A 46,298-nucleotide genomic window follows, 5' to 3' on the forward strand; every position below is an offset into this window, starting at 1 on the left:
TGGCCCTTCGCCGTCCTTCCCCTCGCCGCGGCACTCGCGGTCATCACCTTCGCCGTCGGCATCTCCCAGGAGCCAACCGAGGCGTCCGACCGGGAAACCCCGCGGATCTCGACGGACGTCGAAACCGGAAACCCATACCCGTTTACGACCGAACCCGCCGATCCAGACCTTCAGATCGCCTACTCGGTCAACCTCTTCGATGTCGACGCCACCGCCTGGCGCGGCTATTACACCCAGTGGATGAGACAGGTCGGGGAAGGTCGCGGCTCCAAGGCATGGATCGTCCATGGCCTCTACCCGGCTCACCATCTCCTCTCGTTCATGGAGCAACACAGTGTGAGTCATCTCCAGTGTCCCAAGGTCACGACTTTCGATCGCGACTACGCCTCATTCATCACCCAGGGTCGGACTGAACAGGTCGATCACGTCAAGTTGACCGGCACGCTGACCCCCAACGGGATGCAGCTCGCCATCGACGTGTGCAGCCAGTTGTCTCCCCTGACCACGCGCGGCCAAGGTCGCGATCTGGACATGGACCTCAAGGCGATCCACACCGAGGTGATGACGAAGGACTTCGCGGATCGGGCCAGGGTCAGCTACCGAGGCACGACGGACATCTCCGCCGATTCGTGCGTGCTGGTCTACCTGGGAGATGTCCTTCCGGAAGCCGGCAGGGGAACACCCCCAAGCAAGCGGCTGGTCCTTCTCACGGCGGAACGGATTCCTCTCGAACCGGAGAAGCCGCGGGTTCGTCCCTGACGAACCCGATCGTCCTCAAGGTATGATAGACTATTCCAGCGATCCGGCGCCGGATACTCACGAAGTCGTGAGGGCGATCGATGCACGAGTACGACAAGAGCAGCAAGTGGCTCATCGAGCACCACGGCAACGCCCTCCTCTGGCTCGCCGGCATCCGCGACCTCATCGAATGGCGCGCCTTGCCGGCCGAGCTCGTGCAGCCCCGCTTCCATCCCGACGCGTTCCTCGAAGCCCGCCGCGCCGGCCAGGACAAGCCGAGTGCCTACATCCTCGAGATGGCCACCTACGCCGAGCCCCGAGTCGCCGACCAGGCCGTCCGCGACGCCAGCCTCGTCTATCTCGATCGCGGCATCCTCCCCGAGGTCCTCGTCGTGATCCTCAGCCGCAAGCGGCCCCGACGACCCGCCCGGGCCGCCGACCTCCGCAACGAGCAGGGCTGGACCCACCTCCATATGACCTGGCGGACGATCGAGCTCTGGAAGCTCCCCGCCGAGGAACTCCTCCAGGCCGGCGACGTCGGCGTGATCCCCTGGGTGCCGCTCTGTCACTTCGACGGCCCTCCCGCGCCGATCTTCCGCCGTTGCCGCGAGCGAATCGACCACGAGGCCCTCCCGGAGGAACACGAGAACCTCCTGGTCGTCTCGCAAATCCTCGCCGGCCTGCGATACACTGATGAGAGGCTCTTCCAACTGTTCGGGGGACGTGAAGCCCTGATCGAGTCGCCGCTCCTGGAAAAGCTCAAAGCCGAGTGGACCCGCGACGTCGCCCGCGATGCCGCCCGCGAGGCCACCCATGCGACCGCCCGCAAGTCCATCCTCGTCGTTCTCAAGGTCCGCTTCGGCCCGAAGGCCCTTGAATTGGGCAAGGATCTCGACACGATCGACGACAGCACGCGCCTGGATGCCCTCACAGAACTTGCCGCGGAGTGCACCAGCCTGAAGCAGTTTCGCTCCCATCTGCACGAGGCAACGGAAGGTCGCAAGCCCTAACTCCAAGGAAGCCGACCCCACCGTCTGCACGATCCTGGTGGAGCGCAAGCCGCCATGACAGCCGTCGCAGATTACATGGCTCTCGCACGGTCCGGCCGCCGCGACGTGGCGTTCCATGGCTTGCTCGAGCTCGAAGACGAGGCCTTGCCGGAGCTGGAAGCGGCGTTTCGCCGCGAGTCGGATACGAGCGTCCGGTCGATCCTCGTGAAGGCGATCTGGGGACACCGTCAGCCGGTCTCCATCCCCTTCCTCGCGCAGGCGATCGCCGACTCGTCGACCGAGGTCTGGCAGAGCGCCCTCGACGGCCTGGTCACACTCGCCTCGCCGCGAGCGCTGCTCGCCCTGAAGATCGCCCACGAAACCGCAACACCGAGCCGGCGCCCCTGGATCGCCGAGGCGATCGAGCAGGTATCCGCGGTGGTCGAGCAGGACGGCCTCGAAGTCGGCCGAGGGTGATTAGGGCAACCCTCATACCCCCGCCAGCTTCTCGAACTCCGCCTCATCGATGATGGCGATCCCGAGCGCCTTCGCCTTCTCGAGCTTGCTCCCGGCCTCGGTGCCGGCGAGGACGTAGCTCGTGACCTTCGAGACCGAGCCGCTCACCTTGCCGCCCAGGGTCTTGATGATCTCCTCGGCCTCGGGCCGGGACCGCTTCGGCAGTGTCCCGGTGAGGACGAACGTCTTGCCGGCGAACGGCAGCGAGCCGGCCCGCGCCAGCGGCTTGAAGGGCGTGGGGGCGACGCCGACGGCGGCGAGATCCTCGAGGAGTTGGACGTGGTCCGGGTCGTGGAAGAACTCGTGGACGCTCGCCGCGACCACGGCGCCGACTTCGGGGATGCCTTCCAGCTCCTCGAGCGTCGCCGCGCGGAGCGTCTCGAGCGTGTGATATCGCTCGGCCAGCACCTCGCCCATCCTGACGCCGACGTGGCGAATCGCCAGGCCGGAGAGGAAGCGGTCGAGCGAGCGACCCTTCGAGCCCTCGATCGCGGCGACCAGATTCTCGGCCGATTTCTTGCCCATCCTGTCGAGTTCCGACAGGGTGGGCACGTCGAGCCGATAGAGGTCGGCGAGGCTCCGCACGAGGCCCCCGTTCACGAGCTGCTCGATGAGCTTCTCGCCCAGGCCGTCGATGTCCATCGCGTCGCGGTGGGCATAATAGCGGAGCCGCCCCTTGAGCTGCTCGGTGCACTTGCTGGGGGGATTCGAGCACCGGTAATCGACCTCGTGCGGGTCGCGGACGACCGGCGCCCCGCAGTTCGGGCAATGGGTCGGGAAGACGAAGGCGACCTCGGAGCCGTCGCGGGCTTCGTGCTCCACGCGGACGACCTGAGGGATGATCTCGCCGGCCTTCTGGATCACCACCGTGTCGCCGACGCGGATGTCCTTGCGGGCGATCTCGTCGGCGTTGTGCAGGGTGGCCCGCTTCACGGTCGTGCCGGCCAGGCGGACCGGCTCGAGGTCGGCGACCGGCGTGAGCTTGCCCGTCTTGCCGACCTGGACGGTGATGTTCTTGATCTTGGTGATCGCCTGCTCGGCCTCGTACTTGAAGGCGATTGTCCACCGCGGGCTCTTGCTGCGGTAGCCGAGCCGCTCGCGCTGGGCCAGGTCGTCCACCTTGATCACCAGGCCGTCGGTCTGGAAGTCCAGCGTGTTCCGCTTCTCCTGCCAGGTCGTCGCGTGCTCGATCACGGCGTCGATCGAGTCGTAGCACCTCGTCAGCGGGCTCACGGGGATGCCCCAGGTCTTCATCCGCTGGGTGAGGGCGAAATACGAGCGATCGGTCAGCCCATTCGCCTCGCCCAGGCCGTGCGAGACGAACCGGAGCCTTCGCTGGCCGCAGATCCGCGAGTCGAGCAGCTTGAGCGAGCCGGCCGTGGAGTTCCGAGGATTCTCGAAGGGCTTCTCCCCGTCGGCCTTGCGCGTCTCGTTGAGGCGGATGAGCTCGGCGTTGGTCATGTAGACCTCGCCGCGGACCTCCAGGAGGTCGGGCGGGTCGTCAGCGAGGACCAGGGGGATCTCCCGGACCGTCTTCAGGTTGGCCGTGATGTCGTCCCCGCGCTCGCCGTCGCCGCGGGTGGCGCCCAGCACGAGCCTGCCCTTCTCATAGCGGAGAGAGCAGGCCACGCCGTCCACCTTCAGCTCGACGACGTACCGCACCGCCTCGCCCGGGTTGAGCCCGCGGCGGACGCGGGCGTCCCACTCGCGGACCTCGTCGTAGTTGTAGGTGTTGTCGATGGAGAGCATCGGCACCGCGTGGGTCACGGTGCGGAACTCGGTGAGCGGGGCGCCGCCGACGCGCTGGGTCGGGCTGTCCGGGCTGGCGAGCTCGGGATGCTCGGCCTCGAGCTCCGTCAGTCGCTCCATCATCCGATCGTATTCGCGGTCGCTGATCTCCGGCGCGGCCTCCTCATAGTAGAGCCGGTTGTGCCGGTTCAGCTCGTCGCGGAGATGCTTGATCTCGCTCTCCACCTTCCTGGACGCCATCGCCGAGCCTCCCGCCCGGGGGCTGAGTCGGGCTAGCCGCCGCGAGGCGGCTCGCCGCCCCCACGCCCCATGAACCAGTCTTCCGTCGCCATCGCCAGGACGCCGGTCGTCAGCATGACGACGAACTCCAGGCCCAGCAAGAGGGGGCCGCGCCGGTCCAGCCACCCGGCCAGCGCATGCGAGGTCGCGCCGGCCTCGACGGGGCGCTTGCCCGCCGCGTACGGCGCCACCAGGTAGCCCAGGGCCGTGACCACGAAGAGCGTGCTCACGGCCAGGAGGGCCATGAAGAATGGATTGGCGAGCACGGGATTCTTCCGCGCCTTCCCGGCCATGAACGAACCTCGAAATCGAGCCTCAGCCGCCGACGACCCACTCGCTGCCGGCCAGGGTGTAGCTCGCGAGCTCCTCGGGCTTGAACCAGAGGGCGATCTCGCGAGCGGCCGACTCCGGGCTGTCGCTGCCGTGGACCAGGTTGTTCTGCTTGCTGCTGGAGAAGTCCCCCCGGATCGTCCCCGGCGCGGCCGCCACGCCGTTGGTCGCGCCCAGGAGCGTGCGGAGCACCACGATCGCCTCGTTCCCCTCGAGCACCCCCACGACCACCGGCGCGCTCGTGATGAACCCGATCAGCCCCTCGAAGAACGGCTTGCCGAGGTGCTCGGCGTAGTGCTTCTCGGCGAGCGCGCGGTCGACCTGGATCAGCTTGAGGCCGACGACCGCGAGGCCCTTCGCCTCGATCCGGGCGAGGATCTGCCCCACCAACCTGCGGTGAACACAGTCCGGCTTGAAAATGATGAGCGTACGTTGCATGCGAGATTATCCATGTCTGGAGAGGGATTCCGCCTGGGGATCCGGGACTTCCGGCGTCCGGCGCGGATCGAGGACGGTTCTCAATCGAGTCCACAGTCTAGTCCGAAGCCGCTCCGGGTTGCAACCAAGCCCGTGCCGCGTGGAGGGACGCCTGGGTCGTCGCGGCGCGGCTCCCGCGGCGTTATCCTGGCCGGTTCATCGCGCCGGACCGGCGCGGCCCGAACCGACCCGGGAGGCCCCGACATGAACGACCTGCCGCCTTGCCCGCGCCATGCCTTCGCCTTCTCCGCCGCCGTGCTCGCGTTCGCGGCCTCGGGTGCCCTGGCCCAGGCGCCCCCCTCGCCGGCCGTCGCGGATCGCGCGGCCGAATACCAGGTTGTCGTGGAGCGGAACGTCATGATCCCCGCCCGCGACGGCACGCGACTCGCGGCCGACGTCTATCGGCCGGCTCGCGACGGGGGGCCGGCGCCCGGCCGCTTCCCCGCCCTGCTCACGCGGACGCCCTACGACAAGGGAGGCGCCGGCGGCGAGGGGAACTTCTACGCCCAGCGGGGTTACGCGGTCATCGCCAACGACACGCGAGGCCGGTACGCCAGCGAGGGCACCTGGAACGGGCTGGCGAACGATCCCGAGGACGGCCACGACGTCGTCGAGTGGATCGCGGCGCAGCCCTGGTCCGACGGCAAGGTCGGCACGTTCGGCACGAGCTACCCCGGCGGCACCCAGCACGCCCTCGCGGAAACGACCCCGCCCCACCTGACGACGATGGTCCCCGTCGACGCCCTGTCGAACTGCGGCGTCGCCGGCATGCGTCACGGCGGAGCCTTCGAGCTCCGGTTCGTGAACTGGATCTTCCAGACCGGCGCGCCCAACAGCAAGGCCGCGCTCGCCGACCCGGCACTGCGGAGGGCGCTCGTCGAGAGCGGGCAGCGGATCCGCCAGCATGCGGACGTCCTGCCGGTCCGCCCCGGCACCACGCCCCTGCGCCTGGTCCCGGAGTACGAGGGCTGGGTTGTCCGCGCCCTCCGGAGCGGGCCCGAGGACCCATTCTGGCACGCGAAGGGGATGTCGGTCGTTGATCACGTGAAGGACTATGCTGATGTCCCGGTCTTGCACTTCACCGGCTGGTACGACTCGTGGACCCGCCAGGTCGCGATGAACTTCGAGGCCCTGTCCCGGGCGAAGGCGGGCCCGCATCGCCTGATCATCGGCCCGTGGACCCACGGCGGGCAGGGCTCGAATGTGGCGGGCGAGGTCGAGTTCTCGCGCGAGGCGGCCGTCGATCTCAACCGCATCCGGCTGCGATGGTATGACCGATGGCTCCGCGGGATCCGCAACGGCGTGGACGAGGATCCGCGGGTCCTCATCTACGTCATGGGGAGCGGCGACGATCGCCGATCGACCGAGGGCCGCCTCCGCCATGGGGGCTCGTGGCGTGCCGAGCGCGAATGGCCCCTGGCGCGGACCAGCCCCACCCCCTACTACCTCCGCGCCGACGGCAGCCTCGACGCCAGGCCGCCGGCCGAGGCGCCGAGCCGGACCAGCTACACGTTCGACCCGCGGCATCCGGTCCCGACGATCGGCGGCAACATCTCGTCCAACCAGGGGCTGATGGCGGCCGGCGGCTATGACCAGCGGGCCCGGCCGGACAACCACGCCGCGACGGACCAGCTCCCGCTGTCGGAGCGACGGGACGTCCTCGTCTTCCGCTCGGCGCCGCTCGCCGAGGACACGGAGGTGACCGGGACCGTCGAGGTCAGGCTCTGGATCAGCTCCAATGCGCCCGACACCGACTTCACGGCCAAGCTGATCGACGAGATCCCGCCCAATGCCGACTACCCGCTGGGCTTCGACCTCAATCTCGGCGATTCGATCCTCCGCGCCCGCTACCGGGAAGGCCTGGACCACCAGGCCCCGCCCCTGAAGCCGGGCGCGGTCGTGCCGCTCGCGATCAGGCTCTATCCGACCTCGAATGTCTTCAAGAAGGGGCACCGGATCCGGGTCGACATCTCGAGCAGCAATTACCCGCGGTTCGACGTCAACCCGAATACCGGCGAGCCGCTCGGCGAGGATCGCCGGACGGCCCTCGCCGATAACACGATCTTCCACGACGCGGAGCACCCGTCGTCGATCGTCCTGCCGGTGATCCCGCCCCCGCGGTGACGGATGCCGGCGGGGGTCAGGCGGTCCTCATTCGGCTCAGGGGTTCACGACCTTCACCGGCACGGACGCGGCCCCGAGGATCTTCCTGTCCGAGTCGTCCTGGACGAACGCCACGACCGACAGGTCCTTGAACTCGACGGCCGGGAGCGGGTTCGGGAACGGCCGGGTCTTCGCGCTCTTGCTGAGATACTCCTCGATCTCCCGCCTCAGGTCGGCGAGATTCAGCTTGACCTTCACCTCGCCGGAGCCCGACGCGATGTCCTTGCCCTCGACGCCGCCCGGGAAGTCGCGGACGACGTGATGGTGATAGCGAAGCTTGTTGCCGCCGACGTAGCGGATAACCTCCTCCGTCAGGGCCAGCCGCAATCGCGGCTTGGACTCGTCCTTCTTCTCGCCTTCCTTCGTTTCGCCATCCTTCTTCGTCTCGGCCACCTCGGGCTTCTTCGCCAGGGTCGCCGCCGCGGCGATGTTCACCACGTCGCCGATGCGGTCCGCCGTCAGGGTGATGGTGGCGCCACGATGTCCTTCGAGCTGTTCCTCGACCACCTCGCGGAACTCGTTGAACTTCCCCTCGGAGAAGGCCATCGGGCCGCCGCCGCCGGCCTGGGAATGGCCGTTGAAGAAGGTCGAGGGCGTCCCGCGGATCGCCGAGCCGTAGTAGTCCTTCCGGGCCACGGAGTCGTCGTTCGTCAGCGGATCCGGGCCGGGGATGTGGAGGTGATACTGGAGGCCGATGAATTCCGCGGGCTTGAACGTGGAGAGGAGCGCATCGAAGGCCACGTCGGCCGCGACGCAGGGAGGGCACTGGGCTCCGGTGAAGAGCTCCATCAGGACCACGCGATCCGCCTTGCCGTCCTTGCGTCCCTTGAAGACCTGCGGCTTGAACGGCGGGACCTTGCGGTGATACTCCTCGTCGAGCTGGGCCTCCAGCTTCGCGGAACGGTCGCCGGCCTCCTTCGCGAGGTCCGCCTTCCCGGCCAGCGTCGCGGCCCGGGCGAGCAGCCCGACGACCGCGGCCCGGTCCTCCAGGCTGGCCTGGCCATCGGTCTCCCTGTCGACCTGCTGTGCCAGCTCGACGGCGATGCCCGCATAGGGCTTGTGGCCGCTGATCGCCTTGAGGGCCTTGCGCCGGACCGCCTTCGTCCAGGCACTGCCGTAGGGCTCCGCCCCCTTCTGCCAGTCGGCGATGGCCGTCTTGACCTCGTCGGCCGTCAGGCCCGCCGACTCGGCCGAGTCGAGCAGGTCGGTATAGGGGATGTGGACGGTCGGATTGCCGTCGTTCTTCTTGATGAGGTCCTTCAGCTTCTGGGCCTTGACCTTCGGTTCGGCCTCCCGTGCGGCGAGGAGATACTGCTGGACCAGCGTGCTGGCCTTCCGCTCGCCGACGGCCTCATCCTTCGTCGGCTCCAGGCGGGCCGGGTAAGGTTCGCCCCGGAGCGTCAAGGTCCCCAGGATCTTGCCGGCGCCGGCCCCGTCCCGGGCGAGCTTGCCGCTGAACCGAAGCTCCAGCCCCTGCCCCTTGAGCGTGAACGAGACCGCCTCCGCGTCGGAGCCGACCGGCTCCATGACGAGCTCCGCGGCATTTCCCAGGGCCTGCTTCTGGACGCTGACCGTCTTGCCCGAGCGTTTGCCGTCCTTGTCCTCGATCTGGATGATGGCGAGCTCGTCGTCCCCGAAGCCCAGGAAGTCGACCTTCCAGAAGCCCACGACGCCCTTCGACGGCGGCCCGTCGGCACGAGCCGCCGGCACTCGGGACAGGAAGCCGGCGAGTCCGACAAGCCAGACCATGGCGATCGTCGGGATGATCCTCGATGCACTTCTCATGGTTGTTCTTCTCAGGGATGGAGGGAGTGCGGCCGGCATGAATCGCGGATTTAGCCCGGGGCCTGCGCAGACTGCGGCGGGGCCGGCACAACGGTTCGAGTCTAGCCGGACTCGCCGCCCATTCACAACAGCCTGACCGGTCGCGGGATGCCTCGGCACCGCTCGATCAGCGGATCCGCAGGACCGGCTCTTCCAGGGTCCGGCCGTCCGGAGTCCGCGACTTCTCCGCGGCCCCGCGGCGGCGGTAGCGGCGGATGAAATCCCAGATCATGTCCGTGGCGTCGACCCGGCGATTGTCCGGACCGAGGATGCCCGGCACGATCGACCGGCCCCCCGGCCAGTTGTGGCCCTGGCCGTCGATCAGATGGGCCGCGAGCAGGGAACCGCCGCGGCCCGGGCCGTACTCGAAGTACATGCCGTTCTCGCGGCGTTCGGACACGCGCGGCTTCGGCGGACAGCCGAGTGCCCGGGCCCAGTCATCCAGGGTATCCGCCACGGGGACCGTCGTCCGCTTCCCCCAGGGCAGGACCGAGATCCCCCCACGCACCGGCACCAGGGGATCCATCATCCCGGACAGGAAGATGGTCGGCATCGGCTTCGGGACCTTCGGGTTCTTGATCCAGCAGATGCTCCCCACCGTCGCGATCGCCGCGAACCGCTCGGAGAGCTCGGTCGCCAGCCGGAACGTCATCCCCGCCCCGTTGGAATGGCCCGCGACGTAGATTCGGCTCTCGTCGATCCGGTAGTGCCTCGGCAACTCATCGAGGAGCACCCGGAAGAAGGCGACGTCGTCGATCGCCGCCCGCGGCGAGTCGGGGTCGAACTGGCCGGCGTTCCACATTCGCGGGTTGGTCAGGAAGTCCGGCCCCCGCGCGGGATCCTGAGGATAGGCGTCGGGCGCGACGGCCAGGAAGCCGTTCTCATCGGCCTTCCGGATCCACCGGGTCCGCTCCAGCATCGAGGCCCCGTCGCCGCCCGAGCCGTGCAGGACCAGGACGACCGGCATCGGCTTGCCCGGATCCTTCGCCGGGACGTGGACGACCGTGTTCCACGTCCTCCCCACAGCCTTGATCCCGAACGACTGGAGCCCCGGCCGCGTCTCACGGGCCGGCGAGGAAGCCGGCCGCTGGCCGGCCCGCGCCAGCCCCTCCAGCGCGCACGAGACCCCGGGCAGGGCCATGAGCAGGCGGCGTCTCGAGGGCATCATGCTCCGTTCGGCTCCTCTGCGATCGGGCCACCCCGCCCGGTTCGAATCGTGGTCGTTCCGGACCGTATCGTCATTCGTGGTTCGGGGCTTGAGGATATCCCAGCGGCCGCCGCCCTGTCACCTCATGATTCTGCCGAAATCAGGCCGGGATTCCCAACTCCCCCAGCGTCCTCCGCAGCCACCCCAGCGACTTCTCGATCATCGGCCCGCCGCCCCCCTCGCATTCCATGCTCAGGACGCCGTCGTAGCCGCGATCTCGGAGCAGGGCCAGCACCTGGCGGATGTTGTCGGCGTTGACGCCGTCGCCGATCGAGCAGTGGCTCATGGCGATGCCCGTATCATGCCCGCGCATGGCCCGGGCCAGCGACTCGCTCACGTCCTTCACGTGGACATGACTCACCTTGTCCTGGAATTGCCGGGCGAAGGCCACCGGGTCCAGGCCCGCGATGAAGCTGTTGCCCGTGTCCAGGTTGAGCCGCAGGAACGGGCTGTCCGCGAAGGCGAGCATCCGGGCCAGGAAATCGGGCTTCGTGGTGAAGTAGCCGTGGACCTCGATGTTCACGGTGATCTCGTACGCCTCGGCGACCTCGACGACCAGGCCGTACGACCGCTTCATGGCCTCCATGGCCTCGGCGTCCGAGAGTCCTTCGGGCCGGTGCAGGCCGTCGGTGGTGACCACCTTCGGGCAGCCCGCGTGCTTCGCCCAGGGGATCGCCTTCAGGACATACGGCACGCCGTAGAGCGGCCCGTCCTTGCCCGAGAGCGGGAACGCCGCGTCCACCTGGGAGAACGCCACGCCGCAGGTCTCCATCTTCCGCCGGAGCAGGAGCGGGTCCTCGTAGAGCGCGACGTGCGGGAAGTAGCCCAGGCCGTGGATCCAGTTCGGGCCGTCGAAGAGGCCGCACTCGATGAAGTGGACGTCATTCGCCCGGGCCCAGTCCAGGCACTTCTCGAAGCTCCAGTTCGACGAATTGAACGCATCAGTATGGAATCCGATCTTCATGGCAACCTCGCCGGAGAGAGGACGCGGCGTTCGTGCGGACGCCCGGCCGCGGATGGGGAAAGGGCCGCGGCATCCTCTTCCCGACATACCACCGCCAGGGGCGGGACGCAACGATCGACCGGGCAAGGCCCGGCCCGCGGATGCGCGGGCGACCACCCATATCTTCGCCCTGCTGCCGCCGCTATGCTCGGGGCGGCGTCGATGCCCGCGGCCTTGCACCGGCCGAGCGGACCAGGCTCAGCGCCGGGCCATCCGCGCCGACCCGAGATCCCGCCCGCCTTCCTCATCCCACCCGGAGGCCCTCCCATGCTGCGAACGGCATTCGCGGCGGTCTTCTCCGCCCTCGTCCTGTACGCCTCGACGGCCAAGGCCGACGGGCCGGCACCCGTCTCCGCCTGGTTCGCCCCCTCGGCCCTGAAGGTCCTTCGGGACGCGAAGCCCGCCGCGGGAAGCGAATCCTGGTCCCTGTCCGCCGCACGCAACGAGGCGGAAGCGTGCCAGCTCGTGCTCTCGGCCGATCATCCCGTCCCGGGCGTTCGCGTCCACGTTTCGCGATTCCGGAAAGGCGACGGGACCGAGGGGCCGGTGCCGACCCTCTTCAAGGTGGAGTACGTGCCGAACGTCGTCGGCAAGACGCCCTATCCCGACCCGCTCCCGCCGCTCGGCCCGCTCGACCTGAAGCCGGGAGAGGCTCAGCCGGTCTGGATCTCGGTCCGGGTCCCGACGAACGCCCGGCCGGGCGATTACGCCGCCGAGGCGGTCGTGGAAGCGGGCAGCGTTCGCAAGAGCCTTGCCGTCAAGCTACACGTCTGGGGTTTCGCCCTCCCGGAGACGCCCACCACGGACACGGCCTTCGGCATCGATCCCGGCTCCATCGCCCGCCAGCACGGCGTCGCGCCGGGCTCGTCCGCCGCGAAGGCCCTGTACGCCCGGTATTACGAGAGCCTCCTCGATCACCGGATCTCGGCCTACGCCATCCCCGAGGATCTCTTCTCCGAGGGGGCCGAGGCGTATCTGCGGGATCCTCGCATGACCTCCTTCCAGATCCCCTACCCAGCGGACGATCGCGAGCTCCAGGCCCTGGTCGCGCGGTTGAAGCGGCTCGGCTGCTACGGGAAGGGGTTCTTCTATCCGATCGACGAGCCCGTCAAGAAGACGGCGTACGACGAGGTGGAGCGGATCAGCCATCGTCTCCAATCCCTGGCGCCGGGATATCGCTGGGTCGTGCCCTTCTTCACCGCCCCCGACTGGAGCAAGGACGTCTCGGCGTTCCAGCTCATGGAAGGCCGCGTCAATCTCTGGTGCCCCAATTCCCACTACTTCGACACCGAGCCCCTCACCCGCCCCACGATGGCCCGCCGCCGGGCGCAGGGCGAACGCGTCTGGTGGTACGTTTGCTGCGGCCCCGGCGAGCCCTACAACAACTTCTTCGTCCAGATGAAGGCCATGTCGCACCGCGTCCTCTTCTGGCAGCAGAAGCGGGAGGGCGTGCAGGGGCTGCTCTACTGGAGCGCGAGCTACTGGGATCCGTCGTCCACCGAGGATCCCTGGACGAACATGATGACCGTGAAATCGATCAACCCGGACATCCGCGGCGACGGCTCGCTCTTCTACCCGGGCAAGAAGGTCGGCGTCGATGGCCCGGTCAGCTCGCAACGGCTCGAGGTCATCCGCGACGGGATCGACGACTTCGACTACCTCACCCTGGCGGAGAAGGCCCTCGGCAAGCCGGCCGCGGACCGCGCCATCGGCCGCATCGCCCGCACGCTCTCGGACTATGAGAGCGACCCCCGGGGGCTCGAGCGCGTCCGCATCGAGCTGGGCGAGGCGCTCGAGAAGGCGATCGGCGGTGGACACGGGACGCGTTGAGGACCGCTCTTCGAGGGGAAGGATCATGCGAACTCTCATCGCGACGATCGGACTCGTCCTGATCTTCGGCCCCGCGAGTCCCGGCCGGGGCGACGCCGTGTTCGACCTGGGCGAGGCGACGCTCACCATCCGCGATTCGGGCGCGGCCGCCCGGGTGACCTTCGCCGACGGCACGAACTGGCCGATCGGCGACGTGCCCGCCTTCCTGTTGGGGACAGGGACCGGCGACGTCCCGGCGCGGTCCGTCGCTCGCGACGGCCGGAACTTGAAGGTCACGTTCGAGGACGGCTCGACGGCCCTCTTTCGCGTGGAGGCCCGCCCCGGCCTGGCGGTCTTCCGGCTCGAGACGCTCGAATCGCGGCGGACGGTCGAGCGGTTCCGGCTCTTCCGCCTGGCGGTCCCAGCCGACGCGACCATCGGAGCCACGCTCAACGCGGCCCACGCCGGGGGACGGTCGGCGGCCGTGATGATCGCGGAGCCGAACATGATGGTCTCTCAGGACGCCGCCCCGGCGCGGGACGGACGACCGATCCGGGGCCTCGAGGTCGCCACGGCCCGGCGGTTCGGCATCACGCCGGCTGCATTCGGCGTGGTCGCCGTGCCGACCGCGGAATTCCTGGATGCCGTCCGGAGGTTCGAGGAGGCCGCGGGCCTCCCGAGCCCGCACGTCGACGGCGTCTGGAACAAGGTCTCGCCGGGCATCCGGCGATCATATCTCTTTCTCACGGACTTCCGCGAATCCCAGTTCGACCGGGGGCTTGCCCTGGCGAAGCGCGGGGGCTTCGACCGCATCCTCCTGGGCCAGGAATCGTGGTCCCTCGGAACGGGTCACTACACCATCAATCGTGAGCGGTTCCCCGACGGCCTGGACGGACTGAAGCGGACGATCGCGCGGTTCCGCGCCGAGGGCTTCAAGGTCGGACTCCACTTCCTGTCGTCTTCGATCTATCCCCCCGACCCGTACATCACGCCCGTGCCCGACAAGCGGCTCGTGCTGGGGGCGCGGACGACGCTCGCCGCGGACATCGACGAGAAGGCCGGCTTCATCCCCTCGCTGACGGCCCCGTCAGGATTCCCGGCGAAGGACGGCGGCTATGAGGGCAACGGCACCGTGCTCCGGATCGACGACGAGATCATCGCCTATGAGTCCCTCGCCACCGCGGCGCCGTTCGGCTTCGTCAACTGCCGGCGCGGGGCACTCGGGACGAGGGCCGTCCCGCACGCCGCCGGTGCGACGGTCGCCAACCTGAGGCGGGCGTACGGCTATCACATGTATGACCTCGACACATCGCTTTGTACCGAGGTCGCGACGAACTTCGCCAGGGTGGCCGACGCGTGCGGCGTCGAGATGGTCTACTTCGACGGCTCGGAATCGCTCCAGGGCGAACACTGGTATTACAACGCGATCGAGCACAAGGCTTTCTTCGACGCCCTCCGGAACAAGAACATCCTCCTCCAGGCCAGCAGCTACAGCCCCTACTCCTGGCACATCCAGGGCCGCACGGCCTCGGCCGACGGCCACGGCGACCTGAAGGGCTACCTGGACGAGCGGTCTCCGGGCTTCGACCCGGCGGGTCGCGAATGGATGCCGCTGGATATCGGCTGGTACTACGGCTACGACCCGAACGCCACGCTGGACCAGTACGAGTACATCCTCGGCGCGACGATCGGCTACGACTCGTCGTTGTCCTACCAGGTCTCGGTCGCGGCGGCGTCCGACCATCCGTTCACGCAGCCGGTACTGGACCTGATCGCCCGCTACGAACGATTGCGCCTCTCCGGCCGCGTGCCCGCGGCGATGAAGGAGCGGCTCCGGATCCCTCCGGCCCTCCGCGGGCGGAAGCCCGACGCGAGCCGCGACGACCTCCTGACGGAGCGGCACGAATACCGCCTGGTCGGCGAGGAGGGGCACGAGGCCTTCCAGCGGATCACCTACGGCGCGTGGCATGAGATTGCGACTTCCTCCGAGGCCGAAAAGACGTGGACGGTGAAGGTCGCCGAGGGCCCGGCTCGGCTGGGCGCCTGGATCCACGTCAAGCCGGGACCATGGCTCAAGGCCGGCCCGTCCTACACGGCCGCCGATGCGCTCCTGATCGAGGGCTTCGACGACGTCTCCCCCTACGTGGCCAGGAGCACCTCGCCCGATGTCGCCCAGCAGTTCGAGGTCCGCGAGGACGACGCCCGCGAAGGGCGTCGCTATGCGGTCCTCGCCGCGACCAGCACCCGGTCCATGCCCGATGGATGGACTTACGCCTCGCGGACGTTCGAGAAGCCGCTCGACCTGTCCTGGCACCGGGGCCTGGGGCTCTGGCTCCGCGGCGACGGTCGCGGCGGCCTGTTCAAGCTCCAGCTCCGCGACGGCTCGGACCGTGCCATGGACCACTACGTGCCCAACGATTTCCACGGCTGGCGCTATCAGCAACTGGGCAGGCCCGCGACGGACGCGATCGACTACCACGCGGTGAAGTCCCTCTCGTTCTACTACAACGGCCTCCCCGCCGGGGCCGCGGTGTCCTGCGGGGTCGACGGCGTGAAGGCCCTGCGATCCCTGGATCGCCAGGTCCTCACCGATCCCTGGGTCGAGATCGGCGGCCGTCGGCTGACATGGCGCGGAGAGGTCGAGGCCGGGCAATACCTCGCGATGACGCCTGGCGAGCCGATCACCCGGTACGGCCTGCCGCTGGCCGGCCCGGAGCGATCGGCGGCGATCACGCCGGATTTCTTCGTCCCGGCGGGCGAGTACACCGTTCGCGTCGGCTCGCAGGACGGGGCACGTCAGCCCGTTCGGGTGGGGGTCGTTTACACGACATCGGAGCGTCACGAGGTGCCGTGAGCCGGCGGGGCACGTGCCCCTATTTTCGGGTCTCGGCCAGCATGTCCTCGTCGTGCTCGCCGAAGACCATGGGCCTCATCCACTCGCCGTAGGTCGGATTGGGGAGCATGATATAGAGGCTGCCGAAGAAGTTCCGCCGCGCATCCACCTTGTCCTTCCGCTCGCGGATCAGACCGGTGGCCTTCTGCGGCGAGTCCTTCGGGGTGATGGGGGAGGAGAACGCGAAGGTCTCGTCGAAGTCGCGGAGGTTGTCCCCCACGATCACGAGGATGTCGAAGCGGTCGGCGATCCACTTCCTCCGCGAGGTCTTGTCGTCGGGGTTGGGCTCGCCGTCGGCCCTGAGCCGGAGGTGATCGTCGTCCGCGGCGGGGATGCCGAAGTCCTGGAGCGACTGCTTGACGGTCGCGCGGTGCTCCTCCTTCGTGTTGCCGACGTAGAAGACCTCCACGCCGGCCGCTCGCGCGGCCTGGATGAAATCGACCGCGCCGGGCACCGTGACGAGCCGCCCCTTGACGCTGTTCTGCCAGGTCCGCCAGAGGCGGATGTCGAACGTCAGGCCGCTCCGGACGAGCATGGCCTGGAATCCGGAGTTGTCGAAGACCGTCTCGTCCAGGTCCAGCACCACGGCCGGTGGCTTCCCTCCCGGCGCCCGGTCGCGGATCCTCTCGGCGAGGACGGCCTTCGCCAGGTTGTACGCCTGGTAGCAGCAGGCCCGGTACTCGGCAGAGGTCTGCACGAAGAGGTTCGCGTCCAGGCCGCGATAGATCGGCTTCGTGGCGAAATAGGTCTCCATCGCCCGCGGGACCTCGACCGAGGGCGGCCCGGGCGCCTGGGCCGATAGCCTCGGCGTGGAGGCGATGACGATCCCGATCAGGACGCCCGCGAGGAGGAACGCGACGCTCGACTTCGATCCCGGCATCACATCGCTGCCTTTCCGATCCACGATCGCAGGGGAAGGACGCACCCGCCTCGTTCGGGACTCCACGGATCAATCCGTCCCCAGGAATCGCCCGCCGTCGACGCGGAAGCACGCCCCGGTGACGAAGCTCGTCCCGGAGAGGAGGTAGAGGATAAGCCGATTGACGTCCCCGGGCGTCCCGCAGCGGCGAAGGGGCGTCGCGGCGACGACCTCGGCGCGGTCGGCCTCCGAAAGGTCCGGCGGCGGGTCGATCATCGCCGGCTGGATCATCGCCACCGCGATGTGCGGGGCCAGTTCCTTCGCCAGGGCCAGCGTCATCGTGGTCAGGGCGCCTTTGGCCACGAGGTAGGGGAGATAATGCCTGTAAGGCCGCTCGCTCGCCCAGTCGCCGAGGCTGATGATCCGGCCGCTTATCCCATCATCGCCCGATTGCGTAAGCATCCGTCGCGCGGCGGCGACGGAGGTGTGATAGGGAGCGGCGAGGTTGGCCGCGATCATCGCGTCGAAGTCGGCCGGGACGAGCGCGTCGAACGGAGTCCGTCGATAGACGCTCGCCATGTTGACCAGGGCGTCGAGCCGGCCGAATCGGCCGACGACCGCGTCCACGGCGGCCTCGGCCTCCTCGGCACTCGAGAGGTCCGCGGCGACGGCCAGGCCCGACGAGCCGCGCTCCTCGACGTCGCGGATCGTCCGCTCGATGGCCGCGCGGCTGGTGTGATAGGTCATCGCCACGAGGGCGCCGGCGTCGGCGAGGTCCCGCGCCAGCTCGGAGCCGACGCGGCGCCCGCCGGTGATCAGGACGACCTTGCCTCGCAGAGCGTGCGGCCCCGTCATGCCGTGCGGCCCTCCGCGGTCGTGACGAGTGGTCCGTCAACACTCAGAATTCGGGTTTCAGGACAGACAGGAATGTCGGTCCCCCGGTTTTAAAGCCAGGTGGGTTGGAGATTTCGGAGGACAGGCATTCCTGCCTGTCCTGCTGTCAGCCCGAAAATCAAGCTGTGACAAAGCACTAGATCCCCTTCCACGGGATGTCCTCGACGCCCGCGCGATGGTTGACGACCCGGGCCATGACGAAGAGGAGGTCGCTGAGCCGGTTCAGGTAGACGAGGACCGAGGCGGAGACCGAGCCCCCCGGCTGTCGCGAGAGGCTGACGGCGGATCGCTCGGCGCGGCGGCAGACGGTGCGGGCGAGGTGCAGGCCGGCGGCGGCCTTCGTCCCGCCCGGCAGGATGAAGAACCGCATCGGCGCGAGCTCGGCGTCGATCGCGTCGATGGCCTTTTCGAGCTCGCCGACGTGCTCGTCGCCGATCGCGTCGTAGAACTTCCCGGCCGGATCCGGGTCGGCCATGGCCGAGCCCAGGACGAAGAGCTCGTTCTGGATCCGGGCCGCCAGCGCCTCGGTCGCCGGGTCGAGGCCCTCCGCACGGACCTGGCCCAGGACGGAGTTCAGCTCGTCGACCGTGCCGTAGGCCTCCAGACGCAGGTCATCCTTGAACACGCGGCCCTTGCCGAGGAGTCCCGTCATCCCCTGGTCGCCGGTCTTCGTGTAGATCTTCAAGGTCCCGCTCGCTCCCCTTCGTGCCCCATGGGCGGCTTGGCGGCCGATATCTCAGCCCCTATACTAGGCTCATCGATCCTCCCGGGGAAGGTGCCCGGGCCCGGCATGGGCCTCGGCCCTCGCCGCGGAAATCACCTCCTACGCCCGCGCCCCGCCCCCATGGAGCCCGCCTCATGCCCGCGTCCCTGCTCTCCTCGGCCCTCGTCACGATCGCCGCGCTCGCGGCCCAGGCGCCCTCGGGCCGGCCGCCCTCGGCCGAGGAGGTGGCGAAGCTCGAGTCGAAGCACCTCACCAATATCCGCCAGGTCACCTTCGGCTTCTTCCGCGCGGGGGAGGGCTACTTCCGGCCGGACGGCAAGGGCATCATCTTCCAGGCCGTGCCGGCGCTCCCGGAATCGGTCTTCCTGGCCCCGGCGGAGAACCAGTACGAATACCAGATCTACGCCGCCGAGCTCTCGCCCGGCGCGAAGCCGCTGCTCGTGAGCACAGGCAAGGGGGCCTGCACCTGCTCCTTCTACCATCCCGACGGCAAGACCATCCTGTTCGGCTCGACCCACCTGAATCCCAGCCCGTCCCGCCCCCAGACGGCCTACTCCCGCTCCGGGAGCCGCTACCGCTGGAGCTTCCCCGAAGGGATGGACATCTTCCGGGCCGATGCCGACGGCAAGAACCTGACGCGGCTCACCACGGCCGACGGCTACGACGCCGAGGGGAGCTACTCAGCCGACGGCAAGCAAATCATCTTCACCTCGTTCCGCGACGGAGATGCCGACATCTACATCATGGATGCCGACGGCAAGAACGTGCGGCCCGTGGTGAAGTCGAAGGGTTACGACGGCGGCCCGTTCTTCTCGCCCGACGGCAGGCGCATCATCTACCGGAGCGACCGCAAGGGGAACGACCTGCTCCAGGTCTACGTGAATAACACCGAGGGCACCGCCGAGAAGGCCCTCACCAACAACGATGCCGTGAACTGGGGCCCGTTCTGGCACCCGGACAGCACCCACATCGTCTACTCGACGAGCCGCCACGGCCACTCGAATTACGAGCTCTACCTCATGAACGTGGACACCGGCGCCGAGGAGCGGCTCACCTACCACGACGGCTTCGACGGGCTCCCCGTCATCAGCCCCGACGGCAAGCAACTGATGTGGACCTCGAACGCCCGCGGCACCGATCGCAACAGCCAGCTCTTCCTCGCCGACTTCCAGCTCACGCCCGCGCCGGTGACGGCGGCGGCGGCGAAGTGATCGCGCACGACCGAACGAGCATTCCTCCCCCCCGACAGGATTCCGCCATGAGCCCGAAAGATGTCCTCCGCACCTCGATCAAGGGCAGCGACCGGATCATCACCTCCTACCTGAGCGACCTCTCCGACGCCGACCTCCTGGTCCGCGCCGTGCCCGGCATGAATCACATCGCCTGGCAGATGGGACACCTCATCGTGTCCGGCAACCGGATGATGAACATGATCGAGGAGGGTTCCGCGCCGGCGCTCCCGGAGGGCTTTGCAGCGGCCCATAACAAGGAAGCGGCGGCCTCGGATGATCCGTCGCAATTCACCTCCAGGGCGACCTACGTCGAGCTCTGGGAGGCCGGCCAGAAAGCCGCTCTCGCCCTCCTGGAACGAACCCCGGAGGCACGTCTCGACGAGGCGGATCCGAAGTTCCCCGCATTCGCCCCGACCGTAGGGGCCCTGTTCGGCGCCCTGTCCTACCACCCGATGATGCACGCCGGCCAGTTCGTGGCCGTCCGGCGGAAGGAGGGGAAGCCGGTGCTGATGTGAGCACGACACGGCGACCTGCGCCCCCACCCGGGCTCGGCAGTGGCCTCGCCCTGGCGCGATGAAAAGTTGGCCTGGACGACCCTGGCGTCTTGTCCAGGATTTGTTGCGCGGGAACGAGGCCCGTCGGCAAGCCTCGGCCTGAGCCTGGCTCGGCAGGAGCCTCGCCCTCCCGGGCTGGGAGCGGCTCTCCTCCGGAAGGGAGGGCGAGGCTCCTGCCGAGCCAGGCGCCGGCTGGCGATCGCGCCGGGGCCTGGTTCCCAACGGCATCGCGGGCCGCGTCAGGCGCAACAGAAACCGTCACGTCCAGGTCCCGGCTCTGGGGCAGTCAATACCTACCTTTCATCGCGCCAGGCCGAGGCTCCTGCCGAGCCCCGCGCGAACAGTGGCTTCACGAAGTTCCCTGCGTCATTTCGCGGCCGCGGCGGCACTCGCCCCCTTTGCGACGCCCTTCTCCCGGGCCGGACCGATGTCGGCGTGGTTACTCACCGGCATCGATCTCGCCAGCTCCGCCTTCCGCGAGGCGTAGGCCGGATCGGCGGCCAGGTTCGTCCATTCGTACGGATCGGACGTCTCGTCGTACAGCTCCTCGTCGCCGTTCTCGTAGCGGATGTAACGCCAACCCTCCGAGCGGACGGCGTGGTTCTTGTGACGATACGTCGTGAGCGCGGGACGGTCCCACGGGGTGCCCGGGTCCTTCAGGAGCGGCACGAGGCTCGTCCCCTCGACGTGCGACGGGACGGGCAGGCCGCACAGGGTCGTGAGCGTCGGATAGATGCTCATAAAATCCACCGTGCGGTCGCAGACCGATCCCGCGCGGGTCACTCCCGGGACGACCCAGATCAGCGGGGCGCGGGTGGCCTCCTCCCAGAGGGCGAACTTCCGCCAGTGCTGCTTCTCCCCGAGATGCCAGCCGTGGTCCCCCCAGAAGACCACGATGGTGTTCTTGCCGTAGGCGGAGCGGTCGAGGCCGTCGAGCAGGCGGCCGATCATCGCGTCGCAGTAGGAGATGGCGGCCAGATACCCCTGCACGGCTTCCTTCCAGCGGCCCGAATCGAGCATCGCCTTGTGGTCCCCCTCCGGCCTGGCCATCTTCACGCCGGCCGGGGGCACGTCCGCGAGGTCGTCGCCGCGGTGCGGCGGGAGCTGGATCGAATCCAGCGGATGCCGGTCGTAGTACTTCTTCGGCACGTTCCAGGGCATGTGCGGCTTGTGCAGGCCGATCGCCAGGAAGAAGGGCCTGTCGTGCGCCTTGCCGAGCTCATCGAGCCCGTATTGCACGATCTTCCACTCGCGCAGGTCCTCGTCCTTGCAGTCGAGCGGGGCGAACTTGATCCCGCCGACCCCGGTGTCGCCGGTCGGCAGCGGGTCCTTCCCGGGGTTCGCCAGGTAGTCGTCCCACTCCGATCGTCGCGCGTAGGCCTCGTGGTAGATCTTGCCCGCGCCCGCCACGTGATACCCGGCCTTGCGGAAGGCCGTGGGTAACGTCAGGTCCGCCGGGATGGCCGTCCGCCAGTCGTTGTTGTTGTCGTAGACGCCGGTCGTGGACGGCCGCATCCCCGACAACACCGCCGCCCGCGACGGATTGCAGACCGGCGCCGCACAGTAGCTCCTCGTGAATCGGACGCCGCGAGCCGCCAGCCGGTCGATGTTCGGCGTGATCGTCTGCGCATTCCGGCCAAGATAGCCGACCCAGTGATTCAGGTCGTCCACGGCGATGAACAGCACGTTCGGCCGGTCGTCCCCCCGGGACTCCCCGGCCACTCCGCACGACAGAGACACCATCAGGAGCATCCACCGCGTCTTCATCCCACTCCACCCCTTTTCAATGTCCGGGTCTCGATTCGAGACCAACCCCACGCTGACCCGACGCCCCATCCCCGGGGACAGGTCAACTTCGAATCCCTACTTTGCCCATAGAAATTTCGAAGTCCAATCTTGACACAGCCGATAGGAATACTCAAGGATCCACCAGGAGCAGCCGGAAAGGCTCGCCCTGTTGAGCGGCGGCGAGCCCGACTGAGATCGAAAGTTGCCTTTCGAGGAGAAAGTCCAGATGTTCGGGAACTTGGGCGGGCGAGGCCACGATGGTGACCTCGGGGGGTCACAGGCGAGGCCGAAAGGCGACCGACTCGCCTTCACCCTGATCGAGCTGCTGGTCGTCATCGCCATCATCGCGGTGTTGATCGCGCTCCTCTTGCCGGCGGTGCAGTCGGCGCGGGAGGCGGCCCGGCGGGTCCAGTGTGTGAACAACTTCAAGCAGATCGGTCTGGCGTTGCACAACTATCATGACGTCCACGGCCGGTTCGCGCCGGGGTCGATCCAGGTCACGTCGAAGAGCGGCTATTCGTACCGCCAGCCGTTCATCACGTCGCTCTTGCCGTACCTGGAGCAGGGGAACCTGACCAACAGCTTCAATTTCAATCTGTCCTTCCAGGAAGACGCCAATAGCACGACGAGGGCCAGCCGCGTCAACACCTTCGATTGCCCTTCGGACCAGCAGATCCTCTTCGTGAACAACGGCGGCACGGTCACCGACGTGAAGGGGAATTACGGCGTGAACTGGGGCCAGAACGTCTACGCCGACCAGGGGCTGCCCGCGCCATTCGGCCTGAATTACGGGGCGAAGATGGCGGAGATCACCGACGGAACCAGCAACACGCTGCTGATGTCCGAGCTGATCCAGACGCCGCATCCGCCGGGACAGGGCGTCTCGATCATCGACCGCCGCGGACGAATCTGGAGCGACCAGCCGTCGTCGCATCAGGTCTCCACCAAGCTCGCCCCCAACAGCAAGCTGCCGGATTATGGGGCCTGCTGGCCGGAGCCGAACGCGCCCTGCAATCGGAACACCGGAGACTCGAACAACCACTACATCGCCTCGCGGTCGACGCACCCCGGCGGCGTGAACGCGCTGCTGGCCGACGGCTCGGTCCGATTCGTCAAGGACTCGATCTCCCAGCCCGCCTGGCGGGGCCTCAGCAGCCGGGCCGGCGGCGAGGTCATCAGCGCGGACTCTTACTGATGAGGATCACCGTGGACACTCGCAAGCCGTGGCTGTCGGGACGCCTGGCGCTGGCCCTGGGGGCGGCCCTCGCCTCCGGGCTGGTGGAGGGATGCGGGAGCGAGCCCGGTCCGCACCGGCGCCCCGTCGAGGGTGCCGTGGAGCTCGACGGCAAGCCGCTGACGACGGGGACCATCACCTTCGCGCCGGTCAACGGCGGCCCCGGTGCCTTCGGCGAGATCACCGACGGCACCTACCGCTTCGGCAAGAGTGACGGCCCCGCTCCGGGCCGCCACAAGGTCGAGATCGTCTCCGTCCAGTCGAGCGGCAGGACCATCCCGAGCCCCGACATCCCGGGCGAGACCATCGAGGAATCCCGGAACATCATCCCGCCGGATTACAACGCCCACACCACCCTCGAGGTCGACGTCAAGCCAGACGGCGACAATTCGTTCCGGTTCGAGCTCGCGAGCATCAGCAAGGCCACCAACGGCAAGACGTCCAGCAGGACGGCCCGCCGTTGATTCCTCGGGGCTTCATGCGCCCCGGAGCTCGGCCTCGATCAGGCGATCGAGCAGGACGGGATTGACGACTCCTCGGAACCGGAGCTTGCCGCCGAGCGACACGACGGGGACCTCGTTCCCGTACTTCGCGGCGAGCTCCGGATCGCCGTCGACGTCGACTTCCTCGATCTGGAATCCGTAGCGCCCCTGACGGTCCCTGAGGATGTCGATCGCCTTGTGGCAGCAACAACATTGCTCGCGGCTGTAGACCGTGAAGGTCAGGTGCGAGGCCTCGGGGCGGCGTGGGCGGAGGAACCGACTCAGCAGCGACGTCATGAGGACCTCAGCTTTCCGACGGATGGGGTGAAGGGGCCGCGGTCGCGCGGACCTCGACCAGGTTGTCGAAGAACGTGGCTCCGCCCCCCATGTCGGCGAGGGCGGCCGAGGTCGTGCTGTTGGCGTTGAAGCCGCCTGGCGACAGCTTGTTCCAGTAGATCCCCGTGGCGACGGCCACCCCGGGCCGGACGCTCCGGGAGAGCGCTACCCGGGCATGAAAGGCCCCCCGGTCGTTGAAGACGAGGGCCCACTGGCCCTCGACCAGGGACCGGTCGCGTGCGTCCGGGTCGGCCAGCTCGATGGTCGGGTCGCCCGCCCCGGCGCGGTGCCTCGGGTTGTTGGCGAACGTCGAGTTGAGGAACTGCTCGCGGGGCGGGCTGAGCAACTGGAGCGGGAATCGGGCCGCCAGGTCCGGCCGGGTCTGCGGGTCCTCGAGCGGCGGCGTGTAGGCCGGCAGCGGATCGAGCCCGTCGGCCGCCATCCGCTCCGAGTAGAGCTCGCACTTGCCCGACGGCGTGGGGAAGACGCCGGCGGCGAACGGGGCGTAGTCGGCCGGCAGGTTCAGCCGGACGGTCCCCTCGGCCTTGAGGCGTTCGGGGGTGATCCCGGCGACGGTCGGGCCGCCGTCGAGCGCCTCGCGGATCAGGGTCGCGTCGTCCGGGAAGTACTCCGACTCGAAGCCCATTCGCGCCGCCAGCGCCCGGAAGACGTCGTTGTTCGACCGGCACTCGCCCAGCGGCGCGATCGCCAGCGGGTTGTACATCACCTCGTGGTGGCCGTACGAGCCCAGGATGTCCTCGTGCTCGAGCTGCGACGTGGCCGGCAGGATGATGTCGGCGAAATCCGCCGTGTCGGTCAGGAAGAGGTCGTGGACCACCGTGAAGAGGTCCTCACGCCCGAGCCCGGCGAGGACCTTGCGGGAGTCGGGCGTGACGGCGGCCGGATTGCTGTTATAGACATACAGTGCCGTCACCGGCGGGCCGGCGAGCTCGCCGGCGAGGGCCCGGCCCAGCTCGTTCATGTTGATCGTCCGGGTGCCGGGCGGCGAGAGGTCGGGCCGCGTCAGGCGGTCCATGGCGAAGTCATACGTCCCGCTCGTCGAGAGCAGGGCGCCGCCGCCGTGATCCCGCCACGAGCCGAAGATCGCCGGCAGGCACGCGATCGTCCGCACGGCCATCCCGCCGCCGCGATGCCGCTGCATGCCGTAGTTCACCCGGATCAAGGATGGCCGCGTCGTCGCCAGCCGGCGGGCGAGGTCCTCGATCTCCTCCACATCCACGCCGGTGATCGTCGCAACACGCTCGGGCGGATATTCGTCAAGCACCCGACGGCGCAGTCGCTCGGCGCCGATGGTGGCCCTCGCCAGGTAGTCCTCGTCCTGCAGGTTCTCTCGCCAGATCACGTGCATGAGCCCCAGCGCGAGCGCGGCGTCGGTCCCCGGCCGCGGGGCGATGTGAAGATCGGATCGGGCGGCGGTCGCGCTCCGGAACGGGTCGATGGTGACGATGGTCGCCCCGTTCTTCTTGCGGGCCTCGACCATCAGGCTCCAGTGATGGCTATTCGTGTGGACGGTGTTCGAGCCCCAGTTGACGATGAGCTTGCACCGAGGCGTCGCCAGCGGGTCGGCCCCGAGGCGGCCGCGTCCGACCGTGTATTCATACCCCACGCCCCCGGCCGCGGAGCAGATCGCCCGGTCCAGCTTCGACGCCCCCAGGCGGTGGAAGAACCGCCGGTCCAGGCTGCTCGCCTGGAGCTTCCCCATCGTCCCGTAGTAACTGTAAGGCAGGATCGCCTGGGGCCCGTCCGGCGACGTCGCGATCTCCGCGAACCGCGCGGCGATGGCGCTCAGCGCCTCATCCCAGGAAATCCGCTCGAACCGCCCCGAGCCCTTCGGCCCGACCCGACGGAGCGGGTGCATGAGCCGGTCCTCGCTGTAAACCCGGTCCAGGTATTTCGCCATCTTCTGGCAGAGGAAACCCCGCGTGAACGGGTGGTCCGGATCCCCCTTCAGCCCCACCGCCACGCCATCGCGGACCGTCACCCGCATGCCGCACGCGTCCGGGCAGTCGAGCGGGCAGATGTTCTTGACCACCCGGAGCTCGGCATCGGCGGACGACACGGGGCAGCTCCTTCGTGCGATGACCATGCCGGCGCGAGAGGAAGACGAATTGGCCTGAGCCGGCCTCGAGTTTGGATTATAGGCAGGGCGACAAGGAAGCGGCCAGTCCCGCCGTCAACTCCGTCCGGCGATCGGATCCGCGTCTCTCGACCGCGATCCATGGACGCGAAGGGCCGCAGAGAATCGGATACTTGCCCGGACGCTTATCAGCGGACCATCGGGGGGCCCACCGTGCACGGTCGGGCCTTGCCCCGCTGCCATGTCCCCTTCGGGCTCTGCTCGAAAAGCATGGGCTTGCATCGCTCGATACGGTCATTCCCCAGGGAGCAGGTCCGCCACGGCGATCAGGGCGACGACCACGTCATCAAGCAAGAGCTCGGCCGCTTCCCCCTCGGCGAGGACCTTGGGGTCGGTTCCAGGCCGGTATACCTCGAGCTGGCGGTGCCGGACATTGATGACCCAGTACAATGGGTAGCCCTCGGCGAGGTAAACAGCCGCCCGTCGCCGATCCTCGACCAGCGAGGTGTCCCCGATCTCAACGACCAGGGCGACGTCCTCCGGCCCCGGGTCCCTGACCTTGTAGTCGTCTGCGCGTCCTCGCGTTACGGACAGGTCCGGTTCCGGGAGTCCCTGGCTCGCCGGCATCCGAACGGGCGTCTCAACCCCAACGTGCCAGCCGTGAAGAAGCGCCCGAGTGATCGCCTGATGGCTGTTGATCGAGGCCCGCGAATGCTCTCGCCCCTTCGTCGTCTTCCGGACGATCCTCCCCTCGAACAACTCGATTGGCGCTCCCTCTTCAATATCGCCGGCAGCGATCCACGCCTCGTAATCCGGCAGGGTGATCCGCCCCAGTCTCGCCGGACCCTGTGCCGCCGTGGCCTGTTCGACCGTCGCCATGGCCGTTGCCTCCGTCAGCTTGTGGGTTCCCGTGAAGGCATCGCCCGAGCGGGGATCGATCCCCAGTATCGAGCATCGCGGCCGATACGACAGGCAACGCTGCCACGAGGATCATCTCCTCCCCGGCCGATGCCCTCGGTATCGCTGGGAGCCGAGAGATTGACCCGGCTCACGCTTTCGTCGGACGGAGCCGGCTCCTACACCATCCCATTCCTTCCATCCGGAGTCTTCTTCGTATTCTCTTCTCGGTGTTCTCCGTGCCTCTGTGGTTGGTCCATCTTCAGGTCAGTAGCTCCCGGATCGGCGTGCCCTCGCTGAGCTTGACGGGGCGGCCGGTGACGGGGGCGGTGTTCTCCTTGAGGGGGTCCAGGCCGAGCGTCCGGAAGATCGTCGCGTGGACGTCCTGGGCGGGGATGGGGCGGGACGGGTCCTTCAGGCCCTCGGGGTCGGTCTCGCCCAGGGCGAGGCCGCCGCGGAGGCCGCCGCCGGCGAGGGCGACGCTGAAGCCCGTGGGCCAGTGGTCGCGGCCACCGAGGGGGTTGATCTTCGGCGACCGGCCGAACTCGCCGGCGCAGACGACGACGGTCCGATCGAGCAGCTTCCGCCGGGACAGGTCGCGCAGCAGCGCGGCGAAGGCCGGGTCGAGCTGGGTCACCAGCTTGCGGTGGATCTCGTGGTTGTTCACGTGCGTATCCCACCCGGAGAGCGTCACCTCGACGCAGCGGACGCCGACCTCGATGAGCCGGCGGGCGGCCAGGCAGCCGCGGCCGAATGGGCTGTCGCCGTACTCGGCGAGGACCTCGGCCGGCTCCTTCGAGATGTCGAAGGCGCGGAGCTGCTCCGAGGTCATCATGGTGCGGGCCCGCGTGACAGTCTCGCGGTGGAGGGTCGACCGGGCGACCTGGGCACGCCCCTTGGCGAAGGCCCGGTCCACGACGTCCAGGTCGAGCACGCGCGATCGGTCGCGGGGAAGATCCACGGGCGACGCGACGTCGGGGAGCTTGCCCCGGGGGTCGTCGAGCTGGAACGCATCGAACTCGGCGCCGAGGTAGCCGCCGCGGCTCGGCCACTGGCCCGGGAGGATCGAGACGTGACGGGGGATATCCGTCTCGCCGGTCGGCAGCTCGTGGCAGCAGACGGCGCCGATGGAGGCGTGGACGAGCGACGGGTCGGGGCGGTAGCCCGTCTTCATCATGTACGTCCCGCGCTCGTGGTCCCCCTCCTTGCTGACCATCGATCGCAGCAGGCAGACCGAGCCCATCTGGCCGGCGAGCTGCTCGAAGCCCTCGGCCAGCCGCACGCCCTTCGCCGCGGTCTCGATGGCCCGGGTGCCGCCGGCGATCGCGGTGTTGGGATGGGGATCGAACGTCTCGAGCTGGCTCGGGCCTCCGGCCAGCCAGAGCAGGATCACCGACCGCGCCGGCTCGCGATTCTGCTCCGCCTGCCGGGCCAGGAGCTGGCCGACGGGGGTCAGCCAGCTCAGGCCCATGCCCGCCGTCGCCAGGAAGCCTCGCCGACTGAGCGTTCTCATCGATCCGCCTCTTGAGGGAAAGGTGATCTTCGCCGCACGCGGCGTCAGTGATTCCAGGAGAACTCGGTCGAGTTCACGAGCGTCCAGAACAGGTCCGTGAGCCGATCTTTCCGCTCGTCGCCGCTGGTGTTCGCCAGGCGGCCGGCGAAGTGGGCCGATTCCTCGGGGGAGGGCCGGCGCGTGAGGACGGTCAGGTAGGCCACCTCGACGGCCGCGCGGTCGTCCGGGGCGAGCTCGGCGATCCGCTGGGAGGCGCTGAAGAGGCCGCGGCCCGTCTTCTCCTTGACGATCTCGCCGTTCATGAGCAGCAGGCGCTGGGGGATCGTGCCGCCGGTGGCGTTGAACTCGTCGTCGCCGGTGTCGCCGTAGCGGCGGACGAAGTCGTTGCGACCGGTGTAGGTGGCCAGGCGGACGAACCAGTGCGACTGCGACCCGAGCGTCGGCAGGGACGCGGCCTGGAAGAGGGCCCCGGCGACCTGCTCCGGGCGGAGCCGGACGAGGGGGAACGCGGCCCAGGTCTCCTCGCGGGGGGCGGCCGGCTTCGAGTCGCCGGAAGGAGGGTCGGTGCTGTCGAGGCGGAAGGCCTCGGATGACGCAATGATCCGGATCAGCCGGTGCAAATCGTAGCCGTGGCCCGAGAAATCGGCCGCGAGCAGGTCCAGGGCCGGCGGCGGGGCGGCATCGACCGGCAGGTCGTCGACGGGATCGACCAGCGGGCGGCCGAAGAGGATCGCCCAGACGCGGTTGACCGTGGCGCGGGCGAGGTTGGGATTGGCGGGGTTGACGATCCAGGCCGCGAGCCGTTCGCGGGGCGTGCCGGCGTCGGGGACGAGCTCGGGGCGGAACGGGACCCGGGGCGCGACGGTCAGCTCCGCCTTCGTCTTGCGATCGATCGGCTTGTAGGTGCTCTCGCGGTCGCGGATGCCGCGCAGGCTCGAGTAGACGCCGCCGAAGTAGGCGGCGAGCCCGCGGAAGTCGTCCTGCTTCCAGGGCTGGAACGGGTGGTCGTGGCACTGGGCACAGTCGATCCGCACGCCGAGGAACGCCCGCGAGACCCGGGCCGCGAGCCGTTCGGGATCCGGCCGTTCCACCTCCGGATTGAACGTGACGGAGACGAAGTTGGTCGCCGGGTGGTCCGTCCAGAGGCCCCGATCCGCGACCATGTCCCGGACGATGGCATCATACGCGCGGTCCTCCAGGATCGCGTCGCTCAGCCAGGAGGCGAAGCGGCGGCGGCGGAAGACGATGAAGGGGCCGTCCTCGGTGCCGACGAACGCCCGCGCGAACCGCTCCGCCAGGAAGTCCGCCGTCCGGCGGTCGTGGAGCAGGTCGTCCAGCCAGGCGTCCAGGCGGGTCCCGGCGGGTCGCGCCTCGAAGCGGCGGAGCTCCTCGAGGGACGGGATCGTCCCGGTGAGGGCCAGCGAGAGCCGCCGCATCACCGTCAGCTCGTCCGCCGGGGGCGCCGGCTGGATGCCGTGCGCGGACCAGTCCCACCGGTAGGCGGCGTCGAGTTCCGCGACGACGGGGCGAATGCCCGCGGCCCGGGCTGCCGCGGCCGTCGAGGCCGATGCCCCCGCGGGACGACCCGAGCCCGACGCGGCGGGCAAGTGTATGGCACCCCGGACCAGCGCCAGCCCGGCGCCGATCGTCACGACAACGAAGATCAGGTCCCGCCACCTCATGGAAATGCTCCCGCCAGGGTCCCCGTCCCCTCGTGACGATCTTACCAGGACTACCCTCGACATCGGCCGGCCGTTTCAGGATTCCGGGCCGATCGCTCCGACCCTCGTGACATACCTTGAAACAAAGGGCCTGTCCGGCAAGTAATGAAGGTCATGGAAACCTCGATGCTGCTGGAACCGGAGGCCGCGGGCGCCACCACCGCGACCGAGGAACGCCCGACGAGGCGGCCTCGACGGCTGCCGGCTCGCCTCATCGGCGGGGCGTGGCGGGTGTTCTCGTCGGCGGTCGGCTGGATGTTCGGGCTCGCCTCGATGGCGGTCGGCCTGGCGGTCCTGGCGGCGCTCCCCGTCGTCCAGCTCGTGAGCCTGGGCTACCTGCTCGAATGCTCCGCCCGGGTGGCGCTCACGGGACGATTGCGTGATGGATTCCTCGGCATCCGCGAGGCGGGACGGATCGGCCGGCTCGCGCTGGGGACGTTCCTCTCGACCCTCCCGCTGGCGCTGGCGGGCTCCTATGCGAGCTCCGCGGACCTGATCGATCCGGGAGGCAAGGCGGCTCGAGGCTGGCACGGGATCGTCGCGATCCTCGCCGTGATGACGCTGGGGCATGTCTTCTGCGCGTGGGCCCGCGGCGGAAAGCTCCGCTATTTCCTGTGGCCGCCGGGAAGCCCGTTCTGGCTCGTCCGCCAGCTCCGGGCCGGGGGGCTCTACACGCGCACCCGGGACGGCTTCTGGTCGTTCGTCGAGGGCCTCTCGCTGCCGTACTACTTCCGGCTGGGGCTGATGGCCTTCCTCGGGACCGCGGCCTGGCTGCTCTTGCCGGCCAGCCTGATCGCCGCGGCCGGCCGGTTCCCGTTGCTCGGGGTTCTCGGGGTTGTCCTGCTGGCGATCGTCGCCCCCTCGCTTCCGTTCCTGCAGGTTCGCTATGCGGTCGAGGGGGATGCCTCCGCCCTCCTCTCGCTCCGGCCCATCCGAGAACGGTTCCGGCGTGCACCCTGGGCCTTCGCGTTCGCCCTGATGGTCCTCCTGGTCGGATCCGTGCCCCTCTACCTGCTGAAGATCGAGATGATCCCCCGGGAGGCGGCCTGGCTGGAGAGCCTCGTCTTCGTGATCTTCCTGGCCCCGGCCCATCTCCTGGTCGGCTGGGCGTATGCCCGTTCCGGCCGCCGCCTCTATCCTCGGCACTGGACGATCCGAACCCTGGGCCGCCTGCTGATCATCCCCGTCGCGCTCTTCTACGTGCTGGTCGTCTTCCTCTCCCAGTTCACCTCCTGGGGCGGGATCTGGAGCCTCTACGAGCAGCACGCCTTCCTGCTCCCCGTGCCATTCCTGAGCATGTGAGCGGGATGTTCTCAAGTCCTCCCGACCGATGGTCGAGAACAGGCGCACGAGCCGAGTCGGACTCCAGTAGCGGCGAGATCGTGCCGTCCTGTCGAATCGGGGGGGTTAAGACGTGTCGAACCGCGACGCCCGGGTGGATGCCTATATCGCGAAATCGGCGGAATTCGCCCGCCCGATCCTCACCCACCTGCGAGAGGTCGTGCACGCGGCCTGCCCGGACGTGGAGGAGACCATCAAGTGGGGGTTCCCGCATTTCCAGCGGAAGGGGATCCTCTGCAGCATGGCCGCGTTCAAGGAGCACTGCGCGTTCGGCTTCTGGAAGGAGAAGCTGATCCTCGGCACCGCGGAGGGGGCCGAGTCGACGGCCGAGGCCGGCGAGAAGACCGCCATGGGCCAGTTCGGCCGCCTCAAGAAGATCTCCGATCTCCCCTCGAAGAAGGTGCTGACCTCGTACGTCAAGCAGGCCGTCAAGCTCAACGAGGATGGGGTCAAGTCCCCCACCCGCTCGCGTCCCAAGGGGCCCGCGAAGGAAGTCGTCGTCCCGGATGACCTGGCCGCACTCCTGGATGCAAATCCTCCGGCGAGTGCCACCTTCGACGGCTTCCCGCCGAGCCATCGCCGCGAATACGTCGACTGGATCAACGAGGCGAAGACCCAGCCTACCCGCTCGCGACGCCTCGAACAGGCCATCTCCTGGCTGGCCGAGGGCAAGCCGCGGAACTGGAAGTACATGAATTGCTGACGTTTTCGAGGCAGCCAGGGTCCCGAGGCGGACCGCAAGCTCCTTGACAGCACCCCGCGACGATGCGACGTTAAACCCTCGTTGGAGAAGTTTCCAACGTCCCGCGAGGGGACCTCGTCGAGATCACCGGGAGCCGACCTCGATGCCGCGAAAAGAGCCGGCTCCGAACGCCATTCGGATCGTGATCCTCGGATTCGCCCTCGCAAGCTCCGTGTCGTCGATCGTGCGCGGGGCGGGGCCGGGCTTTGCGCCGGAGGTCGATAGGGTCAGCCCCGGCGGCGTGCAGCGAGGGGTGGCCTCCGAGGTGGTGATCGCCGGCTCGAAGCTGGCGGGGCATCCGCGGCTGGTCGCCCCGTTCCCGTTCCGGTCGGAGGCCCTCGAGCCCTCGCGAAGCAACGCGAGTGCCTGGACCTTTCGGATCACCGTCGCGGCGGATGCGGCGATGGGGGCCTATCCCGTCCGGGTCCAGACCGACGAAGGCCTGTCCGGCCCGTTCCTCTTCGTGGTGGGCCAGCTCCCCCAGGTGATGGAGAAGGAAGACAACAGCGCATTCGAGGCCGCCCAGCCCCTGCCGGCGACGCCGGTGGTCGTGGAGGGCCAGGTGGCCGGGAACGACGTGGATTACTTCCGGTTCTCGGGGCGGAAGGGCCAGCTCATCGCGGTGGACGCCCGCTGCGCGCGGATCGGCTCGGGGATCGATCCCGTGATTCGCCTGACGACCGCGGCGGCGTCGCGGCGGTTCGTGGCCTCCGCGGACGACACGCCGGGGCTGCTCACGGACGCCCGCCTGATCGCGGAGCTCCCCGAGGACACCGACTACGTCGTCGAGCTCTCGGACACTCGTTACCAGGGTGCGGGCCGCCCCGTCTATCGGCTCACGGTGGGGGAGGTCCCCATCGTCGAGGAGGTCTACCCGCTCGGCGGCCGTCGCGGCGAGACGATCGGGCTCGAGCTCCGCGGCGGGACTCTGCTTCCCACCGGCCGGCGGATCGCCGCGGTCGAGGTCGCCTCGATCGCCGGGACCCCCTGGTGCATCCCGCCGCTCGGGTGCGGTCCCATGCGTCCCGCCGCCGCGCTCCAGCCGGAGCCGTCCTATCCCCTGATCGCGAGCGAGCTTCCGGAACTCCGCGAGCCCCTCGACCCGGCCGCGCACCGGGTCCGCGCCGCGGCCCCCGTCGTCTTCAACGGCCGGATCGATCCGGCCGGCGACGAGGATCGATTCGGCCTGGCGGTCAGCCCCGGCCAGCAGCTCCGGATCGCCGTCGAGGCCTCGCAGATCGGCTCGGCGCTCGACGGCGTCCTGACGATCCTCAAGGCCCGGGACGCCTCGATCGCGACGAGCGACGACACGACCGTGACGGTCGCCGGCCAGCCCGAGGGCAAGAACCAGTTCGCCCTGCCCGATCCGTCGCTCGACCTGACGGTCCCGGAGGGGACGTCGGAGATCGTCCTCTCGCTCCGCGACCTGAACAATCGCGGCGGCACGGGCTTCCCGTATCGGATCGTGGTCACGCCGATTTCCCCGACCTTCGAAATCCAGCCGACCGTCGATCAGATCAGCGTCCCCGCGGGAGGCACGGCCGCCGTGGAGGTGGCCATCGTCCGCAAGGGCTATGCGGGGCCGATCGGCCTCGACATCGCGGATCTCCCCGCCGGGTTGACGGTCCGCCCGGGCACCATCGCGGCGGGCCAGGATCGGGGGGCCTTCTCGATTTCCGCGGAATCGAAGCGGGAGATCGCCCCCGTGGTCCTCAGGCTGATCGGCCGTCGCCAGGGGCCAGACGGCCCCGTCGAGGTCCCGGCCGCGCGGCCGATCGTCTTCTCGCGGCTCGGCATCACGCCCACCTGCGCCACCGTCCAGCACGGCCTCCCCGCGGCCCCTGCCCTGCCCTCGCCGGTGACCTTCGACGCGCCCCTCGGCCCCATCGAGCTGCCGCAGGGCCAGAGCGCGTCGATCTCGATCCGGGCCGTCCGCGGCGCGGATGCGGCCGCCGCACTCTCGGTCGCGTCCCTCCCGCTGCCCGCGGGGGTGTCCATGGCCCCGGCGAGCCTGCCCGGGAAGGCCGATCAGGCCACGGTCACGCTGAGTGCAGGTATCGACGCGCCGATCGGCCCGTCCTCGATCGTCCTCGAGGCCAAGGGGACGTTCAAGCGCGGCGAACAGTCGATGGCCATCCCCGCGGTCACGCTGAACGTCGTCCGCCCGGCCGAGGTCTCGGTGCAGACCCCATCGGTCGAGATCAAGGCCGGCGGCGCGGCCGAGCTCCGCGGCAAGGTCCAACGCCGTGGCACGTTCCGCGAGCCCATCACCGTCACCCTGAGCGGCCTCCCCGCCGGGATCAAGGCGGAGCCGGCCGGGGCCGTCACGGTGGCGCCGGACGCCGAGGAGTTCCGGTTCCACCTGGCCGCGGGCCTGAATGCGGCCCCGGCTTCGGTCACGGCCCGGGTGACGCCGGCTTACCAGGTCAACAAGAAGGACTATCCCGCGCCATCCTCGCCCGTCGCGATCAAGGTCGCGGCGGGCCGTTGAGCATGAGGGCTTCCCCGTGGCCATCAGGACCGCGACCATCCACGCGACGCTACGACTCCTGCTTCTCCTGGGCGTGCCCGCCATCGCCCTCGCGGCCGATGCCGACGCCGACGACCCGCCTCGCCCGGATGCCGGCAAGCCCGTCAGCTTCCTCCGCGACGTGGCGCCGATCCTGGTCCGAGACTGCATCGCCTGCCATAACGCCAAGAAGGCCGAGGGCAAGTACGCGATGACCTCCTTCGCCCAGCTCGTGAAGGGGAGCACCTCCGGCGACGGGCCGACGATCGTCGCGGGCAAGCCGGACGACAGCAACTTCATCGACGTCCTCCTGCCGGACGCGGACCCGCGGATGCCCTACAAGCTCGACCCGCTCCCCGAGAAGGACATCGACCTCCTGCGGCGTTGGATCGCCGAGGGGGCGAAGTATGACGGGTCGAGCCCGACCGAGGACTGGGCCTTCGTCCTCCACAAGACCCGAGCCGTCAAGGTCCCCGCGGCCTACCCCGTCGCCGTCCCGATCACGGCGCTCGCCTTCAGCCCCGACGGAACGCGGATCGCCACGTCGGGCTACCACGAGATCAACATCTGGAAGACCGCGGACGGGACGCTGGACCGGCGGATCCCTGGGCTGCCGGAACGGACCCACGCGATCACCTTCAGCCCCGACGGCAAGTGGCTGGCCACGGCCGGGGGCGACCCCGGCCAGTACGGGGTCGCGAAGCTCTGGGCCGTGGAGGCCGGCGGCGGCCTGAAGGCGGTTCGCGACCTGTCGGAAGCGACCGACGTGGTCTTCGCGGCGGCCTTCTCTCCCGACGGCAAGACGCTGGCCACCGCGGGTGCCGACCGGATCGTCCGCGTGCACGAGGTCGACACCGGCAGGCTCGTGGTGCAGGCCGAGGACCACGCCGACTGGATCTTCGACGTCGCCTTCTCGCCCGACGGCAAGGCCCTGGCGACCGCCAGCCGCGACAAGACCGCCAAGGTCTTCGACATCGCCCGCAAGGAGTCGCTGGCCACGTTCCCGGGCCACGGCCAGCCGGTCGACTCGGTCGCCTTCTCCCCCGACGGCAAGACGGTCGCCTCCGCGGGGGAGGACAACGAGATCCTGGTCTGGACGGTCGGCGAGGAGCCCAAGCAGGTCCGCAAGATCGGCGGCTTCGGCGGCGCCGTCTTCAAGGTCCGCCCCTCGCCCGACGGCAAGATCCTGGCCGCCTGCGCCGCGGATGGGACCGTGAGGACATTCAAGGCCGACGACGGCAAGCCCCTGCACACGCTCAAGGGACACACCGACTGGGTCTACGCGATCGCGTTTTCGCCCGACGGCAAGACCCTGGCCTCCGGGAGCTGGAACGGCGAGGTGCGCCTCTGGAACGTCGCCGACGGCAAGCCGGCGCGGACCATCCTCGCCGCCCCCGGCCTCCCCCGCGCCAAGTGAACACGCATTATTGAACGATCACGCGAATAATTCTCGAATCGGCTCCGCGTCCCCGGCCGGGCGGTAGGGCCGTCCGGCGGGGTCCGTCAGGGCGGCGTCCCGGGCCAGGCCGAGGCCGTGGCCGATCGTCGCGAGCAGCTCCTGCGGGGCCACCGGCCGGTCCGCGGGCATCGAGGCGATCGCGTCGCTGGCGCCGACGACGGTGCCGCCGCGGATGCCGCCCCCGGCCGCCAGGGCGCTCCAGACGCCCGGCCAGTGGTCGCGGCCTCCCGCCCCGTTCAGCCGCGGCGTGCGGCCGAACTCGCCCGTGGCGACCACCATCGTCGTGTCGAGGAGACCCCGCGCCCCCAGGTCGTCGAGCAACGCCGAGAGGGCCCGATCGAGCGTCGGCAGCAGGTTCCCGGCGTAGTCGTCCAGCGTGCTGAAGGGGGCCGCGCCATGGCAGTCCCAGGTCGTCCGGTCGAAGACGGTGTCGAACATGTTCACCGTGACCAGGCGGGCCCCACGCTCCACCAGCCGGCGGGCCAGCAGGCAGTCCCGGCCGAAGGCGCTGCGGCCGTAGGCCTCGCGCAGCCGCGCGGGCTCGTCGGCCAGGTCGAACGCGCGCCGGGCCGGCGTCCCCGGCGAAGCGGCCGGCTCCTCGCCCAGCCACCCGCTCGCCTGCCCCCGAGAGATCCGCACGCCGGTATTCCCGATCGGAGACGGGACGATCATCGACGGCGGCAGCGGGCCGCGACCCCCGAGCAGGCGGGCCGCGACCGCGCCCACGTGGGGATTCTCGGAATCGCGCCTCACGCAAAGCCGGCCGGTCTGGAGGAGCTGAAGCCCCGTCTCGTGGATGGGAGCGGCGTCATGATGCATCGAACGAATCAGCGCCAGACGATCCATCCGCGCGGCCAGTTTGGGCAGGAACTCGCTGATGCGGATGCCCGGGATCTTCGTGGGGATCGAGCCGAACGGCCCGCGGACCTCGGCCGGCGCGTCCGGCTTCGGGTCCCAGGTCTCGAGCTGGCTGGGCCCCCCGACCAGCAGGAGGAGGATCACCGACCGTGAATCCCCCCCGCCGCTCGAAGGCGTCCGTGCCGCCAGCTCCGGCAGCATCAGCCCCATCGAGCCCAGCCCGACCGTCCCCGCGCGGAGGACGTCGCGGCGGCTCATCCCGGAACTCGTCCTCGATGCCCCCCGGCCGATCGTGCTCATGCTGCTGCGACCCTCGCTCATCACGCAGGAGATGCGAGCCGGCCCGCCGACCGGCACCCGCCGTTCAAGGTACAGGCTCCGGAGGCCCGGCGACAGGGGGCAGTCCGTCCCCGAAGCGTCGAGAGGCGGCCCAAAGACAATGCAAGCTACACAAGGCAGTCAGGCGAGGCAGCCTTTGCGGTCCAGGGCGACTTTACGCCCTGCATCGACGCTAGGCCCCGGCCCGAATGGCCCGGCCATGTCGGTTTCATTCGATCGCTCGGTCGGGTCGATAAGGACGCAGGGGGGGTCTTCGGCGGAGCCGGGGGCCGGGGTCCCGAGGAGGAAGGTCTGTGGGAAATCACTCGCGCGCGGCAATCTCCCTGGCGATCATCGCCCTCGGCGTGGTCGAGACTCCGGGCCTGGTCCTGGGACAGGCGCCGACCATCGAGTCGGCCCAGCTTTCGGACATGTCCCAGAAGCCGGGCGGGGCGCAGTCCCGGCTCGGTCCCGGGCCGGGGATGGGGGACATGATCCTGGGCACGCAGCCGGGGCGTGACGACCTCCTGCTGGGCAAGCCCGGGCCGGCGAGCCCGCGCGTCCCGACCTCGATCGCGACGCCCGGCCAGGGGGACCAAACCCCGAAGCCCCGCATCATCCCCGCCCCCGAGCCCCTGCCGGTGCCCCGGGCGTCCCTCTACGGCACGCTCGCCCTGCCGAAGGGCGAGGAATCCGACGGACCGCCCGACGGCCTGACGCTCGACCAGGCGATCGACCTGCTGATCCACAACAACTTCGACCTCCGGTCCAAGGCCATGGAAATCCCCCAGGCGCGGGCGGACGTATTGACCGCCAGCCTGCGGGCCAACCCCATCTTCTACGCGGATTCCCAGCTCATCCCCTATGGCAACTTCTCCGAGCAGAGGCCGGGGGGCCCGACCCAGTACGACGTGAACGTTTCCCATCCGATCGATTACTCGCGGAAGCGACTGGCCCGGATCGACTACGCCACGCGGGCCATGAAGGTGACCGAGGCGCAGTACCAGGACGCCGTCCGCCTGGAGATCTCCAACCTCCACGCGGCCTTCCTGGACGTCCTGGCCGCACGCCAGACCGTCCGCTACGCGAAGGCGAGCGTCGACGGCGTGAAGGTCCTCCTCGAGAAGACGCAGATCCTCTACGACCGGGATATCGCCTCGCGTGCCGACGTGAATGAGATCAAGAGCCAGCAGCACATCGCCGAGGTCGGGGTCCTGGACGCGGGGGAGAGCCTCCGGAGGGCCAATCGCGTCCTGGGGATGATGCTGGGGATGGAGGCCGAGGCGGCCGAGGCGCTGGAGGTGCGGGGGAGCATCGAGGACCGCGGCCCCGCCCCGCCGCCGGTCGAGGAGCTGATGCGGGCGGCCGTGGATTGCCGGCCGGACATGGTCGCCTATCGGCTCGGGGTCCGGACGGCCGAGTCCGGCGTGCGGCTGGCGATGGCCAACCGCTACCAGGATGCGTATGTCCTCTACCAGCCGTACACCTATCAGAACAACGCCCCGTTCGACCGCAAGAGCGCGACCTCGTGGACGCTGGGGATCACGGTCCCCTTGCCGATCTACAATCGCAACCAGGGGAACATCGAGCGGGCCCGGCAGAACGTGACCCAGACCCGGATCGAGCTCGAGGGGATCACCCGTCGGGTGGCCGGGGAGGTGAGGCAGGCCGTGCGGGAGTATGAGGTGAGCGGGCGGATCGTCGAGCAGATCCGGACGCAGGTCCTGCCCGCGTCCCAGTCGTCGCTCGACGACCGGCTGCGGCTCTTCCAGGGGGGCGAGGCGAACGTCGTGTCGTTCCTCCAGGCCCAGAAGACCTACAACGACACCGTGAAGGCCTACCTGGACACCGTCGTCCGGCACCGCCGGAGCATGCTCAACCTGAACACGGCGGTCGGCCAGCGCATCCTCCCGTGAGGGGTGCGCCGGCCCGCGACCGATCGTGGGTGAAGCATCGACATGCGAGGACCTCTTCCCCCTTCGGGAATCGGCGGGGGTGAGGTCGGAGGTCGTGCGAGCGGGCCGCGCTCAGCCGATCAGGTTCTTGACGACCCGGGCGAGGTCGGAGCCGGTCTCGGTCAGGCTGTAGAAGTTGTTCTTGCCCTGGCGGCGAGGGGCGATGATATTGCCGTGGCGGAGCAGCGCCAGGTGATGGCTGACGGCGGGCTGGCTCTGGCTCAACTGCTCGCAGAGGGCGCCCACGTGCCTCTCCCCCTCGGAGAGGATCAGGATGACCTGGAGCCGGGTGGGGTCGCTGACGTGCTTGAGCAGGATGGAGGCCCGCTTGGCCTGCTGGAAGCGCAGGTCGGCCGCCTTGGCGCCGCGGGCCTTGGGGGCGGGGGTGCGAGTCGCGACGGCCGCTCGGGTGCTCGTCTTCACTGCCATGGACGGTGCTCCTTACTCTTAAAATGTGCTTCTTCCCTCAACCATGGGGCGAGGCCGACGCCTCGGCGGCCTCCCGCTCACCGCATCACCGCCCGCGGAGCCGGCCCGTCACGCGCCCCGCCCGACCCTCGCGCCCGTGTCGACTCCGCCGCGCCTCCCCGGCGGACCCCCGGACGAACATCCATCCAACTAAACAACCCGGCGCGGTCGAGCGTGAACAACCGTGATCCAACAACGAGGCGCTCACGAGATTGCGCGAACGTATCTCAACGTGGGTGGTTGTGGACATCTTATAACGACTCTAACGAATGTCAACCACAATCTGCAATCTTTGAAATCTTGGATTCGTGAATTTGTTGCCGCGTGCCGGGGGGCGGGCGGGCGGCGCCCCCAGGACGTCATTCAAGTCGATATCTCTCAAGGACTTGGACGAAATAGCCCGGACACGGATCGGTCGCCGGCCGGGTCACCGGGCGGCCGTCGGGAGGGCGGACTGGACCGTCTTCAGGAGGTCGGCAGATGACCACTTGTTACTCTGGGTGCCGACTTCCAGGCGGGCCAGCCGGCCGGCCGGGTCGACGACGGCCGTGCAAAGATTGTGAATGATTTCATTCTTCCCCGGGCCGTAGATCAGCCCGAGTGCGCCGGCGACCTTCGCGAGCTCCTCGTGCGGGGCCGTCGCGAACGACCAGAGGGGCGGGGACGCGCCGCGAGCCCGGGCGTGCCGGGACAGGACGTCCGGCGTGTCGTGCTCCGGGTCGAACGAGACCGACAGGAGTCGGACCGCCTCGGCCCGCCGGGGGGACGCGGAGACCGCGGCGGCCAGGTCCGCGAACTTGCGGTCCATGTAGGGGCAGAAGTCCGGCAGCGGGCAACGCGTATAGATGAAGGTCAGGACCACGACCTTCCCGCGCAAGTCGGAGAGGCGGAACACCTTGCCGTCCTGGCCGGTCATCGCGAAGTCGGGGACCGGGTCGCCGGGCTCGAGCCGCCTGGGGGCGGGCCGCAACGCCGGCGTCCCGTTGGAGAGGTCCAGCACCATCGCCGCCGCGGGCGCGGGCCTCGTCACCTCGAGGTCCCGGAGTCGATAGTCCTTGATCTCCCCCCCCTCGCGCACGACCTCCAGCTTCCCCTCCACCTCGTCCCCCTCGCGGATGTCGTCGAGCGTGCCGGGATCGACGCGGAACGGCATGGACATGGCCGGCATCAGGCCGGAGATCGCCTCGTGGCGGATCGTCACCTCGCCGGCCCCCGGGTCGACCGCCTTGACCCGGCCCACCAGCTTGTAGGCGGCGACCGGCTCGGCCACCGCCGGAGGGGCCTTCTCCGCGCCGGGGGGGGCCGCCTCCCGGCTCCCGCAGCCGGCCGCCAGCAGGATCATCGGCGCCGCGATCAGGGCCAGCGCCAGGTTCTCTTTTCCGAGCATTTGTGCGGATTCCGGGGTGGAGAGCGGCCCGGCTCGGAGGGCAGCGGCCTCCCCCGCCCGCCCGGCCGCGGCCTTGCGAGGCGGGCGCCATGTCAGAATGGAAAATCGCCGTCGAGCGGGCTCTTGGCGAGCTCGGTCAGGAAGGCCCCGATGCGTTCGACGACCCGTTGGGTGACCGCCTCGCCCTTCTCGGCCGTCGCCGCATGGGGGTCGCCGGAGCCGGAGTTGGTCGTCAGCAGGTGCCAGGGGCGGGTGATCTCGACCCATCCCCGGTTGACCGCCTCGAACCGGGAGGGGCGGACGGCACCGGCGTCCGCGGCGCCCAGGGTCACGCGGTCGGCGAAATGGGCGAGGCCCATGCTCGTTTCCATCTCCCCGGCGTGGTCGTCCTTCTTCTCGAAGATCGACTCGTAGCCGTCGAAGGCCACCTTGTACCAGTTGCAGAGGAAGAGCCTGACCCGGCTGGTCCGGTGGAGCTCCCGGAGGATCCACTTGAAGTCGTTGCCGCCGTGGCCGTTGAGCAGCAGGAGCTTGCGGATGCCGTGATGCTCCAGCGATTCCACCAGGTCGGTGATCACCCGGCAGAGCGTGGACGGGTTCAGGTTCATGGCCAGCGGGAATTCCATCTGGTTGGTCTCGGTCCCGTAGGGGATCGCCGGCAGCAGCACGACCCGGGCCCCCCGCTCCGTGGCGTAGGCGCAGGCCCTGTCCCCGATGAGGTCGACCTGGAACGTGTCCGTGCCATAGGGGAGGTGGAGGTTGTGCGGCTCGGTGGCCCCCATGGGGAGCACGGCGACCTCGAAGGGGGGGGAGGACTTGACCTGTCCGTAGGTGATGTCGGCGAGTCGCCAGTTGGGCATGGAGACCGTCCCTTTCGGCCGGTAGGGGAGACAAAGTGGTAAGACGCGTCTGGCCATGCGTCTCGGCATGGGGGGGGACGCGCCGAGTCGCCGCCCGGGGCGGGCCGGCGCGGCCCCGGCGGGCGGGGAGGCCCGCCTCAGGGCCATTGCTGAGGGGGCGGGCGGGCGTTACGATCGGGTCACCGACGCGTCGGGAGGCGTCAGCAGCCCCCGGCCTCCTCTCCTCCGTTATCCCGGGACCGTGCTCGCGATGCAAGCCTTCGAGGCCACCAGCCACTATTTTGACCAGGCCGCCCGGATCCTGGACCTCACGGACAACATTCGGACGCTGCTGATCACCCCCGATCGGGAGGTGCGGGTCGAGGTCGTCATCGAGATGGACTCCGGCCAGATCGGCAACTTCATCGGCTACCGCGTCCAGCACGACAACGCCCGCGGCCCCTTCAAGGGGGGGCTCCGGTATCACCCGCTCGTCGACCAGGACGAGGCCCGCTCGCTCGCCAGCCTGATGACCTGGAAGACGGCCCTCGTGGACCTCCCCTACGGGGGCGCCAAGGGGGGGATCAACTGCGACCCGGCGAAGCTCTCGAGGGGCGAGCTCGAGCGGCTGACCCGCCGGTTCACCGAGAAGATCCACGACGTCATCGGCCCGCTCAAGGACATCCCGGCGCCCGACATGGGGACCGACGCCCAGGTCATGGCCTGGATCATGAACGAGTACGGCAAGTTCGCGGGCTTCACCCCGGCCTGCGTCACGGGCAAGCCGGTGGAGTTCCACGGCTCGGTCGGCCGCGAGGCCGCCACCGGCTACGGCGTGGCGATCGTCACCCGCGAGGCGCTCGCCCGCCGCAAGGCGTCGATCGCCGGGACGTCCTTCGCCATCCAGGGCTTCGGCAACGTCGGCAGCCACACCGCCCGGTTCCTCTGGCGGCAGGGGGCGAAGATCGTCGCCGTCTCCGACGCCTACGGCGCCGTCACCAACCCCGGCGGGATCGACATCGCCGAGCTGGACAAGCACGTCGCGGTCGCGCGCAAGGTCGTCGGCTTCAAGGGGGGCGAGCCGACCACCAACGAGCAGCTCCTGAAGATGCCCGTGGACGTCCTCATCCCGGCCGCCCTGGGGGGCGTCTTCGACCGCGAGCTGGCCCGGGCGGTGCAGGCGAAGATGATCGTCGAGGCCGCCAACAGCCCGACCTGGCCGGAGGCGGACGAGGTCTTCAACGCCCGGGGAATCCCCGTCGTCCCGGACATCCTTGCCAACGCGGGGGGCGTCATCGTCAGCTACTTCGAGTGGGTGCAGAACCTCCAGTATTTCCGCTGGTCGCTGGAGCGGATCCAGAGCGAGGAGGAGTCTCGCCTGGTCACCGCGCTCCACGAGGTCTACGACACGGCCGAGCAGCTCAAGGTCCCGCTCCGGACGGCCGCCTTTTATATCGCCATCAACCGGGTCAGCCGCGCGCATGCCCTGGGGGGGATCTGACCGATGAACGAGTACGAGATCTACGACAACCCCCTGATCCGCCGCTACGCCAGCCGGGCGATGTCCCGGACCTGGTCGCCCCAGGTGAAGTTCTCCACCTGGAGGAAGCTCTGGGTCGCCCTCGCCGAGGCCGAACAGTCCCTGGGCCTGAACATCTCCGCCGAGCAGATCGAGGCGATGAAGGGGGCCGTCGAGTCGATCGACTTCCCCGCCGCGGAGGCCTATGAAAAGCGCTTCCGGCACGACGTCATGGCCCACATCCACGCCTTCGGCGACGCGGCCCCGGCGGCCCGGGCGATCATCCACCTGGGCGCGACGAGCTGCTACGTCACCGATAACACCGACCTCATCCTGCTCCGCGAGTCGCTCCGCCGCGTCCGCGACCGTCTGGTTTCGGTCATCGATGCCCTGGCGAGCTTCGCCGATCGCTGGAAGTCCCTGCCCTGCCTGGGATACACCCACTTCCAGCCGGCCCAGCTCGTCACCGTGGGCAAGCGAGCGACGCTCTGGTGCCAGGAGCTGATCTTCGACCTCCAGGACGTCGAGCATCGCCTGGCCGGCCTCCGGTTCCTCGGCGTGAAGGGGACCACCGGCACCCAGGCGAGCTTCCTCGCCCTGTTCGAAGGCGATCACGCGAAGGTCGAGGAGCTCGACCGCAAGGTGGCCGCCGCCTTCGGGTTCGAACGGAGCTACGCGGTCGCCGGCCAGACCTATTCACGCAAGGTGGATTCCCAGGTGCTGGGGACCTTGTCGGGCCTCGGCGAGAGCGCCCACCGCTTCGGCATGGACCTCCGCCTGCTCGCCCACGAGCGCGAGGTCGAGGAGCCCTTCGAGGCCGAACAGGTCGGCTCGTCGGCCATGGCCTACAAGCGGAACCCGATGCGGGCCGAGCGGTTGTGCTCGCTCGCGAGGTTCCTGATGGCCCTCCCGGCGGCGGCCTCTCAGACCTCGGCCACGCAATGGCTGGAGCGGACCCTGGACGACTCCGCCGTCCGCCGGCTGACCCTCCCGCAGGGGTTCCTCGCCGCCGACGCGATCCTCAACCTGTACGCGAACATCGTCCCCGGGATGGTCGTCCACCCCGCCGTCATCGATCGCCACATCGCCGAGCAGTTGCCGTTCATGGCCACCGAGAACCTGCTGATGTCCGCGGTGCAGGCCGGCGGCGACCGTCAGTCGCTCCACGAGCGGATCCGCCAGCACTCCCTGGCCGCCGCCGAGCGGCTCAAGCAAGGGGCCTCGGACAATGACCTGATCGCGCGGCTCCGCGACGACCCGGCGTTCCCGCCGCTCAACTTCGACGACGTGCTCGACGCCGTCCGCTACGTGGGCCGGTCACCGGAGCAGGTCGAGGAGTTCCTGCGCAGGGAGGTCGAGCCGATCCGGACTCGCTATCCCGACGCCGCGAAGGGCGCCCGGGAAGAGCTCCGGGTCTGACCTGCCCGGGGCGGAATCCGGCACATCCCGGCCGATTTTCCGCCATCCTACCTTCGTCTCGCCGGGGCATCTCCGCGGATGGTCCCCGGCCGGTCGTTGGCTTCGATCAGACTCGCGACGTCTGATGCTGGCGCGCCTTGCGGAGCCGCTTGAGCTCCTCACGACGACGACGCTCGCTCGGCTTCTCGTAGTACGCCTTGCGCCGCATTTCCTTCCGCAACCCGCTACGCTCACACAACTTGCGGAAGCGACGAACCGCCTCCTGGATCGACTCGCCGGCACGAACCCGTAACTTCACCACAGTCGCGTTCTCTCTTTCCTTCCCAGGGATTTCCGTGATGGCACGACTCTTCGCCGATCCGTGACCGCTTCAATGAGGCTGGCTTCCTGAATCGGGAGGAACTACGGAGTATATCATCGGTCCTGCGCCGGGCCAAGACGCATGACCGGGAGAATTCCGGGTCCTGGAGGACAATTCCCGCGGAGGCCAAGACTCACCCGAAGATCCGATCCACGTCCAGCCGCCGCCCCCGGCACGGCCGGCTCGGCATCGGCGACCTCTCCGCGACCGAAGGTCACCGGGACCTCGGGCGTTTCCGGGAGATACTTGCGGACGACCTCCATCACGGTGTCCACGTCCCACACGACCTCGGTCCCGGCCTCGAAGTAGTCGGCTCGCTTGGCCGCGAGTTCGGCCTCGGCAGCGCCGCCATAATCGCCCTCACCGCGGACCTCGACAGCGAAGGTCGGTGCCGCGAGGATGAACCGCATCTCATTCCGGGGGAACGCACCTCGGTAGTAGGAGGCGTCGGGCGAGAACGACCGTCTGCCCGAGGAGAGTTCCGGGACCGTGAATCCCATGTTGTCCGTGTCGACCTCGCCCTCACCCAGGACCTCGGCGAAATCATTGAGGCTGACGACGATCCGCAACGCCACCCGATTCGGCTTCCGACCCGTGGGCATGAGGGGAACGATCCTTCCGCCTATCAGTTCCGCCTTGCCCTCAACGCGATAGAGATCGTCGAGCGTCGCGGGGGCGCGGGTCGCGGATGACATGGCGATCCTCCAGGGAGCGAGGCGGCGCTAGCCGAGTATTGCTCATCCACTCTACGCGATCCGTGACAGCCAGCAATCACACCCGTCCTCGAACCTCTCGAGACGCGTTACGGCCAATT

38 protein-coding genes are annotated in these 46,298 nt (G+C 69.1%); 17 read left to right on the top strand and 21 right to left on the bottom strand.

Annotation, left to right across the window (positions count from 1 at the left end; translation table 11 throughout):
* The 3 genes from G6O54_RS28200 to G6O54_RS28210 form a co-directional block, all read left to right on the top strand.
* A partial coding sequence (locus tag G6O54_RS28200) for a hypothetical protein (RefSeq protein WP_165231023.1) occupies window positions 1-759 on the top strand: 759 nt, incomplete at its 5' end.
* Between the two features lie 80 nt (window positions 760-839).
* Entirely contained in the window at window positions 840-1,748 is a 909-nt protein-coding gene (locus tag G6O54_RS28205) for a hypothetical protein (RefSeq protein WP_165231026.1), read from the top strand.
* A 54-nt stretch (window positions 1,749-1,802) separates the two neighbouring features.
* The gene (locus tag G6O54_RS28210; RefSeq protein ID WP_165231029.1) at window positions 1,803-2,204 is read left to right on the top strand and encodes a HEAT repeat domain-containing protein; all 402 of its coding nucleotides are present in this window, start codon (window positions 1,803-1,805) and stop codon (window positions 2,202-2,204) included.
* 12 nt (window positions 2,205-2,216) lie between these two features.
* On the opposite strand, the gene ligA is transcribed toward G6O54_RS28210, so the two are convergent.
* From ligA to ndk, 3 genes are read right to left on the bottom strand one after another with little or no spacing between them, the layout of a single operon-like run.
* A complete protein-coding gene (gene ligA / locus G6O54_RS28215) occupies window positions 2,217-4,232 on the bottom strand; it encodes an NAD-dependent DNA ligase LigA (RefSeq protein WP_165231032.1) in 2,016 nt (671 codons plus the stop codon).
* Window positions 4,233-4,264: 32 nt separating this feature from the next.
* Window positions 4,265-4,564 carry a hypothetical protein gene (locus G6O54_RS28220; RefSeq protein WP_165231035.1) on the bottom strand — a complete coding sequence of 100 codons (300 nt, stop codon included), beginning with the start codon at window positions 4,562-4,564 and terminating at the stop codon, window positions 4,265-4,267.
* A 22-nt stretch (window positions 4,565-4,586) separates the two neighbouring features.
* Entirely contained in the window at window positions 4,587-5,039 is a 453-nt protein-coding gene (gene ndk / locus G6O54_RS28225) for a nucleoside-diphosphate kinase (RefSeq protein ID WP_165231038.1), read from the bottom strand.
* Between the two features lie 243 nt (window positions 5,040-5,282).
* Here ndk and G6O54_RS28230 point away from each other — a divergent pair, with 243 nt between their 5' ends.
* On the top strand, window positions 5,283-7,202 hold the full coding sequence (locus tag G6O54_RS28230) for a CocE/NonD family hydrolase (RefSeq protein WP_165231041.1): 1,920 nt from the start codon (window positions 5,283-5,285) through the stop codon (window positions 7,200-7,202).
* Between the two features lie 36 nt (window positions 7,203-7,238).
* Here G6O54_RS28230 and G6O54_RS28235 read toward each other — a convergent pair whose 3' ends face one another.
* From G6O54_RS28235 to G6O54_RS28245, 3 genes are all read right to left on the bottom strand, one after another.
* Window positions 7,239-9,026, bottom strand: a complete 1,788-nt coding sequence (locus G6O54_RS28235) for a hypothetical protein (protein ID WP_165231044.1) — start codon at window positions 9,024-9,026, stop codon at window positions 7,239-7,241.
* A gap of 166 nt (window positions 9,027-9,192) precedes the next feature.
* The gene (locus G6O54_RS28240) at window positions 9,193-10,233 is read right to left on the bottom strand and encodes a CE1 family esterase (RefSeq protein ID WP_165231046.1); all 1,041 of its coding nucleotides are present in this window, start codon (window positions 10,231-10,233) and stop codon (window positions 9,193-9,195) included.
* A 139-nt stretch (window positions 10,234-10,372) separates the two neighbouring features.
* Window positions 10,373-11,236: a sugar phosphate isomerase/epimerase family protein gene (locus G6O54_RS28245; RefSeq protein WP_165231048.1), complete on the bottom strand. Its 864-nt coding sequence runs from the start codon at window positions 11,234-11,236 to the stop codon at window positions 10,373-10,375.
* 306 nt (window positions 11,237-11,542) lie between these two features.
* Here G6O54_RS28245 and G6O54_RS28250 point away from each other — a divergent pair, with 306 nt between their 5' ends.
* Complete coding sequence (locus G6O54_RS28250) at window positions 11,543-13,105, top strand: DUF4091 domain-containing protein (protein ID WP_165231051.1); 1,563 nt, start codon at window positions 11,543-11,545, stop codon at window positions 13,103-13,105.
* A 25-nt stretch (window positions 13,106-13,130) separates the two neighbouring features.
* Window positions 13,131-15,938 (top strand): hypothetical protein, encoded by a 2,808-nt coding sequence (locus tag G6O54_RS28255; protein ID WP_165231054.1) that lies wholly within the window; start codon window positions 13,131-13,133, stop codon window positions 15,936-15,938.
* A gap of 19 nt (window positions 15,939-15,957) precedes the next feature.
* Here the strand turns inward: G6O54_RS28255 and G6O54_RS28260 are convergent, their stop codons facing one another.
* From G6O54_RS28260 to G6O54_RS28270, 3 genes are all read right to left on the bottom strand, one after another.
* The gene (locus G6O54_RS28260) at window positions 15,958-16,857 is read right to left on the bottom strand and encodes an HAD family acid phosphatase (RefSeq protein WP_165231056.1); all 900 of its coding nucleotides are present in this window, start codon (window positions 16,855-16,857) and stop codon (window positions 15,958-15,960) included.
* Window positions 16,858-16,926: 69 nt separating this feature from the next.
* Entirely contained in the window at window positions 16,927-17,691 is a 765-nt protein-coding gene (locus tag G6O54_RS28265) for an SDR family NAD(P)-dependent oxidoreductase (protein ID WP_165231059.1), read from the bottom strand.
* A gap of 175 nt (window positions 17,692-17,866) precedes the next feature.
* On the bottom strand, window positions 17,867-18,415 hold the full coding sequence (locus G6O54_RS28270) for a cob(I)yrinic acid a,c-diamide adenosyltransferase (protein WP_165231063.1): 549 nt from the start codon (window positions 18,413-18,415) through the stop codon (window positions 17,867-17,869).
* Between the two features lie 173 nt (window positions 18,416-18,588).
* Here G6O54_RS28270 and G6O54_RS28275 point away from each other — a divergent pair, with 173 nt between their 5' ends.
* The gene (locus tag G6O54_RS28275) at window positions 18,589-19,665 is read left to right on the top strand and encodes a TolB family protein (protein WP_165231066.1); all 1,077 of its coding nucleotides are present in this window, start codon (window positions 18,589-18,591) and stop codon (window positions 19,663-19,665) included.
* Between the two features lie 47 nt (window positions 19,666-19,712).
* Window positions 19,713-20,201, top strand: a complete 489-nt coding sequence (locus G6O54_RS28280; RefSeq protein WP_165231069.1) for a DinB family protein — start codon at window positions 19,713-19,715, stop codon at window positions 20,199-20,201.
* A gap of 405 nt (window positions 20,202-20,606) precedes the next feature.
* Here the strand turns inward: G6O54_RS28280 and G6O54_RS28285 are convergent, their stop codons facing one another.
* Complete coding sequence (locus G6O54_RS28285; protein ID WP_439650288.1) at window positions 20,607-21,992, bottom strand: sulfatase; 1,386 nt, start codon at window positions 21,990-21,992, stop codon at window positions 20,607-20,609.
* 262 nt (window positions 21,993-22,254) lie between these two features.
* On the opposite strand from G6O54_RS28285, the gene G6O54_RS28290 reads away from it, so the two are divergent.
* Both G6O54_RS28290 and G6O54_RS28295 read left to right on the top strand, forming a co-directional pair.
* The gene (locus G6O54_RS28290; RefSeq protein ID WP_165231075.1) at window positions 22,255-23,223 is read left to right on the top strand and encodes a DUF1559 domain-containing protein; all 969 of its coding nucleotides are present in this window, start codon (window positions 22,255-22,257) and stop codon (window positions 23,221-23,223) included.
* 11 nt (window positions 23,224-23,234) lie between these two features.
* Entirely contained in the window at window positions 23,235-23,726 is a 492-nt protein-coding gene (locus G6O54_RS28295; protein ID WP_250847133.1) for a hypothetical protein, read from the top strand.
* A gap of 12 nt (window positions 23,727-23,738) precedes the next feature.
* On the opposite strand, the gene G6O54_RS28300 is transcribed toward G6O54_RS28295, so the two are convergent.
* The 5 genes from G6O54_RS28300 to G6O54_RS28320 form a co-directional block, all read right to left on the bottom strand.
* A complete protein-coding gene (locus G6O54_RS28300) occupies window positions 23,739-24,041 on the bottom strand; it encodes a glutaredoxin family protein (RefSeq protein ID WP_165231081.1) in 303 nt (100 codons plus the stop codon).
* Window positions 24,042-24,048: 7 nt separating this feature from the next.
* The gene (locus tag G6O54_RS28305; protein WP_165231084.1) at window positions 24,049-26,187 is read right to left on the bottom strand and encodes a molybdopterin-containing oxidoreductase family protein; all 2,139 of its coding nucleotides are present in this window, start codon (window positions 26,185-26,187) and stop codon (window positions 24,049-24,051) included.
* Window positions 26,188-26,472: 285 nt separating this feature from the next.
* Window positions 26,473-27,057 (bottom strand): Uma2 family endonuclease, encoded by a 585-nt coding sequence (locus G6O54_RS28310; protein WP_165231087.1) that lies wholly within the window; start codon window positions 27,055-27,057, stop codon window positions 26,473-26,475.
* 280 nt (window positions 27,058-27,337) lie between these two features.
* A complete protein-coding gene (locus tag G6O54_RS28315) occupies window positions 27,338-28,588 on the bottom strand; it encodes a DUF1501 domain-containing protein (protein ID WP_165231090.1) in 1,251 nt (416 codons plus the stop codon).
* Between the two features lie 44 nt (window positions 28,589-28,632).
* Window positions 28,633-30,270: a DUF1549 domain-containing protein gene (locus G6O54_RS28320; RefSeq protein WP_165231093.1), complete on the bottom strand. Its 1,638-nt coding sequence runs from the start codon at window positions 30,268-30,270 to the stop codon at window positions 28,633-28,635.
* A 165-nt stretch (window positions 30,271-30,435) separates the two neighbouring features.
* On the opposite strand from G6O54_RS28320, the gene G6O54_RS28325 reads away from it, so the two are divergent.
* From G6O54_RS28325 to G6O54_RS28340, 4 genes are all read left to right on the top strand, one after another.
* Window positions 30,436-31,611, top strand: a complete 1,176-nt coding sequence (locus tag G6O54_RS28325; RefSeq protein ID WP_165231096.1) for a hypothetical protein — start codon at window positions 30,436-30,438, stop codon at window positions 31,609-31,611.
* Between the two features lie 112 nt (window positions 31,612-31,723).
* A complete protein-coding gene (locus G6O54_RS28330) occupies window positions 31,724-32,353 on the top strand; it encodes a YdeI/OmpD-associated family protein (protein ID WP_165231099.1) in 630 nt (209 codons plus the stop codon).
* Window positions 32,354-32,495: 142 nt separating this feature from the next.
* Window positions 32,496-34,883, top strand: a complete 2,388-nt coding sequence (locus G6O54_RS28335; protein ID WP_165231102.1) for a COG1470 family protein — start codon at window positions 32,496-32,498, stop codon at window positions 34,881-34,883.
* Between the two features lie 16 nt (window positions 34,884-34,899).
* Window positions 34,900-36,318 carry a c-type cytochrome domain-containing protein gene (locus G6O54_RS28340; protein ID WP_250847135.1) on the top strand — a complete coding sequence of 473 codons (1,419 nt, stop codon included), beginning with the start codon at window positions 34,900-34,902 and terminating at the stop codon, window positions 36,316-36,318.
* 18 nt (window positions 36,319-36,336) lie between these two features.
* Here G6O54_RS28340 and G6O54_RS28345 read toward each other — a convergent pair whose 3' ends face one another.
* A complete protein-coding gene (locus tag G6O54_RS28345; RefSeq protein ID WP_250847136.1) occupies window positions 36,337-37,476 on the bottom strand; it encodes a DUF1501 domain-containing protein in 1,140 nt (379 codons plus the stop codon).
* Window positions 37,477-37,850: 374 nt separating this feature from the next.
* On the opposite strand from G6O54_RS28345, the gene G6O54_RS38585 reads away from it, so the two are divergent.
* On the top strand, window positions 37,851-39,452 hold the full coding sequence (locus tag G6O54_RS38585; protein ID WP_165231108.1) for a TolC family protein: 1,602 nt from the start codon (window positions 37,851-37,853) through the stop codon (window positions 39,450-39,452).
* Between the two features lie 111 nt (window positions 39,453-39,563).
* On the opposite strand, the gene G6O54_RS28355 is transcribed toward G6O54_RS38585, so the two are convergent.
* The 3 genes from G6O54_RS28355 to G6O54_RS28365 all read right to left on the bottom strand — a co-directional run bounded on the left by G6O54_RS28355 (window position 39,564) and on the right by G6O54_RS28365 (window position 42,206).
* On the bottom strand, window positions 39,564-39,920 hold the full coding sequence (locus G6O54_RS28355; RefSeq protein WP_165231111.1) for an ArsR/SmtB family transcription factor: 357 nt from the start codon (window positions 39,918-39,920) through the stop codon (window positions 39,564-39,566).
* Window positions 39,921-40,386: 466 nt separating this feature from the next.
* Window positions 40,387-41,346, bottom strand: a complete 960-nt coding sequence (locus G6O54_RS28360; protein WP_250847137.1) for an SCO family protein — start codon at window positions 41,344-41,346, stop codon at window positions 40,387-40,389.
* Window positions 41,347-41,438: 92 nt separating this feature from the next.
* A complete protein-coding gene (locus G6O54_RS28365; protein WP_165231114.1) occupies window positions 41,439-42,206 on the bottom strand; it encodes a creatininase family protein in 768 nt (255 codons plus the stop codon).
* A gap of 250 nt (window positions 42,207-42,456) precedes the next feature.
* On the opposite strand from G6O54_RS28365, the gene G6O54_RS28370 reads away from it, so the two are divergent.
* Window positions 42,457-43,686, top strand: coding sequence for a Glu/Leu/Phe/Val family dehydrogenase (locus G6O54_RS28370; RefSeq protein ID WP_165231128.1), 1,230 nt, complete (start codon window positions 42,457-42,459; stop codon window positions 43,684-43,686).
* Window positions 43,687-43,689: 3 nt separating this feature from the next.
* The gene (gene purB, locus G6O54_RS28375) at window positions 43,690-45,123 is read left to right on the top strand and encodes an adenylosuccinate lyase (protein WP_165231117.1); all 1,434 of its coding nucleotides are present in this window, start codon (window positions 43,690-43,692) and stop codon (window positions 45,121-45,123) included.
* Window positions 45,124-45,229: 106 nt separating this feature from the next.
* On the opposite strand, the gene rpsU is transcribed toward purB, so the two are convergent.
* Window positions 45,230-45,424: a 30S ribosomal protein S21 gene (rpsU, locus tag G6O54_RS28380; protein ID WP_148597101.1), complete on the bottom strand. Its 195-nt coding sequence runs from the start codon at window positions 45,422-45,424 to the stop codon at window positions 45,230-45,232.
* A 113-nt stretch (window positions 45,425-45,537) separates the two neighbouring features.
* On the bottom strand, window positions 45,538-46,179 hold the full coding sequence (locus G6O54_RS28385) for a Uma2 family endonuclease (protein WP_165231119.1): 642 nt from the start codon (window positions 46,177-46,179) through the stop codon (window positions 45,538-45,540).
* Between the last annotated feature and the right edge of the window lie 119 nt (window positions 46,180-46,298).

It is taken from the genome of Aquisphaera insulae (assembly GCF_011064615.1).
GTDB classification, from domain to species: domain Bacteria; phylum Planctomycetota; class Planctomycetia; order Isosphaerales; family Isosphaeraceae; genus Aquisphaera; species Aquisphaera insulae.

Coding starts and splice junctions, on each gene's coding strand:
- G6O54_RS28205 (WP_165231026.1), top strand. CDS start 840: ATGCACGAGTACGACAAGAGCAGCAAGTGGCTCATCGAGCACCACGGC.
- G6O54_RS28210 (WP_165231029.1), top strand. CDS start 1,803: ATGACAGCCGTCGCAGATTACATGGCTCTCGCACGGTCCGGCCGCCGC.
- ligA (WP_165231032.1), bottom strand. CDS start 4,232: ATGGCGTCCAGGAAGGTGGAGAGCGAGATCAAGCATCTCCGCGACGAG.
- G6O54_RS28220 (WP_165231035.1), bottom strand. CDS start 4,564: ATGGCCGGGAAGGCGCGGAAGAATCCCGTGCTCGCCAATCCATTCTTC.
- ndk (WP_165231038.1), bottom strand. CDS start 5,039: ATGCAACGTACGCTCATCATTTTCAAGCCGGACTGTGTTCACCGCAGG.
- G6O54_RS28230 (WP_165231041.1), top strand. CDS start 5,283: ATGAACGACCTGCCGCCTTGCCCGCGCCATGCCTTCGCCTTCTCCGCC.
- G6O54_RS28235 (WP_165231044.1), bottom strand. CDS start 9,026: ATGAGAAGTGCATCGAGGATCATCCCGACGATCGCCATGGTCTGGCTT.
- G6O54_RS28240 (WP_165231046.1), bottom strand. CDS start 10,233: ATGATGCCCTCGAGACGCCGCCTGCTCATGGCCCTGCCCGGGGTCTCG.
- G6O54_RS28245 (WP_165231048.1), bottom strand. CDS start 11,236: ATGAAGATCGGATTCCATACTGATGCGTTCAATTCGTCGAACTGGAGC.
- G6O54_RS28250 (WP_165231051.1), top strand. CDS start 11,543: ATGCTGCGAACGGCATTCGCGGCGGTCTTCTCCGCCCTCGTCCTGTAC.
- G6O54_RS28255 (WP_165231054.1), top strand. CDS start 13,131: ATGCGAACTCTCATCGCGACGATCGGACTCGTCCTGATCTTCGGCCCC.
- G6O54_RS28260 (WP_165231056.1), bottom strand. CDS start 16,857: ATGCCGGGATCGAAGTCGAGCGTCGCGTTCCTCCTCGCGGGCGTCCTG.
- G6O54_RS28265 (WP_165231059.1), bottom strand. CDS start 17,691: ATGACGGGGCCGCACGCTCTGCGAGGCAAGGTCGTCCTGATCACCGGC.
- G6O54_RS28275 (WP_165231066.1), top strand. CDS start 18,589: ATGCCCGCGTCCCTGCTCTCCTCGGCCCTCGTCACGATCGCCGCGCTC.
- G6O54_RS28280 (WP_165231069.1), top strand. CDS start 19,713: ATGAGCCCGAAAGATGTCCTCCGCACCTCGATCAAGGGCAGCGACCGG.
- G6O54_RS28285 (WP_439650288.1), bottom strand. CDS start 21,992: ATGCTCCTGATGGTGTCTCTGTCGTGCGGAGTGGCCGGGGAGTCCCGG.
- G6O54_RS28290 (WP_165231075.1), top strand. CDS start 22,255: ATGTTCGGGAACTTGGGCGGGCGAGGCCACGATGGTGACCTCGGGGGG.
- G6O54_RS28300 (WP_165231081.1), bottom strand. CDS start 24,041: ATGACGTCGCTGCTGAGTCGGTTCCTCCGCCCACGCCGCCCCGAGGCC.
- G6O54_RS28305 (WP_165231084.1), bottom strand. CDS start 26,187: ATGGTCATCGCACGAAGGAGCTGCCCCGTGTCGTCCGCCGATGCCGAG.
- G6O54_RS28310 (WP_165231087.1), bottom strand. CDS start 27,057: ATGGCGACGGTCGAACAGGCCACGGCGGCACAGGGTCCGGCGAGACTG.
- G6O54_RS28315 (WP_165231090.1), bottom strand. CDS start 28,588: ATGAGAACGCTCAGTCGGCGAGGCTTCCTGGCGACGGCGGGCATGGGC.
- G6O54_RS28320 (WP_165231093.1), bottom strand. CDS start 30,270: ATGAGGTGGCGGGACCTGATCTTCGTTGTCGTGACGATCGGCGCCGGG.
- G6O54_RS28325 (WP_165231096.1), top strand. CDS start 30,436: ATGCTGCTGGAACCGGAGGCCGCGGGCGCCACCACCGCGACCGAGGAA.
- G6O54_RS28335 (WP_165231102.1), top strand. CDS start 32,496: ATGCCGCGAAAAGAGCCGGCTCCGAACGCCATTCGGATCGTGATCCTC.
- G6O54_RS28345 (WP_250847136.1), bottom strand. CDS start 37,476: ATGAGCCGCCGCGACGTCCTCCGCGCGGGGACGGTCGGGCTGGGCTCG.
- G6O54_RS28355 (WP_165231111.1), bottom strand. CDS start 39,920: ATGGCAGTGAAGACGAGCACCCGAGCGGCCGTCGCGACTCGCACCCCC.
- G6O54_RS28360 (WP_250847137.1), bottom strand. CDS start 41,346: ATGCTCGGAAAAGAGAACCTGGCGCTGGCCCTGATCGCGGCGCCGATG.
- G6O54_RS28365 (WP_165231114.1), bottom strand. CDS start 42,206: ATGCCCAACTGGCGACTCGCCGACATCACCTACGGACAGGTCAAGTCC.
- G6O54_RS28370 (WP_165231128.1), top strand. CDS start 42,457: ATGCAAGCCTTCGAGGCCACCAGCCACTATTTTGACCAGGCCGCCCGG.
- purB (WP_165231117.1), top strand. CDS start 43,690: ATGAACGAGTACGAGATCTACGACAACCCCCTGATCCGCCGCTACGCC.
- G6O54_RS28385 (WP_165231119.1), bottom strand. CDS start 46,179: ATGTCATCCGCGACCCGCGCCCCCGCGACGCTCGACGATCTCTATCGC.